The organism is Nocardiopsis sp. NPDC055879, from assembly GCF_053615935.1.
In genome coordinates, this window is the sequence record NZ_JBSHCT010000008.1 from 229,241 (window position 1) to 281,802 (window position 52,562).

At 70.1% G+C, this 52,562-nt stretch carries 38 protein-coding genes and 1 tRNA gene (1 of these 39 cut by a window edge); 14 read left to right on the forward strand and 25 right to left on the reverse strand.

Translation table 11 applies throughout. The features are described from left to right. The 6 genes from ACWGKS_RS11915 to ACWGKS_RS11940 all read right to left on the reverse strand — a co-directional run. On the reverse strand, positions 1-748 hold the 5' portion of the coding sequence (locus ACWGKS_RS11915) for a PP2C family protein-serine/threonine phosphatase (RefSeq protein WP_358509449.1). The gene continues 356 nt to the left of window position 1, outside the view; 748 of the gene's 1,104 nt are visible here — the first part of the coding sequence; its start codon is at positions 746-748; its stop codon lies off the left edge, out of view. 491 nt (positions 749-1,239) lie between these two features. Then, a complete protein-coding gene (locus ACWGKS_RS11920) occupies positions 1,240-1,707 on the reverse strand; it encodes a ribose-5-phosphate isomerase (RefSeq protein WP_358509446.1) in 468 nt (155 codons plus the stop codon). Between the two features lie 110 nt (positions 1,708-1,817). Beyond that, positions 1,818-1,964, reverse strand: coding sequence for a hypothetical protein (locus ACWGKS_RS11925; RefSeq protein ID WP_358509443.1), 147 nt, complete (start codon positions 1,962-1,964; stop codon positions 1,818-1,820). A gap of 150 nt (positions 1,965-2,114) precedes the next feature. Continuing rightward, positions 2,115-3,536 (reverse strand): aldehyde dehydrogenase family protein, encoded by a 1,422-nt coding sequence (locus tag ACWGKS_RS11930; RefSeq protein WP_358509440.1) that lies wholly within the window; start codon positions 3,534-3,536, stop codon positions 2,115-2,117. A 223-nt stretch (positions 3,537-3,759) separates the two neighbouring features. Next, a complete protein-coding gene (locus tag ACWGKS_RS11935) occupies positions 3,760-3,915 on the reverse strand; it encodes a hypothetical protein (RefSeq protein ID WP_200816045.1) in 156 nt (51 codons plus the stop codon). A gap of 18 nt (positions 3,916-3,933) precedes the next feature. Beyond that, on the reverse strand, positions 3,934-4,566 hold the full coding sequence (locus ACWGKS_RS11940; protein ID WP_358509437.1) for a DsbA family protein: 633 nt from the start codon (positions 4,564-4,566) through the stop codon (positions 3,934-3,936). A 224-nt stretch (positions 4,567-4,790) separates the two neighbouring features. Here ACWGKS_RS11940 and pepN point away from each other — a divergent pair, with 224 nt between their 5' ends. Continuing rightward, a complete protein-coding gene (pepN, locus tag ACWGKS_RS11945; RefSeq protein ID WP_452456562.1) occupies positions 4,791-7,331 on the forward strand; it encodes an aminopeptidase N in 2,541 nt (846 codons plus the stop codon). Positions 7,332-7,404: 73 nt separating this feature from the next. On the opposite strand, the gene malQ is transcribed toward pepN, so the two are convergent. Then, positions 7,405-9,438 carry a 4-alpha-glucanotransferase gene (gene malQ, locus ACWGKS_RS11950; RefSeq protein ID WP_358509432.1) on the reverse strand — a complete coding sequence of 678 codons (2,034 nt, stop codon included), beginning with the start codon at positions 9,436-9,438 and terminating at the stop codon, positions 7,405-7,407. Between the two features lie 199 nt (positions 9,439-9,637). On the opposite strand from malQ, the gene ACWGKS_RS11955 reads away from it, so the two are divergent. Further along, positions 9,638-11,017 carry an MFS transporter gene (locus ACWGKS_RS11955; RefSeq protein ID WP_452522574.1) on the forward strand — a complete coding sequence of 460 codons (1,380 nt, stop codon included), beginning with the start codon at positions 9,638-9,640 and terminating at the stop codon, positions 11,015-11,017. On the opposite strand, the gene ACWGKS_RS11960 is transcribed toward ACWGKS_RS11955, so the two are convergent. After that, positions 10,914-12,353 carry an amidase gene (locus tag ACWGKS_RS11960; protein ID WP_452522576.1) on the reverse strand — a complete coding sequence of 480 codons (1,440 nt, stop codon included), beginning with the start codon at positions 12,351-12,353 and terminating at the stop codon, positions 10,914-10,916. The two genes, ACWGKS_RS11955 and ACWGKS_RS11960, sit on opposite strands and share 104 nt — an antisense overlap. A 211-nt stretch (positions 12,354-12,564) precedes the next feature. Between ACWGKS_RS11960 and ACWGKS_RS11965 the strand changes: the two genes are divergently transcribed. Both ACWGKS_RS11965 and ilvD read left to right on the forward strand, forming a co-directional pair. Then, positions 12,565-13,347, forward strand: a complete 783-nt coding sequence (locus ACWGKS_RS11965) for a nuclease-related domain-containing protein (protein ID WP_358509423.1) — start codon at positions 12,565-12,567, stop codon at positions 13,345-13,347. Between the two features lie 277 nt (positions 13,348-13,624). Then, complete coding sequence (ilvD, locus tag ACWGKS_RS11970; protein WP_452522579.1) at positions 13,625-15,487, forward strand: dihydroxy-acid dehydratase; 1,863 nt, start codon at positions 13,625-13,627, stop codon at positions 15,485-15,487. A gap of 138 nt (positions 15,488-15,625) precedes the next feature. Here the strand turns inward: ilvD and ACWGKS_RS11975 are convergent, their stop codons facing one another. Together ACWGKS_RS11975 and ACWGKS_RS11980 are read right to left on the reverse strand one after the other, a co-directional pair. Continuing rightward, positions 15,626-15,832 carry an FmdB family zinc ribbon protein gene (locus ACWGKS_RS11975; RefSeq protein ID WP_452456559.1) on the reverse strand — a complete coding sequence of 69 codons (207 nt, stop codon included), beginning with the start codon at positions 15,830-15,832 and terminating at the stop codon, positions 15,626-15,628. Positions 15,833-15,990: 158 nt separating this feature from the next. Then, on the reverse strand, positions 15,991-16,491 hold the full coding sequence (locus tag ACWGKS_RS11980) for an HNH endonuclease (RefSeq protein ID WP_304069805.1): 501 nt from the start codon (positions 16,489-16,491) through the stop codon (positions 15,991-15,993). 378 nt (positions 16,492-16,869) lie between these two features. Here ACWGKS_RS11980 and ACWGKS_RS11985 point away from each other — a divergent pair, with 378 nt between their 5' ends. Both ACWGKS_RS11985 and ACWGKS_RS11990 read left to right on the forward strand, forming a co-directional pair. Continuing rightward, the gene (locus tag ACWGKS_RS11985; RefSeq protein WP_452456558.1) at positions 16,870-18,966 is read left to right on the forward strand and encodes a prolyl oligopeptidase family serine peptidase; all 2,097 of its coding nucleotides are present in this window, start codon (positions 16,870-16,872) and stop codon (positions 18,964-18,966) included. A gap of 175 nt (positions 18,967-19,141) precedes the next feature. Beyond that, positions 19,142-19,573, forward strand: a complete 432-nt coding sequence (locus ACWGKS_RS11990) for an acyl-CoA thioesterase (protein WP_358509413.1) — start codon at positions 19,142-19,144, stop codon at positions 19,571-19,573. A 9-nt stretch (positions 19,574-19,582) separates the two neighbouring features. Here ACWGKS_RS11990 and ACWGKS_RS11995 read toward each other — a convergent pair whose 3' ends face one another. From ACWGKS_RS11995 to cobC, 9 genes are all read right to left on the reverse strand, one after another. Then, positions 19,583-20,131 carry a globin gene (locus ACWGKS_RS11995; protein WP_358509410.1) on the reverse strand — a complete coding sequence of 183 codons (549 nt, stop codon included), beginning with the start codon at positions 20,129-20,131 and terminating at the stop codon, positions 19,583-19,585. A gap of 169 nt (positions 20,132-20,300) precedes the next feature. Beyond that, the gene (ettA, locus tag ACWGKS_RS12000) at positions 20,301-21,965 is read right to left on the reverse strand and encodes an energy-dependent translational throttle protein EttA (RefSeq protein ID WP_358509407.1); all 1,665 of its coding nucleotides are present in this window, start codon (positions 21,963-21,965) and stop codon (positions 20,301-20,303) included. Positions 21,966-22,066: 101 nt separating this feature from the next. Further along, the gene (locus tag ACWGKS_RS12005) at positions 22,067-23,266 is read right to left on the reverse strand and encodes a DUF4192 domain-containing protein (RefSeq protein ID WP_358509404.1); all 1,200 of its coding nucleotides are present in this window, start codon (positions 23,264-23,266) and stop codon (positions 22,067-22,069) included. 89 nt (positions 23,267-23,355) lie between these two features. Beyond that, positions 23,356-24,705 carry a sensor domain-containing diguanylate cyclase gene (locus tag ACWGKS_RS12010; protein WP_358509401.1) on the reverse strand — a complete coding sequence of 450 codons (1,350 nt, stop codon included), beginning with the start codon at positions 24,703-24,705 and terminating at the stop codon, positions 23,356-23,358. A gap of 399 nt (positions 24,706-25,104) precedes the next feature. Beyond that, complete coding sequence (locus tag ACWGKS_RS12015) at positions 25,105-27,756, reverse strand: GTPase (RefSeq protein ID WP_358509398.1); 2,652 nt, start codon at positions 27,754-27,756, stop codon at positions 25,105-25,107. Further along, positions 27,753-29,645: a dynamin family protein gene (locus ACWGKS_RS12020; RefSeq protein WP_358509395.1), complete on the reverse strand. Its 1,893-nt coding sequence runs from the start codon at positions 29,643-29,645 to the stop codon at positions 27,753-27,755. Before ACWGKS_RS12020 ends, ACWGKS_RS12015 begins: the two co-directional genes overlap by 4 nt. 72 nt (positions 29,646-29,717) lie before the next feature. Further along, positions 29,718-30,998: a uroporphyrinogen-III C-methyltransferase gene (gene cobA / locus ACWGKS_RS12025; protein WP_358509392.1), complete on the reverse strand. Its 1,281-nt coding sequence runs from the start codon at positions 30,996-30,998 to the stop codon at positions 29,718-29,720. Positions 30,999-31,256: 258 nt separating this feature from the next. Next, entirely contained in the window at positions 31,257-33,725 is a 2,469-nt protein-coding gene (cobT, locus tag ACWGKS_RS12030) for a nicotinate-nucleotide--dimethylbenzimidazole phosphoribosyltransferase (protein ID WP_358509389.1), read from the reverse strand. 148 nt (positions 33,726-33,873) lie between these two features. Beyond that, complete coding sequence (gene cobC, locus ACWGKS_RS12035; protein ID WP_358509528.1) at positions 33,874-34,905, reverse strand: Rv2231c family pyridoxal phosphate-dependent protein CobC; 1,032 nt, start codon at positions 34,903-34,905, stop codon at positions 33,874-33,876. A gap of 221 nt (positions 34,906-35,126) precedes the next feature. Here cobC and ACWGKS_RS12040 point away from each other — a divergent pair, with 221 nt between their 5' ends. Beyond that, positions 35,127-36,242, forward strand: coding sequence for a peptidoglycan recognition protein family protein (locus tag ACWGKS_RS12040; RefSeq protein ID WP_358509386.1), 1,116 nt, complete (start codon positions 35,127-35,129; stop codon positions 36,240-36,242). A gap of 152 nt (positions 36,243-36,394) precedes the next feature. Next, positions 36,395-36,979 carry a GNAT family N-acetyltransferase gene (locus ACWGKS_RS12045; RefSeq protein ID WP_358509383.1) on the forward strand — a complete coding sequence of 195 codons (585 nt, stop codon included), beginning with the start codon at positions 36,395-36,397 and terminating at the stop codon, positions 36,977-36,979. A gap of 58 nt (positions 36,980-37,037) precedes the next feature. Here the strand turns inward: ACWGKS_RS12045 and ACWGKS_RS12050 are convergent, their stop codons facing one another. Next, a complete protein-coding gene (locus ACWGKS_RS12050; RefSeq protein WP_358509381.1) occupies positions 37,038-37,325 on the reverse strand; it encodes a DUF6504 family protein in 288 nt (95 codons plus the stop codon). Between the two features lie 250 nt (positions 37,326-37,575). On the opposite strand from ACWGKS_RS12050, the gene ACWGKS_RS12055 reads away from it, so the two are divergent. The 3 genes from ACWGKS_RS12055 to ACWGKS_RS12065 all read left to right on the forward strand — a co-directional run bounded on the left by ACWGKS_RS12055 (position 37,576) and on the right by ACWGKS_RS12065 (position 42,871). After that, positions 37,576-39,420 carry a serine/threonine-protein kinase gene (locus tag ACWGKS_RS12055; protein WP_358509378.1) on the forward strand — a complete coding sequence of 615 codons (1,845 nt, stop codon included), beginning with the start codon at positions 37,576-37,578 and terminating at the stop codon, positions 39,418-39,420. Positions 39,421-39,564: 144 nt separating this feature from the next. Beyond that, positions 39,565-41,769 (forward strand): serine/threonine-protein kinase, encoded by a 2,205-nt coding sequence (locus ACWGKS_RS12060; protein WP_358509375.1) that lies wholly within the window; start codon positions 39,565-39,567, stop codon positions 41,767-41,769. Between the two features lie 136 nt (positions 41,770-41,905). Then, the gene (locus tag ACWGKS_RS12065) at positions 41,906-42,871 is read left to right on the forward strand and encodes a quinone oxidoreductase family protein (protein WP_358509372.1); all 966 of its coding nucleotides are present in this window, start codon (positions 41,906-41,908) and stop codon (positions 42,869-42,871) included. A gap of 76 nt (positions 42,872-42,947) precedes the next feature. Here the strand turns inward: ACWGKS_RS12065 and ACWGKS_RS12070 are convergent, their stop codons facing one another. The 3 genes from ACWGKS_RS12070 to ACWGKS_RS12080 all read right to left on the reverse strand — a co-directional run bounded on the left by ACWGKS_RS12070 (position 42,948) and on the right by ACWGKS_RS12080 (position 47,652). After that, on the reverse strand, positions 42,948-44,030 hold the full coding sequence (locus ACWGKS_RS12070) for an SPFH domain-containing protein (RefSeq protein ID WP_358509369.1): 1,083 nt from the start codon (positions 44,028-44,030) through the stop codon (positions 42,948-42,950). A gap of 79 nt (positions 44,031-44,109) precedes the next feature. Continuing rightward, positions 44,110-44,613 carry an NfeD family protein gene (locus ACWGKS_RS12075; protein WP_358509366.1) on the reverse strand — a complete coding sequence of 168 codons (504 nt, stop codon included), beginning with the start codon at positions 44,611-44,613 and terminating at the stop codon, positions 44,110-44,112. A gap of 153 nt (positions 44,614-44,766) precedes the next feature. Then, positions 44,767-47,652 carry a penicillin acylase family protein gene (locus ACWGKS_RS12080; protein WP_358509525.1) on the reverse strand — a complete coding sequence of 962 codons (2,886 nt, stop codon included), beginning with the start codon at positions 47,650-47,652 and terminating at the stop codon, positions 44,767-44,769. A 340-nt stretch (positions 47,653-47,992) separates the two neighbouring features. Between ACWGKS_RS12080 and ACWGKS_RS12085 the strand changes: the two genes are divergently transcribed. Continuing rightward, on the forward strand, positions 47,993-48,502 hold the full coding sequence (locus ACWGKS_RS12085; protein WP_358509363.1) for a hypothetical protein: 510 nt from the start codon (positions 47,993-47,995) through the stop codon (positions 48,500-48,502). A 57-nt stretch (positions 48,503-48,559) separates the two neighbouring features. Here ACWGKS_RS12085 and ACWGKS_RS12090 read toward each other — a convergent pair whose 3' ends face one another. Further along, positions 48,560-50,035 carry a cobyric acid synthase gene (locus ACWGKS_RS12090; RefSeq protein ID WP_358509361.1) on the reverse strand — a complete coding sequence of 492 codons (1,476 nt, stop codon included), beginning with the start codon at positions 50,033-50,035 and terminating at the stop codon, positions 48,560-48,562. After that, a complete protein-coding gene (locus ACWGKS_RS12095) occupies positions 50,032-50,895 on the reverse strand; it encodes a cobalamin biosynthesis protein (protein WP_358509522.1) in 864 nt (287 codons plus the stop codon). The genes ACWGKS_RS12090 and ACWGKS_RS12095 overlap by 4 nt, the downstream gene beginning before the upstream one ends. Positions 50,896-51,404: 509 nt before the next feature. Here ACWGKS_RS12095 and ACWGKS_RS12100 point away from each other — a divergent pair. Both ACWGKS_RS12100 and ACWGKS_RS12105 read left to right on the forward strand, forming a co-directional pair. Continuing rightward, positions 51,405-51,480, forward strand: a tRNA-Arg gene (locus ACWGKS_RS12100). 700 nt (positions 51,481-52,180) lie between these two features. Beyond that, on the forward strand, positions 52,181-52,562 hold a 382-nt coding region (locus ACWGKS_RS12105), incomplete at its 3' end, for an SMODS domain-containing nucleotidyltransferase (protein ID WP_452522588.1).

The window sequence follows — 52,562 nt, forward strand, 5'->3', positions numbered from 1 at the left end:
TGTCCACGCTCAGGTGGACGGCCGTGACGAAGCCCTCACCGCCGCTGTTGCGCATGAGGTAGTCGTTGCAGTGGGCGAGGAAGTCGCGGGCGGGCACCGCGCCGATGAGTCCGCTGAAGGCACCGGAAAGCAGCAGGGCCCGGGTCCCGGCGTCCACCCCCTTGCCGGACACGTCCACGAGAGCGACGTCGAGCCGGTTCTCCCGAAGGATCGAGACCACGAAGTCGCCACCGAAGGAGGAACCGCCGGCCTGACGCAGCACGGCGGTGCGCCCCCATCCCTTGGGGAGCTTGGGCAGCCGACCCTGGTGGCGTAGTCGGTCGCGCAGGTCCAGCAGCATCATCTCGCCGCTGAGCCCCTGCACTCCGAGGCGTTCGCGCAGCCCGGACAGCAGGTACGAGAGCACGGCGGTGACCCCGATGGTGACCAGCAGCCCCGGCCCCACCTGACCGAAGTCGAGCATGTAGGCCACGAACACCAGGACCGCGGCGACCACGGCCAGCAGGAACGCCAGGCTCTTGCGTTTGAGGAGCAGGCCACCGGCGAGAACGGTGAGGATGGTGGAGCTGGGTGGGAACCAACCGGTGGGACCCCACACGGCCCCCACCCCGATGCCCACGGCCAGGGTCACCAGGGTGATGAGGACGAGCCGGTAGCGGAACAACACCTTGCGCCGGAGCACCGCGACGAGCCGCTGCGCGGTCGAGCGCAACAGCCGGGTGGTCTTGGCGGTCGGTGTGGAGTTCATGGGTCCTCGCGATCGGCGCGCCCGCTTCGCTCGCGGGGGTTACTCCTGGTCGTCGTACGGCGCACCGCCGCGGCCGGGGTCGCGTCGGGGCGGATCTCGCGTCGGCGGGCCGGGGGCTCGTGGGGGATCACCCGAAAGGAGTGGCGGTCGCCCGGAGGGTGACACCATCGCACCGCGGATGGCTCTGACCCGCCGCTGTGCACGAACTGTAGCGCTTGGGGCCTCGAAGTGGCACGTGCATCCGGGCCGGATCCGCCCCACTATCCCGGGTTTGGGGTCCGCCTAAACCCGTGGGGACGCGCCCTCGGCGGGCCGCGCCGTACCTGGTCACGCACCAGGATCCCCTGGCCGCCGCCGGCGTCGGTGGCGACCCCCGGGAGCGTTCGCCCCGATCCCCGACGACACGGCGTGTCCCGCCCCGGAAACACGAAGGGCCCCCACGGTGGGCGGGGACCCGGTCCGGCCGCTCGTGGCGGGCCATCGACGAGACGTTACGGAAGCGGGGGCAGTTCGCCGGTCCGCTCGTAGTCACCGAGCATCGCGATGCGGCGGGTGTGCCGCTCCTCGTCGCTGTAGGGGGTGGTCAGGAAGAGTTCCACGAACCGGGTGGACTCCTCCAGGGAGTGCATCCGCCCACCGATGCCGAGCACGTTCGCGTCGTTGTGCTCGCGCGCCAGTTTGGCGGTGTCCTCGCTCCAGGCCAGGGCCGCACGAACGCCCTCGACCTTGTTGGCGGCGATCTGCTCGCCGTTGCCGGAGCCACCGATGACGATTCCCAGGGAACCCGGGTCCTTCGCCACGCCCTCGGCGGCGCGCAGGACGAACGGCGGGTAGTCGTCCACCGCGTCGTAGACGGCCGGCCCGGCGTCCACGACCTCGTGGCCCCGCTCCTTCAGCCAGGAGACGAGGTGTTCTTTGAGCTCGAAGCCCGCATGATCTGATCCAAGGTAAACACGCACGTCACCAGTGTGACAGCTTCCACGCACGAAAAACGCCGCGCCCCACCCGTGAACGTTCGGGTGGGGCGCGGCGGAGCGTGTGGGAGGCGTACGCCTCGTCCGTGGGCCGCTCAGACTCCGGCCGCGGCGGCGGCGACGCTCAGCCCGAGAGCGGCGAAGCCCGCCATCGACAAGATGGCGATCACGTTGCTGATAAGGATCGACTTGAGGTCCTTACTCAGAGGACCTGCCTTGGAGACCGCAGGCTTGTTGCTCAACTCACACCTCGTTTGGTTTCGACCGGGGATGCCCGATCGGGATCTTCCCACACCGCACAACACACGCTTCACCGGGGGTGATTCCCCGCGAACGCGGTCCCGCGAAGTGACACCTCCCACAGGCGCCCCCGGCCACAACGACCCCGGATGCTACATCTGTACGGCCTTGACCTCGCAGAACTCCACCAGACCGGGCAGACCCCACTCCCGACCGTTGCCCGAGCGCTTGTATCCGCCGAAGGGCGCGAGCGGGTTGAGGGCGCCGCCGTTGAGCTCCACCTGACCGGCGCGCAGCCTACGGGCCACCTCCAGCCCCTGCTCGGAGTCGCCCGACCACACGGCCGCGCTGAGCCCGTAGACGGTGTCGTTGGCGATGCCGACCGCCTCCTCCACCGTGTCGTAGGGGATGAGCGCCAGGACCGGGCCGAAGATCTCCTCCTGGGCGATGCGCATGTCGTTGCGCACGTCCGCGAAGACCGTCGCCCGCACGAAGTAGCCCTTCTCGTGGCCCTCCACCGGCTCGGAGCCGCCGGTGACCAGGCGAGCCCCCTCCTTCACACCGAGGTCGATGTAGGAACGGACCTTCTCCAACTGGGTGGCGGAGACCAACGGGCCCAGGCGGGTGCCCTCGTCGGTCGGGTCGCCCGGGACGTACTTGGCGACGGACGCGGCGGCCAGTTCCACGGCCTCCTCGTAGGAGTCGCGGTGCACCAACATGCGGGTGAGCGCGTTGCAGCTCTGCCCGGTGTTGCGCATGACGTCGGCGACACCGCGCTTGACCGCCTGCGTCAGGTCGGCGTCGGGCAGGATCACGTTGGGCGACTTACCGCCCAGTTCCAGGGCGACCCGCTTGACCGTCTCGGCCGCCACCTGGGACACCCTGGTCCCGGCGCGGGTGGAGCCGGTGAAGGAGACCATGTCGACCTTCGGGTGCGCGGCGATGGCCTCGCCCACCACCGGGCCCGTGCCGCTGACCAGGTTGAACACACCGGCCGGGAGCCCGCTCTCCTCGAACACCTCGGTCAGGGCGTAGGCGCCCAGCGGGGCGACCTCACTGGGCTTGAGCACCACGGTGTTTCCCGCCAACAGGGCGGGGACCACCTTGAGCACGATCTGGTGCAGCGGGTAGTTCCACGGGGTGATGGCGCCGACCACGCCGATCGGTTCGTGCACCACCAGGGAGTTGCCGACCTTCTCACCGGTGAAGTAGCGCTCCCCGTGCTGCTCCACCAGGTCGATGTAGGTGCTGAACATCAGGGAGGGGAGGCCGACCTGCACCTTGGTGGCGAAGCCGGTGGGCGCGCCCATGTCCTCGGTCATGATCGCGGCGATGTCCTTCTGCCGCGCGGCGAACAGCTTCAGGGCCTTGGTCAGGTGGGTGACGCGCTGCCCCGGAGTGAGCGCGGACCACCCCTCGAACGCGGTGGCCGCGGCCTCGACCGCGGCGTCGACATCAGCGGTGGATCCGGCCGGAACCGTGTCGATGACCTGCTCGGTCGCAGGGTTGATCACGTCCAGGGCCTCGTCGGAGGTGGAATCGCGCCAGGCGCCATCGATGTAGAGGGATCGCATGACACCACCTTCGCAGAACGGGATTCGGGTTGGCCATACCCCCCGACGGCGAACGACCCGGTATCCGTGGTTTCACGGATACCGGGTCGTGTTCTCTGCGTCTTCGCCGGCGCTTCGGCGCGTGTTCGGGGCCTTCGCAGACGGTTCCTCATCGTCGTCTACGCCCACCACCCTCAACGGGCATCCCCTGTGACCCCCGTGGTGGTGTCCGGGTGGGCCGGGCTCAGCCCCAGTGCGGGGGGCGGTCGGCGATCAGTCGCGCCGTGGAGTCCTCCTCGGTGTCGCCCCACCCCTCGGCGCGCTCGTCGCCGGTGATGTCGGGCAGGATCTCCAGGTCATCGAAGAAGTCGACGCGACGGTCGTCATCCGGCCCGGGCATGGGTTCCTCCAGGGTGGGTCAGTCGAAGATGGGGTCACGGGTGCGGGTGCGCTTGAGCTCGAAGAAGCCGTCGATCCCGGCGACCAGACGCACGCCGTCCCACAGCTTCCCGGCCTCCTCGCCGCGCGGCGTCGGGGAGACGACGGGGCCGAAGAACGAGACACCCTCGACCTGGACGACGGGGGTACCGACGTCCTCGCCGACCAGCTTCATCGCCTCGGCGTGCGAGGCCCGCAGGGCCTCATCGTATTCGGTGGAGTCCGCGGCCTCGGCCAGGTCCGCCGGCAGGTCGGCGTCGGCCAGCGCGGCGCGGATCGTCTCGATGGCCTGGGGCTCGCCCTGGTTGTGGAAACGGGTGCCCAGCGCCGTGTAGAGGCGGTCCAGGACCTCGGGTCCGAAGCGCTGTTCGGCGGCGACGCACACACGCACCGCCTTCCAGGAGCGTTCGATCCCCTTCTTGTACTCCTCGGGCAGGTCCCGACCCTCGTTGAGGACGCCCAGGCTCATCACGTGCCAACGCACCCTCACCTGGCGTACCTTCTCCACCTCCAACAGCCAGCGAGAGGTCATCCAGGCCCACGGGCACGCGGGGTCGAACCACATGTCGGCCCAGACGACCTGATCGCCCTGCTGTTCGGGGGTCTGCGTCATTTTCCGGTACTCCTCGTCGAGTGGGTCGCGAACTTTCGTCGCGTAGATCCACAACCCCACGCATCGGTTGCGCATTCCGCACCCGCGCGTGGCAGGATCGAAGCCGATGGACGACCTCCGGCCCGACGAGGCCCGCCCCCGGCTGATCCGCTGGTCGGTGGGCTCGCCGTGACCGGCAATGAGACTCCGGCCGGCGAAGACGGCGGCCGCGAAGGGAGCTTTGCGTGGCAGGGAACCTCACAAGGGACGAGGCCCGGGAGCGGGCGCGCATCCTCGGCGTCGACTCCTACGACGTGGAGCTGGACCTGACGACCGGGGGCGAGACCTTCCGGTCCACCACCACGGTGCGTTTCTCCTCCTCCGAACCGGGTGCCCGTACCTTCATCGACCTGGTCGCGCCCACGGTGCGGGAGGCCACCCTCAACGGCGTGGAGCTCGACGTGGCCGCGCTGTTCGACGGTGAGCGGTTGGCCCTGCCCGACGTCGCGGCCGACAACGAGCTGACCGTGGTCGCCGACGCCGCCTACATGCGCACCGGTGAGGGCCTGCACCGCTTCGTCGACCCGGTCGACGAGGCCGTGTACCTGTACTCGCAGTTCGAGACCGCCGACGCGCAGCGTATGTTCACGTGCTTCGACCAGCCCGACCTGAAGGGCACGTTCGAGCTGACCGTGTACGCGCCGCCGTCCTGGGAGGTCGTGTCCAACAGCGCTCCCGACGTCGAGCGTGAGGCGGCCGGGGACGAGCGCGTGCGCTGGCACTTCCCCGCCACCCCGGTGATGTCCACCTACATCACGGCGCTCATCGCCGGTCCCTACCACGTGGTCCGCGACGAGCACGACGGCATCCCGCTGGGCCTGTACTGCCGCGCGTCCCTGGCCGAGCACCTGGACTCCGACGCCCTGTTCGAGGTCACCAAGCAGGGCTTCGACTTCTTCCACGGCCTGTTCGACGTGCGCTACGCCTTCGGCAAGTACGACCAGCTGTTCGTGCCGGAGTTCAACGCCGGGGCGATGGAGAACGCCGGCGCCGTCACCTTCCTGGAGGACTACGTCTTCCGGTCCCGGGTCACCGACGCCCGCTATGAGCGTCGCGCCGAGACCATCCTGCACGAGATGGCGCACATGTGGTTCGGTGACCTGGTCACCATGCGCTGGTGGGACGATCTGTGGCTGAACGAGTCCTTCGCAACCTACGCCAGCGTCTACTGCCAGGCCAACGCCACCAAGTGGACCGACGCGTGGACCACCTTCGCCAACGTCGAGAAGGCGTGGGCGCTGCGCCAGGACCAGCTGCCCTCCACCCACCCGATCGCCGCCGACATGGTCGACATCCAGGCGGTCGAGGTCAACTTCGACGGCATCACCTACGCCAAGGGCGCCTCGGTGCTCAAGCAGCTCGCGGCGTACGTGGGCGTGGACGACTTCTTCGCGGGCGTTCGCGCCTACTTCAAGGAGAACGCGTTCGGCAACACCGAGCTGAAGGACCTCTTCAAGCACTTGGAGGCCGCTTCGGGTCGGGACCTGTCCGGCTGGTCGCGCGAGTGGCTGGAGACCACGGGCGTCAACACCATGCGCCCGGAGTTCGAGGTGGACGCCGACGGGAACTTCACGTCCTTCGCGATCCTGCAGGAGGCCCCCACCGAGCACCCGACCCTGCGCTCGCACCGTCTGGCCGTCGGCCTGTACGACCGCACCGAGAACGGCATCGTGCGTCGTGAGCGCGTGGAGCTGGACGTGAGCGGCGAGCGTACCGAGGTGCCCGAGCTGGTCGGTCAGTCCCGCCCCGACCTGGTACTGATCAACGACGACGACCTCACCTTCACCAAGATCCGGTTGGACGAGCGTTCCCTGCGCACCGTGATCGAGGGCGTCGGTGAGATCCGCGAGTCACTGCCCCGGGCCCTGGCCTTCGGCGCCGCCTGGGACATGACCCGCGACGGTGAGATGGCCGCCCGCGACTACGTCGAGCTGGTCATCTCCGGGATCAGCGGCGTGAGCGACGTCATGGTCGCCCAGACCCTGCTGCGGCAGGCCGCGGGCGCCATCGTCAACTACGCCGACCCGGCCTGGCGTCCCGTCGGCTTCGAGAAGCTGGGGACCCGTCTGCGCGAGCTGCTGTCCTCCGCCGAGCCCGGTGGCGACCTGCAGCTGGCCTACGTCAACGCGCTCGCGTCGGTGGCGGTCACCGAGGCCGACCTGTCACTGCTGCGTGGGCTGCTGGACGGCGCGCTCACCGTGGACGGGCTGACCGTCGACACCGACCTGCGTTGGACCCTGCTGCACCGTCTGGTCGCCGCCGGTGAGGCGGGCGAGACCGAGATCGCCGCCGAGTCGAAGGCCGACCCCACCGCCGCGGGTCAGCGCAACGCCGCCGGAGCCCGGGCCGCCGTGCCCACCTCGGAGGCCAAGGAGGCCGCCTGGGAGCGGATCGTCGGTGGCGACCTGGCCAACGCCGAGTTCCGCTCGGTGCTGCTGGGCTTCACCGAGCCGCTGCAGTCGGACCTGTACCGCCCCTTCCTGGACCGGTACTTCACGCAGTTGGCCCCGGCCTGGGACAAGTGGACCGGTGAGTTCGCCCAGACCTTCGCCGAGGTCGCCTACCCGAGCCACCTGGTCGAGGAGGGGACGCTGGAGCGCACGGACGCCTACATCGCCGAACACTCCCCCGCCCCGGCGCTGCGCCGGCTGCTGATCGAGGGCAAGGCCGGGGTGGAGCGCGCCCTGCGCGCCCGCGCCACGGACATCGCCGCCGGCCAGGCCTGACGCCGGGTTGAACACACGACGGCCCCGGAAGGGATCTTCCTCCTTCCGGGGCCGGAGTTTTCCTCGGGACCGGCTACCGGATACGCCCGGGGCCGCCCAGCGGGCCCAGGGTGCGCCGGATCCGGCCCACCGTTCGCGGGTCGGCGAGCAGCTCGTCCACCAGCACCGGTTCGCCCTCGCCACTGGTCAGTGGAATCCGCCAGTTGGGGTACTCGGTGCTGGTGCCCGGCTGGTTCTGCATGCGTCGCTCCCCCACCACGTCGGTGAGCGCCACCCCGAGCATCCGGGCCGGGGTGGCCTCCAGGTAGGCGTGCATGGCGGCGACGACCGCCGCCGGGTCGGCCAGCGGGTCGACGTCGGCGTCCAGCAACCCCAGTTCCACGAGCGTCTCGCGCCACCGGCCCACGCGTTCCTCGGAGTCCGCCCGCTCCTCGGCCACGGGCCGGTCGAGCAGTCCCAGGCGGTCGCGCAACTCCACGTGTTCGGCCGACAGGAACGACGCCACCGGCGGCAGGTCGTGGGTGTCGACGGTGGCCAGGCAGTCGGTACGCCAACGGTCGGGCGTGCGCGGCCGTCCCCGTTCGTCGTTCTCGAACCACAGCACCGAGGTTCCGAAGATCCCCCGGTCCGACAGGTGTTCGCGCACCCACGGCTCCACGGTGCCCAGGTCCTCGCCGATGATGACCGCGTCCGCCTCGCGCGCGGCCAGGGCCAGGACTCCCACCATGCCCTCGTGGTCGTACTCGAGATAGGTGCCCTGGTCGGCGGAGGCTCCCTCAGGTACGCACCAGAGCCGGAACAGCCCCATCACGTGGTCCATCCGCAGGCCGCCCGCGTGCCGCAGGTTGTGGGCGAGGATCTGGTGCAGCGGGCCGTACCCCTGCCGGGCCAGGTCCGTGGGGTGCCAGGGCGGCTGTCCCCAGTCCTGCCCGAGGCGGTTGAACTCGTCCGGGGGCGCGCCCACGTGCAGCCCCCGCACCAGCGTGTCCTGGAACATCCAGGCGTCGGCGCCGCCGGCCTGCACCCCGATGGCCAGGTCGTGCACGATGCCCAGACTCATCCCGGCGTTGAGGGCGCCGTTCTGGGCGAGGGCGAGTTGCTCGTCGAGGATCCACTGCAACCACCGGTGGAACTCCACCCGCGGCCAGCGTCGGAGCGCCTCCTTGCCGACGGCGAGGGCACCGACGTCGCGTAGGTGCGCGGGCCAGGTCCGGTGGTCGGAACCGTACTCCTCGGCCAACGCGGACCAGGTGGCGAACTCGACCAGCGCCTGTCCCTCACCGTCCAGGTAGCGGCGTAGTACCTCCTCGCGGCCGGGCGCGCGCGGCACTTGGAAGAGGACCTCAAGGGCGGCCTTCTTGGCCTCCCAGACGGCGTCGCGGTCGAGGAGGTCGGCGGTCCGTCCGCGTTCGCGCAGTGGCCGGGCCAGGCGTTGGACACCTTCGCGTTGGGCCGGGTCGAGCCGCGCGTACTCGGGCACGTCCTCGATCCTGATGTAGAGCGGGCTCCCGTAGCGACGGCTCACCGGCAGGTACGGCGAGGGTTCGATGGGGGCCGTCGGCTCGGTAGCGTGCAGGGGGTTGATCAGGGTGAAGTCGGCGCCCAGGTCTCGGGCGCTCCAGTCGGCGAGTTCGGTGAGGTCGCGTAGGTCGCCGGTGCCCCAAGAAGCGCGCGAACGCACGCTGTAGACCTGGGCCATCAGGCCCCACAGTCGCGGGTTCCGGCTCAGCGCGGTGGGTTCGATCCGGTCGGGGACCACCAGCAGCGGAGCGGCGTGGTCGGTGCCGTTGTCGGTGACCCGCAGGGTGTGCACGCCCAGTGGCAGTCCCGGATCGAAGGGCAGCAGCGCCCCGTCCGCGGTCTCCACGACGGCGCGCGCACCGTCGGGCAGCACCAGGTCGGGTGCCTTTCCCTCGCGGAGCACGACCGCCGGTGGCAACGGCCCTCTCTCCGGGCGCGGCTCGGGGTCGGCCGGATCCACCCCCATCGCCGCCAGGACATGACGGATCGTGTCGAGGCCGACGGGCACCCGTCGTCCCCGCCAGTCCTCGTACGTGGTCGCGATCCCGTACTGCTCGGCCACCCGGGCAAGCTGAACGTCCCTCACAGAAACCGATCATGCCCCACCAGGGCGTGTGTACACCGGAGGGCGCCCCGGCGTGGGGGCGAAAGGTGGTCGCCGGTTCCGTACCCGGACCGAACATGAGCCGAGCTCTTCGGCGACTTTCCGGTACGAACGGTGACCTCTGTCGCACGGTCCGTTCGTTCCGTCGCGGCTCCGCCCGGTCAAGCGCATAATCGGGAGCGTGCTCGCCAACTACCGACGGCTCTTCGCCGTGCCCCACGTCATGTCCCTGCTCCTGTGGTCCCTCATCGCGCGGTTCTACACCCCGGGACTGATGATCGCGGTCACCTTCCTGGTGCAGGGATGGACCGGTTCCTACACCTTGGCGGGTCTGGTCGCGGGGGCGTTCACCCTGGGCATGGCGTTGGTGGGGCCACTACGAGGGCGTATGGCGGACCGCGGCGGCGGTGACCGCCTGGTCCTGGTGTGCGGCGTGGTGTTCACCGTGGGATTGACGACCATGGCGCTGCTGCCCGCGTCGCTGTGGTGGCTGTCGATGCCGTTGGCGCTGGGGACCGGCCTGTTCGGCACCCCGGCCAACCAGATCGTGCGGGCGCTGTGGCCGCGGTTGACCCATGGGCCCGAGCGTCAGGCCATCTACGCGGCCGAGGCCACCACCCAGGAGTTGTTGTTCGTCTTCTCACCGATCCTCACCGCCGCCGTGGTGGCGATGGCCGGCCCCCGATACGCCCTGTTGATGTTGGGCCTGCTGGGGCTGGCGGGTTCGGTGGGGTTCGCGTGGGCGTTGCGGCGCGCCGGGGTCACCGGTCCGGCGTCGGTCGGGCACGGGACGTCCGCCGAGGCCGGAACCGACGAGGCCGCCGCTCCGCGAGAGGTACGGCGGCGGAGTCTGCTGGTGTCCCCCGCGCTGTGCCTGATCTTCGTGACGTGCCTGCTCATCGTCTCCGGTGTGGTGGGCATGGACCTGGTGATCGTGGCGTGGGCCAACGAGTTGAACGCGCCCCGGTACGTGATGGTGCTGGCTTCCGTGTGGGCGCTGGGATCGTTGGTGGGCGGTGCCGTCGCCGGCGGTCTGAAGGGCGTGCCGCGCCTGCCGCTGCGGGCGTTCGGCGCCGCGGCCGGTATCGCGATCCTGGTTCCGTTCGTGCCGCCCATCACGCACCTGCCCACGCCCCTGCTCATCACCCCGCTGCTGTTCGTGTCCGGGCTCGCCCTGGCTCCGACGCTGGCCGCGGTGATGGGACGGCTGGGCGACACCGCGCCCTCCCACCGGCGGGCGGAGGCGTTCGGGTGGATGGCCACGGCCATGAGCACGGGCGGCGCCGTGGCCGGTCCGCTGACCGGCGCGCTGGTGGACTCCAAAGGCATCGCCGGCGGGGTGTTGGGCGCGGTCGGCCTGGTGACGCTGGCCGCGGTGCTCACCCTGTTCCTGCGTCACCCGTCGACTCGCGAGGAAGCCCCTCCCCGGGAGGAGGCCCCGGTCGACCGTTCGGAGGTCACTCCTCCCAGCCCGGCGGGAAACGGTGCGCCCATGGACGCGCCCTCTCCAGTTGGGCCGACAGGGACAGCAGGGTCCCCTCTCCGCCCATGCGACCCGTGAGCATCACACCGATCGGCAGACCACGCTCGGACCAGTGCAGCGGCACGTTCACCGACGGCTGTCCGCTCACGTTGTAGACCGAGGTGAACGGCGTGAACTCCGTCATCCGTCGGAACTCGGTCTCGGGTCCGTCGCCGGTGAAGTGGCCGATGGGGACCGGTGGCGCGGCCAGGGTGGGGCTCAGGACCGCGTCGTAGGGCTCGGTGGCGGCCAGCAGTGAACGCACGCCGCATTGGAGCCGGGCCCAGGCCGCGACGAGGTCGGGCGCGGGGGTGGACCCGGCGCGTTCGCGCAGCCAACGGTTGATGGGGGTGAGTTCGCTCTCGCGGGCGGGGTCCACCGGGGTGGCCGCGCTCATCGCCTCCCACAGGTACTGGAAGTCGTCGGCGTAGGTGCCGGCGAAGTGGGCGTCGACGGGAGCCTCGATCGGCGTCACCTCGTGTCCCAGTTCCACGAGCAGCCTGGTCGTCTCCTCGTAGGCGGCCAGCACGTCGGGGTGGACGGGGATTCCGGCGGATCCGGTGTCGGTGTAGCGGCCGATCCGCAGCCGCCCCGGTTCGCGTCGGGCGTGGCCGGCGAAGGTCTCGCCGGGTGCCAGGGGCGGGGCCGCGTAGACGTCGCCGGGGTGATCGGCCGCCATGACGTCCAAGAGCAGGGCCGCGTCCAGGACGGTGCGGGTGATCGGCCCGGAGGTGGACAGACCGAACAAATCCACCCGGTCGGGGCCGATGGAGATCCGCCCCCGGGTGGGCTTGAGTCCGAACAGGCCGCAGACCGAGGCGGGGATGCGGATCGAACCGCCGCCGTCACTGCCCTGCGCCGCCGGCGCGAGTCCGGCGGCCACCGCGGCCGCGGCGCCCCCGCTGGAGCCGCCCGGCGACAGCCGGGTGTCCCAGGGGTTACGGGTGGACGGGGCGATGTCGTTCTCGGTGTAGCAGGTCGACCCGAATTCGGGGGTGTTGGTCTTGCCGAGGAACACCGCGCCGGCCTCGCGCAGTCGCGCGACCACCGCAGAGTCGGTGGGGGCGGTGAGGCCCGTGTACAGGCGGGAGCCGAAAGTGACGGGTGCGCCGGCCAGGGGGTCCAGGTCCTTGACGGGCAGGGGGATCCCCAGCAGGGCCGGAAGAGTGGCCGGCGTGTCGGAGACGACCCGCTTCTCCGCATTTCGGGCCTGCTCCAGGGCGCTTTCTTCGAGGACCGAAACATAGGCGCCGGAACGTTCGTCGAACCTGCGAATCCGCGTCAGATAGTGCTCAGTGATCTCAACAGGCGACAGCTCACGACTGCGGACCAGTGCCACGAGCCGATGAAGGGGAAGTTCGTGCATCCGGGTCATACCGCCAGAGATTAACGGGGTAAGGCAACGGGCACCACGCGAATGAGGTCGATCTTCTCTAGAGAGACGACAAAAAAGTAACCCTTCCCCATTCTCGGCATCCGAACACGTACGGATGCAAGGGCGCAAGGTAAGAAAAGTGTGAGAAGTAATGCACTAGGACTCGGATATGGATGGAACTAACCTGTCCGTCGTGGAATCGGCAACCAGAGTGAACAGTCGCAACTCATCTTCCGGAGGGTCCGAACCCGAAGGAAACAACGCCCTCTTCTTCCCCAACCAACGCAGGACCGACGGGATCGGCGGCAAGGCCCTGTACGGGGCCCTCAAGTCCAACGACGCCCTCCGCCGGTGGATCATCCGGAGCACGATCGCCGCGATCGTCGCCGGTGGCATCGGCATGCTCACCGGGGAGTGGCGGGTCGGCGTCACTTTCGGACTGGTCGCCCTGGTCTCCGTCATGGTCTGGAGCTCGCGCCGGGAGTCCGAAATCCCACGCTGGCGCAAACCCTCGGCGGCACAGCGTCGCACCGAGGCCCAGCTCAAGGTCATGAAGCAGCTCGGCTACCGCGTCCTGCACGCGCGCGCCGTGCCCGGCGGCAACGGGCAGATCGACCACTTCATCGTCGGTCGCCGCGGCGCCTTCGCCATCGACTCCGAGTCCTGGGACAAGCGCCTCCCGCTGCGCAACAAGCTGGAGAAGCTGTACCACGGTCGGTTCAGCAAGAACGAACGGATCGACGAGGCCCTGGAAGAGGCCGAACGCGCGGCGGAGCTCGTCGGCAAGGAGCTCGGCCGCGAGATCAAGGTCCGCGCCTCACTGGCCATCTACGGTCCCGGCATGCCCTGGGACAGCCACCGCCTGCGCGGAGTGGACATCATCACCGGCACCAAGGTCCGCAAGTGGCTGCGCACCGGCCGCGACCGGCTCAGCGAATCCGAGATCGAGGAGATCTACCAGGCCGCGAGGAAGGCCCTGCCACCCCGATATTGACTTCGGTCCCCCGCCGCCGCTCGGCCCGGAAAAGCGCCACGACGCCGTGGTTCCGGGCCTTACGTATGCCCGAGACCGAAGCGACTCGGGCCGGCAGGAAGGAGCCGTCCGGCGCGCGAACGAGACCGCCGCCGGACGGAAGGCCAGGGACCTGACCGGGGAGAATCCACCCCGATGTCTCATTATCCGGAACGCCCGTCTTCCCGGGCGAGACCGAAGCGGCCCCGGAAGGGGACTACCATCGCAGGGAAACACCCGTAACGATGGGAGTCCACCCATGCCGCCCCTACGTTCACGTACGGTCACCCACGGCAGAAACATGGCCGGCGCACGCGCTCTCATGCGCGCGACCGGTGTGGAGCGCGAGGACTTCGGCAAGCCCATCGTGGCCGTGGCCAACAGTTTCACCGAGTTCGTGCCCGGTCACGTGCATCTGCGCGAGGTCGCCGAGGTCGTCGCCAACGCCATCCGCGAGGCCGGTGGCGTGCCGCGCGAGTTCAACTCCATCGCCGTCGACGACGGCATCGCCATGGGGCACGGCGGGATGCTGTACTCGCTGCCCAGTCGCGAACTCATCGCGGACTCGCTCGAATACATGGTCAACGCGCACTGCGCCGACGCCCTGGTCTGCGTGTCCAACTGCGACAAGATCACCCCCGGCATGCTGCTCGCGGCGATGCGCCTGAACATCCCCACCGTGTTCGTCTCCGGTGGTCCCATGGAGGCCGGCAAGGTCACGGTGGTCGAGGGCACCGCCGTCACCGTCAAGAAGCTCGACCTGATCAACCCGATGATCGCCGCCGCGGACGAGAGCGTCTCCCAGGAAGAACTGGACGAGATGGAGGAGAACGCCTGCCCGACCTGCGGTTCCTGTTCGGGCATGTTCACCGCCAACTCCATGAACTGCCTCACCGAGGTGATGGGCCTGGCCCTGCCCGGCAACGGCACCGTCCTGGCCACTCACACCGCCCGCCGCGCCCTGTACGAGGACGCCGGACGCCTGGTCGTCGAGGCCGCCAAGCGCTACTACGAGGACGACGACGGCTCGGTGCTGCCGCTGTCCATCGCCACACCGGCCGCCTTCGGCAACGCCATGGCACTGGACGTGGCCATGGGCGGCTCCACCAACACGATCCTGCACCTGTTGGCCACCGCCACCGAAGCGGGCGTGGACTTCGGGCTGCCCGAGATCGACGAGGTCTCCCGACGCGTCCCGTGCCTGTGCAAGGTCGCGCCCAACACCGAGAAGTACCACATCGAGGACGTGCACCGGGCGGGAGGCATCCCCGCCATCATGGGCTCGCTGGCCCGCGGTGGGCTGCTGGACACCTCCCTGCCGACCGTGCACGGCAAGACCATCGGTGAGTTCATCGCCGAGTGGGACATCACCACCGACACCGCGAGCGACGTGGCCGTGGAGCTCTTCCACGCCGCGCCCGGTGGCCGCCGCACCACCAAGGCCTACTCGCAGAGCACCCGCTGGGAGACCCTGGACACCGACCGGGAGAAGGGCTGCATCCGCTCGGTGGAGCACGCCTACACCAAGGACGGTGGCCTGGCCGTGCTGTTCGGCAACCTCTCCCCCGACGGCGCGATCGTCAAGACCGCCGGCGTGGAGGAGGAACTGTGGACCTTCTCCGGACCCGCCAAGGTGTTCGAGTCCCAGGAGGACGCCGTCGACGGCATCCTCAACAAGCGGATCGAGCCCGGTGACGTGGTCGTCATCCGCTACGAGGGCCCCAGGGGCGGCCCCGGCATGCAGGAAATGCTGTACCCGACGAGCTTCCTCAAGGGGCGCGGCCTGGGCAAGGCGTGCGCGCTCATCACCGACGGGCGCTTCTCCGGCGGAACCTCGGGGTTGTCCATCGGCCACGCCTCCCCCGAGGCGGCGGCCGGCGGCGACATCGCCCTGGTCGAGGACGGCGACACCATCAGCATCGACATCCCCAATCGGGGTCTGGTGCTGGAGGTCCCCGAGGACGAGCTGAACACCCGGCGTGAGCGGCTGCTCAAGGAGCTGGGCCGGTTCCAGCCGCGCGATCGGCGGCGTCCGGTGACGGCGGCGCTGCGCGCCTACGCCGCGATGGCAACGTCCGCTTCCACCGGGGCCGCTCGCGACGTCACCCAGATCGAGAGGTAGGGGACGAGTCGAACATGGAAAGGGGCGGCCCCACCAGGGCCGCCCCTTTCGGCTGTGGACAACGGGTGGCCACGGACGACGCGCCGCCGTGGGCAACGCGTGGTCGTAGGCGACCCGCGTTCGGGAACGGCGTAGGGCTCAGCCGCAGCAACCGCCCCCGCAGCAGCCGCCTCCCCCGGAGGGAGCCGGGGCCGTGGCACGACCGCCCACGGCGACGGTGGACAGGAGACGCACGGTGTCGTCGTGCCCCTGCGGGCAGGCGGCCGGACTGTCGGACTCGGCCATTGGACGGGACAGTTCGAAGGTGTCGCCGCACTCGCGACAGCGGAAGTCGTATCTGGGCATGTCCCCAGAATAGGACGCCGCCCACCGCGTGTGGGGGGACCAGGGACCCGAACCTCCGGGCAAGGGGACGCCCCCGGGGTCGAAGGGGATTCGACTCCCGGGGGCGTCTGAGGGGCCGGGTGTTGGGACGCCCGGTACTCCGACCCTCACAGGCCTCGTCAGGCGGCCAAGTGCGCCATGTACGGCTCCCACTGTGGGTCACCGTGCAGGTCGCCGTTGATCAACCGCCAGTGGGGACCCTTGGGCACCTTGGGGGTGATGTGCAGTTCCCAGCCGATCTCGTCGAGGAACTTGTCCGCCTTGCGGTGGTTGCACGGCTTGCAGGCCGCCACGACGTTCTCCCATACGTGCGCGCCACCGCGGCTGCGCGGGATGACGTGGTCGATCGTCTCGGCCTTCTTTCCGCAGTACCCGCACGTGTGCCGGTCCCGCCGCATCAGTGCGACACGGGTGAGCGGCACCCTGCGGCTGTACGGAACACTGATGTAACGCCGCAGTCTGATCACCGACGGCACGTCGTAGGCCCTCGTCGCCGAATGCAGCACCGCTCCGGTGCCGTCCTCGTGCACGACATCCGCCTTCTCTCGGAGCACGAGCAGAATCGCCCTGCGCAGTGGAAGTGTCGTCAGTGGTTCAAAACTGGCGTTGAGCAGCAGCACGTGGCGTCGGGCGGTGCCTGGACCGCCCTCCTTGCTGCGCCGGCCGCTCATCGCGTCACCTCGGCCGTCGCGAACGACCGCCGTGTCTCTTCCCCGGCCAGCCGATCGGCCAGCCAGGAGACCTCCCTGTGCACCGATCCCAGGATCGGTGTCTTCTTACGCCTTGCCACACGGACCTCCCGGTGGTTCCCGCCGAGTTGCGTCCCGCATTCAGTCTGCTTGGTGGAAGCACTCCAGCGCCACCCCAATTTACGCTGGGCTGCCCAGAAAACGTCTGTTGTCGATTTCTCGAACCCATTGTGCGGCCCGCACGGTGAGTTCCATGGTGACGCCGCGCCGAACACGCAGGGTGAGATATGGGTGGATAGGGTGCAAAGCATGCGCGAACTCCGCTATCCCCCGGCCGAACGGCTGGACATCGAAGAGAACCTGCACGGCCACACGGTCCACGACCCCTACCGGTGGTTGGAGGACGCCGACGCCGCTTCCACCAAGGAGTGGGCCTCGGCGCAGGACACCCTGTACCAACGGATCGGCGTCGACCAAGACGCCCGTGAGGTGTTCGCGGAACGGCTGCGTTCCCTCATGGGAGCCGGCGGCGTCGGTGTACCGCTGTGGCGGGGCGACCGCCGTTTCGGCGTACGCCGCGACCCCGGCCAGGAACACGCGGTGCTGTACGTACGCGATGGCGAGGGTCCCGAACGTACGCTCATCGACCCCGGGGCCATGGATCCCTCCGGGCTGACCACCCTGGACTCCTGGCGGCCCTCTCCCGATGGCCGACTGCTCTCCTACCAGCTCTCCGAGGGCGGTGACGAGGAGTCGCTGCTGCGGATCATGGACGTGGAGACCGGCGAACCCGTCGACGTCCCCATCCCCCGCACCCGGTACAGCCCGGTGGCGTGGCTACCCGACGGCTCGGCGTTCTACTACGTGCGTCGCCTGCCCGAGGAACGGGTCCCCGACGGTGAGGAGGCCTACCACCGTCGCGTCTACCTGCACCGCCTGGGCACTCCGGTGGAGGAGGACCCCATCGTCTTCGGCGAGGGCCGGGACAAGACCGACTACTTCGGTGTCTCCCTCAGCCGGGACGGTCGCTGGCTGACCCTGACCTCGGTGCGGGGCACCTCGTCCGCCACCGAGGCCTGGGTCGCCGACCTGAGCACGAGCCCGCTGGAGAGCCCCCGCCTGCTCACCGTCCAGGAGGGTGTGGACGCCGACCTGAGCCCCCATGTGGGTCGGGACGGACGCCTGTACCTGCTCACCGACCGTGACGCCTCGCGTGGGCGCCTGTGCGTCGTCGATCCCGCCGATCCGTCCTACGAGAACTGGACCACGCTGGTCGCCGAGGACCCCGAGGCCGTCCTGGACGGTTTCGCCCTCCTGGACGGGGACGGGCTCGACTCGCCCGAGCTCCTCGTCACCTGGAGTCGGCACGCGATCAGCGAGATCACCCGGCACGACCCGGCCGACGGCGCCCCCCTGGGTTCGGTGCCCATGCCGGGCCTGGGCAGCCTCGCCGGCCTCACCTCCCGCCCCGAGGGCGGCCACGAGGCGTGGTTCGGCTACACCGACAACACCCACCCTTCGTCGGTGTACCACTACGACGCCCGCACCGGCGCGGTGGAACTGTGGGAGCGCGCACCCGGCGACATCGACGTGCCGCAGGTGCGCACCGAACAGGTCGCGTTCACGTCCAAGGACGGCACCACGGTGCGAATGTTGGTGGTGTCCCCGCCCGAGGCGGCGGACGGGCCTCGGCCGACCATCCTGTACGGCTACGGCGGCTTCCAGATCTCGCTGACCCCCGCCTACTCCGCGGCGATCCTGTCGTGGGTGCGGGCCGGCGGCGTCTACGCGGTCGCCAACCTGCGCGGTGGGCTGGAGGAGGGCGAGGCCTGGCACCGCGGTGGCATGCTCGCCGCCAAGCAGAACGTGTTCGACGACTGCGCCGCGGCCGCCGAACACCTCATCGACACCGGAGTGACCACCCGCGACCGGCTCGCCGTCATGGGTGGCAGCAACGGCGGGCTGCTGGTGGGTTCGATGGTGACCCAGCGGCCGGACCTGTTCCGCGCGGCCGTGTGTTCGGCGCCCCTGCTGGACATGGTGCGCTACGAGCGCTTCGGCCTGGGACAGCTGTGGAACGTCGAGTACGGCACCGCCGACGACGCCGAACAGCTGGGTTGGTTGTTGGGCTACTCGCCGTACCACAACGTGCGCGAGGGCACCCGATACCCGGCGATCCTGTTCACGGTGTTCGACAACGACACCCGGGTGGACCCACTGCACGCCCGCAAGCTGTGCGCCGCCCTTCAGCACGCCACGTCGGCTCCGATCGGGGAACGCCCGGTGTTGCTTCGCGCCGAGGCTCAGGTCGGGCACAGCTCCCGCTCGGTGAGCCGGAGCGTGGCGCTCAGCGCCGACCAGCTGGCCTTCCTCGCCCACCACCTGGGACTGGAAGTGGGCCGGTAGGTCCGGTCACCGCACGCTTCGGGGCCCGGGGAGAGCAAGGACACAAGTTCACCCGGGCCCCGTGGCCTCCCCCTTTGCGAGAATGGGCGGATGGCTGTCCCCGTGCGCGCCGCGCCGGGCAACGCCCGCGCACGGCCCCCGTCCTCGGGGGCTCCCCAGGGAGAGGACCCCAGAAGTGACCCAGACCCAGGACGAGGTCGCCACCATCGCACCCAAGCGGCACGTGCACCATCAGCAGGTGCGCTACGCCGACCTGGACCCGCAGCAGCACGTCAACAACGTGCGGATGCTGACCTACCTGGAGGACGCCCGGGTCTCGTTCCTCAACTACGGAGGGGTGGCCGGCGGCGAGGGGTTCGGCGCCATGGTGGTGGCACGGCAGGAGGCCGACTACGTCGCCCCGCTGCTGCCCCGTAGCGAGCCGGTGCGCGTGGAACTGTGGGTCACCGAGGTGCGCAACGCCAGCTGCACCCTGGCCTACGAGATCCTGGACGACGAGAAGGTCTACCTGCGCGCCAAGACCGTCCTGGTCGGTTTCGACGTACCGACGCAGAGCGCTCGGCGTCTGAACGACACCGAGCGCGCCCTGCTCGCCGAATACTCCTGAACCGATCGGTCACCGCTTCAAGGAGATGGTGATGGCCTCACCGTCGTCGCCGTCGTCGCGGCGGCTCTCCTTGCGGGCCTGACCGTCGCTACCGATGGTCATCGAGGTGGGTTCGGCCACCGCCGGCGGCGTGGCCTCCTCCGCGACGTTGACCATGCTGTGCGCGGCCATGACCATGTACTCCCACATCTGGCGGTCCAGAGCCTCGGGCAGCTCCAGGGAGTCCATGGCCACACGCATGTGCTTGAGCCAGATGTCCCGCTCGGCGGCGCCGATGCGGAACGGAACGTGGCGCATGCGCAGGCGGGGGTGCCCACGCCTCTCGTTGTAGGTACGGGGTCCGCCCCAGTACTGGATCAAGAACAGCCGGAGGCGCTCCTCGGCGGGGCCGAGGTCCTCCTCCGGGTACATGGGTCGAAGTTCGGGGTCCTCGGCCACTTCCTCGTAGAAACGACGGACCAGACGGACGAAGGTGTCCTCGCCGCCAACGGCCTCGTAGAACGTCATCTGCGCGGGCTCTTCGCCGGCGCCCTGGTGGTCATCACGCGCGGAACTCATCGTCACCAGGGTATGCGACGTTCGCCGACGCCCTCCGGGACCCAAGGACCGGGGGACAACGACACAGGTCACCTCCACACCAGGGCCGAGGTTCCCCGCCCTAGGACGACGAAGGCCCCGCCGACCGGACGGTTCCGGATGGCGAGGCCCTCGTCGTCGACCACCGCGATCAGTCGCGGGTGAGCTTGCGGTGGGTGACCGCGTGCGGGCGCGCGGCCTCCGGACCCAGGCGCTCGATCTTGTTCTTCTCGTAGGACTCGAAGTTGCCCTCGAACCAGAACCAGTTGGCGCCACCCTCCCAGGCGAGGATGTGGGTGGCGACGCGGTCCAGGAACCAGCGGTCGTGGGAGGTGATCACCGCGCAGCCCGGGAAGTCCAGGATGGCGTTCTCCAGCGACCCGAGGGTCTCCACGTCCAGGTCGTTGGTGGGCTCGTCCAGGAGCAGCAGGTTGCCGCCCTGCTTGAGGGTGAGCGCCAGGTTGACCCGGTTGCGCTCACCGCCCGAAAGCACACCGGAGGCCTTCTGCTGGTCGGAGCCCTTGAAACCGAAGGCGGCCACGTAGGCGCGGCTGGGGATCTCGACCTTGCCGACCTGGATGAAGCTCTCCCCGTCGGAGATGCTCTCCCAGACGTTCTTGCTGTCGTCGATCCGACCCCGGTACTGGTCGACGTAGGAGATCTCGACGGTGTCACCGACGGTGATCTTGCCCTCGTCGGGGGTCTCCTCCCCCACGATCATCTTGAACAGGGTGGTCTTACCGACACCGTTGGGGCCGATGATGCCGACGATGCCGTTGGGCGGCAGCGAGAAGCTGAGGTCCTCGATGAGGACACGGTCGTCGAAGCCCTTGGTGAGGTTCTTGACCTCGACCACGGTGTTGCCCAGACGCGGACCCGGAGGGATCTGGATCTCCTCGAAGTCCAGCTTGCGGGTCTTGTCGGCCTCGGCGGCCATCTCCTCGTAGCGGGCCAGACGGGACTTGCTCTTGGTCTGGCGGGCCTTGGCGTTGGAGCGGACCCACTCCAGCTCCTCCTTGAGGCGCCGGGACTTCTTGGCGTCCTTTTGCCCCTCGACCTTCAGGCGGGCCTGCTTGGTCTCCAGGTAGGTGCTGTAGTTGCCCTCGTAGGGGTAGAACTGGCCGCGGTCCAGCTCCAGGATCCAGGTGGCGACGTGGTCCAGGAAGTACCTGTCGTGAGTGATCGCGATGATGGTGCCGGCGTAGTTGGCCAGGTGCTGCTCCAGCCAGTTCACGCTCTCGGCGTCCAGGTGGTTGGTGGGCTCGTCGAGAAGCAGCAGGTCGGGGGCTTCCAGCAGGATCTTGCACAGGGCGACCCTGCGCTTCTCACCACCGGAGAGCTGGGTGACGTCGGCGTCCCCGGGCGGGCAGCGCAGCGCGTCCATCGCCTGTTCGAGCTGGCTGTCCAGGTCCCAGGCGTTGCGGTGGTCGAGCTGCTCCTGGAGCTTGCCCATCTCCTCCAGCAGGGCGTCGGAGTAGTCCGTCGCCATCTGCTCGGCGATCTCGTTGAAGCGGTTCAACATCGCCTTGGTCTCGGCGACGCCGTCCTCGACGTTCTCCAGGACGGTCTTGGTCTCGTCCAGGTGCGGTTCCTGGGCGAGCAGGCCCACGGTGAAGCCGGGCATGAGTCGCGCCTCGCCGTTGGACGGCTGCTCGATGCCGGCCATGATCTTCAGCAGCGTCGACTTACCCGAGCCGTTGGGGCCCACGACGCCGATCTTGGCTCCGGGCAGGAACGAACCCGAAACGTTGTCCAGGACGACCTTGTCGCCGTGCGCCTTGCGCACGTTTTGCATGGTGTAGATGTACTCCGGCATGCCTCCCAGCCTAGGCCGTCGGAGACCGTGCCCCCGCCACTTCCGTCTCTGAGTGCGGAACCCGTGCCCACACCCGACCGGCGCCGGATGTGGGCACGGGGTCAACGTGGTGGTGGGACACGACCCGGACCGGGTTCCGTCCCGTCCCCGGGCCCTGCGTCGAACTCGAACCGGTCCGCGTGCTCGGCCATGTGCCGGGCCCAACGTTGGGCCGACAACCCCCAGCCCAGCGCCCGTTCCATCAACACCGCCATCGCGTATCCGGGCCGCGCCGCCAGGGCGCTCTGGATCGCGGCCCGGGCCAGGGCCATGTCGCCGGCCTGCCAGGCGGCCACGGCCAGCAGGGAGGCCGGGCCGGCCCGGTGCCGGTGTGGGACGTGCCGGGTCACCCGGGACCACAGCCGCCGGTGCAGCGGGGCCTCCTCCGGGGTGATGCGGGCCCACACGGCGTCGCGTACCCGCAGGTCGAGGATGGCCACGCCGAGCATCGCCAAGGTGTCGGGGTCGCGGACCCGCTCGCTCACCTCCCGGCGCACCACCGACCGCACCCGCCGGATCCGACTCCGTGAGGCCTCGCGGCCGCGTTCCGCGCGGAACCGTTCCTCCAGGAGCGCCGCGGACTCGGCGACGGCCGCTCGTTGCTCGCCCGCCACGGGTTCCAGCAGCGCCCGGACCCGGGCCGGGTCCGTCTCCTCCGACCCCGCGTCCTCGGGCTCCACGGCCTCGCGCTCGACCGGTCGCGATGACCCGTCGTGTCGTTCGGCGACCAGGTCCGGAGGTTTCCACAGGGTGGCGCGGGCGCGCGGGTCGAAGGGCGTCCCCTCCGCGGGGCAACAACCCTCGTCCTCGCACAGGTAGGACCAGAACCGGTCCCCCGTCGCCCGGTAGGCGGCCGGGACGGGCAGACCCGCCGCGGCCGCCTCGGTCAGGAACGACCTGACGTGCGGGTCCACGCGTTCGGGCGGGCCGAACCCGGCCAACAGGGCCGCGCCGCCGGACAGTTCCAGCGCCGCCCGGACGGCCACCGCACCGCTGCGCGCGGCGGTCAGGACGTGGTCCAACCGGTCGAGGGTGCCGTGCAGCAACCCGCGTGGGTCACCCCGGTCGACGACCAGGACCAGCACGGAGTCGCGCACCGAACGCCGCGCCATGGTGGGCAGGGCGGCCAGGAAGGCCCGTGGGTCGGCCAGGTGGGCGGGCGGAATCGCGGAGCGGGGTGGGGGCAGGGCCCGCGCACCGGGGCGGGCATGATCGTGTCGGGAGGATGCGCCGTCGTCGTGTCCATGCTGATCACAGGGCATGTACTCACGTTCGGTCACCGAGGCCCACACGGCAAGCGACGCCCTCCGAGCCTGTGGAAAACTCACACCGGCCCGGAGGTATCAGCAGGTCAGGGGCGGTTCTCGGTACTTCCGCCATCGTAGACGCCGCCCTCGCGCGGCCCGGGTATCCGGTTACTCACCTCGGGCCGCCCGGCGGGCAGGCACACACGGTCGCGGCCGGTCTCCTTGGCCCGGTACAGCGCCAAATCGGCGGCGGTCAGCAATTCCACGAGGTCGTCTCCGTGGTCGCCGACCACCGCCACACCGATCGAGATGGTGATCGAGACGGGAACCTCGTCCACCGCGATCTCCATCCGGCCGACCTGGGAACGTAGTCGCTCCGCCGCCTGCCAGGCCTCGGTGACGTCGGAGCCCGGGAGCAGGACGACGAACTCCTCGCCACCGAACCTGCCCAGCAGGTCCGACTCCCGCAACTGTTGGGAGATCGTGGTGGCCACACCCAACAGGACCTGGTCACCGAACAGGTGTCCGTAGGTGTCGTTGACCCGTTTGAAGTGGTCGATGTCGACGATCAGCACCGCGGCCCGGCCTCGGGACTCCCGCGCGCGGGCGATCTGACTCGCCGCCTCCCGCTCCCAGGTGGGCGCGTTGAGCAGCCCGGTCTTGGGGTCGGTCCGCGCCGCGGTCTGCAACTGCTGGTAGACGAGGCTCCGCTGCAGCAACAGGACCGGCGGGACGGCGATGACCAGGAGGAACAGGGAGAGCTGGGCCAGGATGGCCACGGTGACGCCGACACATAATTCGACGCAGTCCACCAGGAACGCCTCGCGGTCCCACATGCTCGGCGTCCCACCGTCGGGGCTGAGCCGGGCCGCCAGGAACACCAGCGCCGTGTTGAAGAGGGTGAAGACGACGCAGCACAACAGGGCGAGGAAGACTCCGTTGACACTGGCGAGGGTGGCGTGCGCGGTGGTGGATCCCCCGAGCCCCTCGACCGGTCCGCTCTGCGCACCGTGCCAGAGCAGCGAGGCCACGAACCCGGAGACGCCCACCGCGGCCGTGTTGAACATCTGGCGGTGCAACATCGCGCGCCGCTTGCGGCGTTGGAGCAGGAAGACCGGGATGGGGATGAGCAGGGAGTACAGGGGTGGCAGCAGGAGCATGGCGGGGAGCCACCACGCGCCCAGCAGATCGCGGCTCAGTCCCTCGGGCACACCGATCCGACGTATCGCCTCCAGACACACCAGTGCGCACAGGACGAGGGCGACGAAGAGCACGAGGTCGAAGCTCGTGATGGACGTCTGGGCGACGGTCACGCCGATCAGGAACAGTGCGGAGGTCACCAGCAGGACGAGGTACACGACCAGCCCACGGGGCTGTTGGAAGACCGGCCAGGACCGTCGTCGCTGCCCGGGCGGATTCTCCTCGGGGGCCATCGGCTTCTCCGAGATGCTCACCGCTCCGTCCTCCCTTCCCGCCACGCCCTCTGTCGTCCGTACGCGACTACCGACTCTGATGTGCCCACCGCCTCTCACGGTTCTCACTACGACGAACCGGAATCGCCTCCCGTTCCCCCGCGGTGCCGCTCGGTCACCGGGTCCGACGGAGAACCCCCGATTCGAAGACCGGCAAGCACACCCCCTCACTTTACATTACTTTGGGTAATAACTTAATCGCCGATTGTATGTAGCCCGCAGGTTGAGCCTACGGTAGCCGTCACCCTGTGTCTCTGGGGCATTTACAAGCGTCACGATTTGTCCTCTACTGGCCGTGAACCTCCCCCGGACACGCGAACGGGGACGGTGCCCATCGGCATCCGCCCCCGCCCCTACGGCGATTCCTCGAAATCGCCCAGGTCAACCCCTGGGTCGAGCCACCTCGTAGGCGGCACGGAAAGCGCGGTGGCGCGCCAACTCGTCCTCCATCGGGGTCACCACACGCATCCCCGCGATCTCGCGGACCCGTTCCCGGGCGTCACGCTCCACGTCCTCACGGCGCTGGACCGCGGCGACCTCCACGAGGTTGCCGCATCCCACCCCCGTCAGCCAGCCCACCAGCAGGCTCGCCACGGCCACCGCGCCCGCGTAGGCCATCGCGGCCGGATCGTCGAACAACACCAGACCGGTGATGCCACCGCCCGACCAACTGACCAAGGAGGCCAACGTCCACAGCAGACCGACACCGGCCACGGTCAACAGCGCGTACTGCACCGTGCGCGCGGCCTTCCACCAGGAAGGGCTGCGGTCCGGGTCGCCGACCGCGGCGGTCACCGCCTCACCCAGCTCGGCCGGCAGCTCCGAGACCCCGCTCCGGGCGGCGCCGCGCATCCGCCGACGCCACACCGCGGGCATACCCTCCGACACCTCGTCGGCGGACTCGCCCAGGACCGTCTCCAGTTCGGCCTCGTGCGCGTCGACCGGGCCACCCACACCGGGGGTGTCCCGGCGCAGGAACTCCAACCGCACCGCGGCGAGCGGGTCCTTGCGTAGCTTCATCGCGCGGCGGGCCACGGGCCAACCGACCCGGCGTCGCCCGCGACGCACGTCGTTGGTCTCCACCACGTCCGCCACGGCGGACACACCGGCGGCGTCGGCCAGCCCCTGCTGGATCCGTGACCGCACCCGGGCGGACACGGTCCCGTCGGGCTCGGTCCCGCCGTGGAACTCCTCGAACGGTTCGATGACCTGGTCCAGGTCGGCGACCAGGCGATCCACCAGGGCGTGCTTCTCGGTCACCGACTCACTGAGGAACTCACGCAGCTCGTCGATGCCGTGATCGGTGATGGTGGAGGTGGTGATCACCCGCGGGTGCACCCCGGACTCGGTCTCCAGCAGGCGACGCAGGTCGGTGAGGAGCTCCTCCAGCTCCTCCGGCTCGACCTTGTCGACCTGGTTGAGCACCGCGACGGTGACGGCCCCGTGCCCGGCCATGTTGGCCAGGTAACGGTGGTGCACGGCCGCGTCGGCGTACTTCTGCGGGTCCAGCACCCACACCAGCAGGTCCACCGAGCCGATGAGCCGGTCCGCCTCGGCGGTGTGCATGCTGCGCACCGAGTCGTGGTCGGGCAGGTCCAGCAGGACCAGGCCGGTCAGTCCGGATTCACCGCTGTCCAGGACGCTGGTGCGGGAATGACGGTAGCGGGTGGGCACGCCCAGCCAGCTCAGCAGGGCGTCGGCGCCCTCGTGCCCCCACACACAGGCGTGCGCGTTGGAGGTGGTGGGGCGGGTGACGCCGGTCTGCGACAGTTCCAGCCCGCACAAGGCGTTGAACAGGGAGGACTTACCGCTTCCGGTTCCCCCGGCCAGGGCCACGACCGTGTGGTCGCCGGACAGGCGCAGCCTCGCCCCGGCGTGGTCGAGCAACTGTCCGGCCCGGCCCAGCACCTCCTCGGGCAGGTCGTCCTTGCCGATCTCGACCAGGGTGCTCAACGCGTCCAGGCGTTCGATGAGTTCGGCGCGGCTGGTGGTGCTGGTGGGCTGCCACCGGTCGTGGTTGGTGGGTCGGTACTCCTCGTCGTCGGTGGAGGGGTCCTCATCGGCCGCGGAATCCGCCTCCGCCGAAGTGGCGGTGTCGTTCCCGATGGCCCGGAAGGCCCCGGAGACCGCCGAGGGTCCGGGGACCCTGCGTGGCAGCGGAGGGGGAGCGTCGTCCGTGGCGTCCGCGGCGGCCTCGCCGGTCTCGTCGGCCGGTTCGGCGACCTCGACCCGTTCCGGGTGGGAGGCGCTCGTGTCCTCGGAGGGCGCCAGGACGTCACCGCCGCCGGTGTAGGCGGCGCTCGTCCCCTCGTCGACGTCGCCGGGTCCCACCCGAGTGGCGGCGGGGGGCTCGGGCTCGGCGCGCCAGACCCTGGAGCCCACCGTGCGACCCTGCTCGGCGCGGGAAACGTCGCGCTCGGGACCCTCGTCCGAGGCCTCCTCGGTGTCGGAACCGCCCGGGGCGTCCTCGTCGGGGCGCACGACCGGGAAGGACCCGGTGTGACGACCGGCGATGCGGGTGTCGTCGGCGGCCTTGCTGAGGCTGCCGACCCAACCCGCGAGGTTGTCCGGATCGTCCTCGCGCGTCTCCTCGCCCGAGGCACGGCGCCCGGCACCGGGCTGCCCCGCGGCGAGACGGGTGTGCCGGCCGCGCCGCTGCGCTCCCCGGTCCCGCTCCTCGGGCCCTTCCCCGGGCTCGTCCCGGCGCTCGTTCTCGGAGGGGTTCCGTGGCACGCCCGGGTTCTGCAGTCCACCGAGGGCGGCACCCGCTCCGGACGGATCCGGGTAGCCGGTGATGCCGTCGTAGGCGGCGGGTTCCTCCGTGCCGCGGATCCGTTCCCGAGCGTGCTCGGGATGTTCGGGCACCGGCATGGTGTAACCACGCCACGGGCCGCTCTGGTAGGGCTCCGGCGCCTGCTCGTCCGCCCAAGGTTCGGGGGTCGACGAGCTCTCGCGCTCGGTGTCCTCACCTGGGGTGTTCGACTCCCCGGGGCCGCTGTCCCCCGCCTGCGCGGGGTTCCACTGAGTCGTCATCTGGCAATCTCGAGGTTGTACGTGGCCTGATAGAGCTGGACGGCGCTGTCATCGGACGGAATTCCGGCGGAGGACAGGGCGGTGTCGAAGGGGACCCGTTCCCGGGCCAGCAGGCCCAGCACGCGCCGGCGCAGGTTCTCCCGCGCCGACCGGCCGATGCCGCGCAGCGACTGCGCGGCGAAAAGCCCCTTCAACAGACGTTGCGGGGACGTACCCGAGGTGTCGGCGGCGTGGGCCCCGCCCCCGGAGTGTGAACGTTCGTAGCCCAGCAGGTCGATGATCATGACCAGGGCGACGACGTCGTGGTCGAAGGTGACGAAACGGGCGACCGAACGCTTGGTGGCGCCGTCGGCCGTGGTCATCTCCGCGATCTCGCCCCGCCACTCGTCGATCTCCTGGCGGATCTCCTGGGCCAACATCCCGCTTCCGGGCATCTCCAGCGCCTTGGCGGCCAGGTCGCCGCCGCCGGCCACCTGACGCCAGCGCTGTTCGACCTGTTCGGCGGCGCGCTCACTGCTGGAGACGATCAGGGCCTCCAACGAGTCGCGCACCGCGCGTTCCAGGGCCTGGATCCGCTCGCCGCGCTCCACCTGGACCTCGCGGGCCTTGCGGGAGCGCTTCTTCTTGCGTGGACGCATGCTCTTGGCGAGTTCTCCGCCCGCGGCGAGCTCCTGCCAACGGGCCGAGAGCGAACCGCGCAGCAGCGAACCGTCGGCCAGGGAGGTCTCGATGTGCTTCTCGGCCGCCGCGTAGGCGTCGTCGACGGCGGATCCCAGAGTGCGGCCGGTCTCGATCTGCGCCTCGACCTGACGGGCCAGTTCCGGCACCCGGGTACGGAAGCTGTCGATGACACCGATGAAGGTGCGCCGGGAGACCCGGTCACGCTGTTCGGCCTCTCCTGCCACGTTCGCGAGGAAGTCACGGATGTGGTCGGCGACGTTGGAGGTGAAGCGTTCGCCCTCGATCTGGTCGGTCTCGGGGATCGCGAACCGGGAGGCGTTGCTCAGACCGTTGGCCTCCAGCATGGCGCCGAAGTGGTCGAGCAACTGGCGACGGCCCTTGCGCGGCACCCGGGAGAGCACCACGGCCAGGGAGGTGTCCCGGTCCCTGGCGACCTGGAGGAACTCCCAGACCCGCGCGTCGGCGTAGCGTCCGCTGGTGGTGACGAACACCCACAGGTCGGCGGCGTCCAGGAACTTGGCGGCGAACTCGTGGTGGGCCGACACCGCGGAGTCGACGTCGGGAGTGTCCAGCAGCGCCACCCCCGCGGGCATGGCCTCGGTGGCGGCCAGCACCAGCATGCCGTCCTTGCCGGGCATGGCCAGACCCTGCTGACGTACTCGCGGCAGGGTGGGGATGAAGGAGGCCTCGCTGAACCAGTCCACGTCGGCCGGGTTGCAGGCCAGGACGGGGCTGTTGGTGGTGGGGCGACGCACGCCCGTGGTGGTCACCTGCTCGCCGACCAGACTGTTGACCAGCGTGGACTTACCGGCACCGGTGGAACCGGCCACGGCGATGAGCAGGGGGATGTCGGGGCGGCGCACCCGCGGCAGGACGTAGTCGGACAGCTGGGCGAGCACGTCCACCTGAAGGGCCTTGCCATCGTCGGCGCCGGCCAGCCCCTCGGCGAAGCGCAGATCGCGGATCTGCTTGCGCAGCGACTCCAGGACCTGTTCGAAACGGTCGTCCTCGTTGCCGGGCGCCCGATGTTTGGCCGGCCCGGAGGGCACGGGAACGGTGGGACCCCGGCGGCCGTTGTCGGGGGTCTCGTCCCCGTGCACGGCTGAGGGGTCCGCGGTGGGTCGCGCGGAGGTGGCGTCCGGTCCGGTGGTGAACCGGTCCGGGGCATCGGAACCGGAGGTGTCCGGTGCGGCCGACGGCCGGGTCATGATCGGTATGCCCTCCTCATCACTGCTGATGGTCCCCGTCGACGGGCCTGGCGTGTGCCGCCGTCGGAGGTCTCACTCCAGATCGCGCCCGGTCGCCAGACGATCCAGGTCGCTCTGGGTTCCCGTGTGCAGTATGTCAAGTTCCCGCGCTGTTCGGACCACTTCTCCGATGATCACCACCGCGGGGGGCCGCATTCCGGCCGATCGAACCGTGGCTGCGATGTTCGCCAGCGTACCGGTCACGGTTCGCTGCGATGGCAGGGTCGCTTCCTGGACCACGGCGACGGGGGTGTCCCCGGAGCGACCGTTCGAAGTCAGCGCCTCGACGATCGCCTCGATCCGTTCCAGACCCATGAGAGCGACGATCGTACCGTTGGAACGGGCCAGGCCCGCCCAATCGACGGTCGAGCGCGCGTCGCCCGGGGCCACGTGCGCGGAGACGATGTGCACGTCCTGCGTCACTCCGCGGTGGGTGGTGGGGATGCCCGCTCCGGCCGGGGCGGCCAGCGCGCTGGTGACCCCGGGGACCGCGATGACCGGGACGCCTGCGGCGACGCACGCGGCCACCTCCTCCCCACCTCGACCGAACAGGAAGGAGTCCCCGCCCTTGAGCCGGACGACGAACTTCCCCTCCTTGGCCCGTTCGACGAGGACGGAGTTGATCTCGTCCTGGGTCATGGAGCGGCCGTAGGGGATCTTCGCGGCGTCCACGATCTCCACGTCCGAGGGCAGCGCGTCCAACAGGGAGGTGGGGGCGAGCCGATCGACCACCACCACGTCCGCCTGGGACAGGAGCCGGCGGCCGCGGACGGTGATCAGGCCCGGGTCGCCCGGGCCGCCGCCGACGAGGGCGACGCCGCTGAGGCGTTCGCGTCCGCGTCGGGCGTCCAGGGCGCCCTCGGCCAGACCCTCGATGATGGCGTCGCGTACCCCGGCCGAACGTTTGGGATCGCCGGAGGCCACCACGCCCACGGTGATTCCACCGGAGTCACCGCTGGCCGGGGTCCAGGCGGAGGAGGCGTGCCGGTCGTCGGCGCGCACGCACCAGATCCGGGAGTCCTCGGCCTCGGCGGCCACGGCGGCGTTGACCTCGGCGGAGTCGGTGGCCGCGTGCACCAGCCAGTAGGCGGGGGAATCGGGACCGACCACGTCACCGGGTTCGAAGGGGCGGCGCACCCAGGTGAGACGTCCCGCGTCGGCGAGGTCCTCCAGCGCGGCGGACACCTCCGGAGAGACGAGGGTGACCCGGGCGCCGGCCCCGAGGAGGACGGGCACCCGACGTTGGGCGACCCTTCCGCCGCCCACGACCAGCACGTCACGGTCCCGCATGCGCAGGCCAAGGAGATAGGTCACGGATCGTACCCCTCATGGTCGTCCGTACCGGCCCCCGACATCGGCGGCGGGGTGCGCGCGGGACCGATGCCCCGGCACGCCGCCGGAGAATTTCGGCGATTGCTCCAAAATACCTTGTCAAAGCGGTATTACAGCCGTGTAAAGGGGTGAGCACGGAGCGGGGTGACTCCCGCCGCATCGACGCGAGGGGACCCCACCACCTCCTCTGGTGGCGGGGTCCCCTCGTCCCAGGACACGTACCATCACGGCCCGACCGGATCACCGGTCCGTGGAGACCCCCGCGGAATCGAAGGTGGCGACGGTGCGCAGCGCCCGCGCCGAGCCCTGCAGCAGAGGCAGCGCCAGCAGCGCGCCGGACCCCTCGCCCAGTCGCATCTCCAGGTCCACCAGCGGGGTCAGTCCCAGGTGGCGCAGGACCACACCGTGACCGGGCTCGGTGGAACGGTGCCCGGCGAAGCAGGCGCTCAACGACTCCGGGGAGATCGCGGCGGCGGCCAGCGCGGCCGAGCCGGCGATGACCCCGTCCAACAACACCGGGATCCGCAGCGCCGAGGCGCCCAGGATGAATCCGGCCAGCGCGGCGTGCTCCAGGCCGCCCAAGGCCGCCAGGGTTCCGATCGGGTCCTCGGGGTCCACCGGGTTGGCGGCCAGGGCCTTGCGAACGACCTCGACCTTGTGTTCGTAGGTGGCGTCGTCCACACCGGTGCCCCGACCGGTGGCCTCGGCCGGGTCGGTTCCGGTGAAGGCGCACACCAGCGCCGCGGCGGGGGTCGTGTTGCCGATCCCCATGTCCCCGGTGATCAGGCAGCGGTTGCCCGCCGAAACCAGGTCGCGGGCCACCTCGATCCCGCCTTCCAGGGCCTGTAGCGCCTGCTCGCGGCTCATCGCCGGCCCCTGGGTGAAGTCGGCGGTCCCCCGCGCGACCTTGCGGGGCAGCAGACCGGCGGCCGAGGGCAGGTCGCCGACCACGCCCACGTCCACTACGGTCACCTCGGCGCCCACCTGCTCGGCGAAGGCGTTGACCACGGCACCGCCGTCGATGAAGTTCTGCACCATCTGCGCGGTGACCTCCTGCGGCCAGGCGGTCACCCCCTGGGCGTACACACCATGGTCACCGGCGAACACCGCGACGGCGGCCGGTTCGGGGATGGGCGGAGGGCACTCCCCCGCCAACCCGGCGAGCTGCACCGAAACGTCCTCCAGCACGCCGAGGGACCCCAGCGGCTTGGTCATCCTGGCCTGGCGGTCTCTGGCCTCCTCCACGGCGCGGGCGTTCAGCGCTCCGATGGCGGTGATGGTCTCCTCCAGGAGGGTGGTGGGCTCCTGGCCGGGCAGACCGCGGCGACCGTAGCGGTCACGGTGCACCGCCCAAGACAGGGGCCGTCCCTTCACCCAGCCGCTGAGGCCGAGCTCGGGTTCGGTGGGGAACTCGTCGACGTAGCCGACGCACAGGTAGGCGACGACCTCCAGATGGGAGGGCAGGGCGAGCACGTCGGCGACACCGCGCTCGTCGGTGATCCCGACCCAACCTACGCCCAGTCCCTCGGCGCGGGCGGCCAGCCACAGGTTCTCGACGGCGAGCGCGGCCGCGTAGGAGGCGGGCTTGGCGTGGCGTCCGGGCGCCTGCGCGCCCCGGGTCGGGTCGACCGTCACCGCGATGTTGAGCGGGCTGTCCAGGATCGCCTCGACCTTGAGACCGGAGAAGGCGTGGGCGCGAGCGCCGGGACGGTCCCCGGAGTGGGAGTCCCGTTCCTGCTCGGCGAGGTCGCGGACCCGTGCGCGCAGTTCCGTGTCGTCGATGACCAGGAAGTCCCAGGGCTGGGTGTGCCCGATGCTGGGCGCCTGGTGGGCGGCCTCCAGGACGCGGGTGAGCACGTCGGCGGGGATCGGGTCGGGCCGGAAACCCGCTCGGACGTCGCGACGTTCGCGGATGGCACGGTAGACGGCGGCGCGTTCGGCGTCGTCGAAGTCGTGGCCGGTGTGCCGCCAGGCGTCGTCGGCGGGCGTTTCGGGGGCCGGAACGGGCCGGCCGCGGACGTCGCCGGCCGGCTCTCCCACCCGGGGTGGCCCGGTGTGCTGCGGCTCCGGGAAGGAGGCCGCTGCTTCGTGTGCGTGCACGGTGTCGCTCTGCTCCGCTGGTTCGGCGGCCGCGGGGACCTGGTCCACGTGGCCGGGGTTCGTGGCTGTGTCGGGTTCGGTGGAACCCTGCGCGGGGGGTGGTTCCTGTGCGATTCCTTCTCGCGGGGAGTCGGACCCGGGTGCGGGGGGCTCCTGTGGCCGTGCCGCCGGGTGGGGGCCGCCGCGGAAGGGGATGACGTTCGGTCGAGGATCGCGGGCGGTGCCCGGCGCCCGTGTGGACACGGGTTCGGCCTCGGGTTCCGGCGCGGCCTCGGGTTCCGGTTCCGGAGCGGGCTCGGGTTCCGGTGTCACGTTCCTGGGAGGTGCGGGTGGAGCGGCCGGTGCGGGCGGGGTCGCCGGGCGCACCTGCCGACTGGGCGCCGCGGGTTCCCGCAGGGGTCTGCGGAAGGGGTTGCCCGGCACGGACCGCGGCTCCTCCCCTTGCGGGGCCGGTGCGCCGGGGGCGCCCTGGGCGCCCTTGCCGCTCTCCGGCAGCCCGTCGAGCAGACCTCCCAGGCGCGGGCCGAGGCCCGGCGAGGGCTTGCCGCGCCGTGGTTCGGAGGGATCGCCCTCCGTGTGACGGGCTTCCTCGCGGTCATCGTTGGTCATGGTCGCTCCCCGAAGGCAGAGGTCCGTGGGCTGCCCGTTCGGGCCCGGTCCGAGATGGATCCGAACCAGCGTAGTCCGCGGCGTTCGCGCCGCTCAGTGGGGGTCCCTCCGACCCCGGGCAACCCGTTCCCGGCACACCGCCGGGCCCTCAAGTCACCATCAACTGTGCCAGAGTCCGCGTCAGCGCGTGCCGTGTACCGGAGTCCCGCACCGCCACACGGAACCACTCCGGCCCCAGTCCAGGGAAGGTGTCGCCGCGTCGGACCGCGATGCCCTCCGCACGCAAACGAAGCCGCAACGATTCCCCGTCCACCGCCTTGACCAGCAGAAAAGATGCTCTCGCGCGAGGGACGACGGTGAGTCCGTGGTTCGTCAGGTCTTCGGTGAGCGCGCGACGTTCCTCGGCCAGGCCCCGAGCCCAGTGCTCCGTCTCGGCGAGGGCCTGGGGCGTGACGCACTCCTCCATGGCGGCCAGGGCCGGGGTGGAGACCGACCATAAGGGTTGTGCCTCGGCCAGTCGGGCGACCAGGTCCGGTGCGGCGAGCAGGTAGCCGGCCCGCAACCCGGCCAGGGACCAGGTCTTGGTGAGGCTGCGGACCACCACGAGGCCGGGCAGGTCCGTGCGGTGGGCCAGGGACTCCGGTTCGCCCGGGACGCAGTCCGCGAAGGCCTCGTCCACCACCAGGATCCGCCCCGGTCGGGCGAGTGCCGCGATCGACGCGGCGGGGTGCAGGACCGAGGTCGGGTTGGTGGGGTTGCCGACCACGACGAGGTCGGCGTCCTCGGGGACCGACCCGGGGTCCAGGAGGAAGTCGGGTGCCGGCAGCAGGACCCGGTCCACCCCGTGGCCGGCGGCGCGCAGGGCGGCCTCGGGTTCGGTGAACTGGGGGTGGATCACGACGGCCCTTCGGGGGTTCAGCGCCCGGGCGACGAGCACGAACGCCTCCGCCGCGCCGGCCGTCGGCAGGACCTGACGGGGGTCGCGTCGATGCCGCCGGGCCACGGCCACGCGGGCCCGTTCGGGGTCGGGGTAGGAGCCGAGGTCGGTGAGCGAGTCGGTGATCCGACGGAGCACCCGGTCCGGCGGGGTGCGCCCGCGGACGTTGACGGCCAGGTCGAGTAGTCCCGGTCCCACCTCCGCGTCGCCGTGGTGGCGCAGGTCGTGGTGATCGTCGTCCATGTGCTCGCCGTCTCGGTCCTCTCCGGTCCGTTCCAACACCCCACCCATCCTTGTTTCCGATGTGACCAGTGGTTCCAGTGTGGTCCCCGCGTCCGAGCGCTTCGGACTTCGAGGACGCGCCCACGTGCCGTATGTCACAGGCATGTGGCAGGCTGTTGCGGTCCCCGTCCCCTGACGCCCTGCCCCGCGATGAACACAGTCGGCGAACAGAACGGACACACATGCGACGGCGTACCTTCCTGACCACCGCCACGGCGGCGGGCCTCGGCTCCTTGGCCCCCGTGCTGCTCACGCCCACGGCCGCTTCGGCGCAGGGCTCCGACACCCGGGCCGTCCCCCGGGTACTCACCGAGACCACCACCTCCACCGGCTCCCCTGTACGCCCCGACCGCCGGTTCGACCTGGTCTCCGTCTCCAGGTCGCCCGATCGGGCCTCCGGCGCCTCGGTGCGCTTCGAGCTCCCCGACGGGTGGGGCTCCTGGCGGGAGCTGCACTTCCACACCGAAGGACCGGACCACCTCGACCCGGCCTCCACCGCGATGGTGCGCGCCCCGGAAGGCGCGATCGGCTACCAGGTACGCGGCGCCGACGGTTCCGACCTGACCGCGGTGAACGTCCGCGACGGCGAACCGCTCACCTTCGGTGGACCGGAGCGGACCACGCTCTCCGCCGAGGGCGGTGAGTACCGATCGTTGTCGGGCACCTCCCTGTTGCCGGTGCGCACGCGGGCGGGCTGGGGCGCGGACGAGTCCCTGCGCTTCGACGAGGACGGCGACGACCTCTGGCCGGCCGAGTTCCATCGGGTCCAGGCGCTGACCGTGCACCACACGGCCATGGCGACCACCGACGACCACGCCGCCGACGTGCGCGCGGTGTATCGACTCCACGCGGCCGAGCAGGCTTGGGGCGACATCGGCTACCACCTGCTCATCGACCCCGACGGCGTGGTCTACGAGGGTCGGCACTCGGGCGAGGACCGGATCCCGGTCTTCTCCGGGGTGCCGCTGCCCGGCCGCGCCCGTTCGGTGACGGCCGGCCACGCGGCGGGCTTCAACCACGCCAACATCGGGGTGTGCCTGCTCGGCGACTTCACCCACGAGGTGCCCACCCGCGCCGCCCAGGACTCACTGGTGACGGTGCTGCGGGTGCTGTGCGCGCTGACCGGCGTGGACCCGGCTCGGGAGATCGAGTACGTGAACCCGGACACCGGCGCGGTCACCCCGCAGGAGGCGGTGGCCCGGCACCGGGACTGGCTGGACACCGAGTGCCCCGGCAACGCCTTCGCCGACGTGTTCGACTCCGCCATCCGAGAGCGGGTGGCCCGTGGCCTGCTCTAGCACCCCTGTGGCGAAGGCCTCTTTTTGCAGGTCACGACGGTGACCACCTCGATATCCGGTTGCGGCGACCCTGGCCGGCGCGGCTATCGTGAGCGCTGCCGCCACGCCGTGGGTGCGCGGCGCGATTCGAGGAAAGAGGGTCCGACTCCACCATGACCACCGTTCAGAGCACGCCGATCATGCCCGCGGTCATCCTGGAGACCGAGCGGCTCCGACTGCGATCGGTACTCGAACGCGACATCGACGACGTGTACGCCTCGTGCGTGGACCCCGACCTCCAGCGGTGGGTTCCGCTACCGTCCCCGGGCGAGCCCTACACCCGGGAGAACGCGGAGGACTTCTGTCTGCGTCTGGCGCCGGGCATTCGTACGTCCGGCGACGGCCAGCACTGGGCCCTGTTGGAGCGCGAGGGCGGCCGGTTCGTCGGTTCGGCGGCCCTGCTGCGCACCGAGTGGCCCGCGAAGGTCACCGAGGTCGGCTACTGGATCTCGCCTTGGGGGCGGGGCCATGGCTACGCCGCCGAGGCGGTCGTGGCGGTGTCCCGCTGGGCGATCGAACAGGGCTTCCAACGGATCGAGATCAAGGCAGCGGTGGGCAACACCGCATCTCGCCGGGTGGCCGAGTCCACCGGATTCGTCCACGAGGGCGTGGAGCGCAACGCGATGCCGTTGAACGAGGGCCGCACCGACCTGGCCGTCTACAGTCTCCTGCCGACGGACCTGGAGACGACCCCGTAGACGAGGACGGCCGGGTCGGTGGTAGCACCGACCCGGCCGTCCCCTGTTCTCCCCCGGATCATCCCCACACCCGGGAGAGCAGCCACTCACCGGTGGTGGTGTCGTGCCGGAGTTCGTACACCCCCTGGGAGTAGGACGATCCGGCCTCGACCCTCCAGTGCCGACATTCGGGTACCTGGGAGCTCTCACCCGGTGTCCAGTCACGGCGCAGGGTCACCCACTGGTCGATGATCCTGCGCACCCCGTAGACCCGCCCGTCCCACACGAAGCGGGTGGGCCTGCCGTCCTCCTCCACGACCGTGACGTCCGCTCCGTAGTACCGCCCCACAACCGTTCCCCCAAGCATCGACCGACTCCTCGTTTGGCGTCCGGCGGTGCCAGGGCGCACCGCCGGGGTGCCCGCACGCGGGGAAGTACGAGCAGGCATTCGAACGTGTGATCGAATACTAGCGAAGGGAAGGCCGCCGTGGAACTGTTTCCGCCTCGACGACATCACCACCTGTGAAACCATCCGTGGGACCGAGAAGCCCCCGAGCCACGGACCCGCGAGCACCGTGGCACTCGGCGCCCCCCACGACCCCCACGAGGCATCCCACATGTTCAACGGGCACGACGGCCCCGCCACCCCCCATTCCGGAGACCCCACGGAGATCGACGGATACCGCCTGTCGCGCCGGCTGGGACGCGGCGGCATGGGCACCGTGTACCTGGCCGAGGACCACTCCCGGCGACAGGTCGCGCTCAAGGTCGTCCACCCCGACCTGGCCGAGAACCCCTCGTTCCGGCGACGCTTCGCCCGCGAGGTCGAGACCGCACGCCGTGTGGCCCGCTTCTCCACCGCCGGGGTCATCGACGCCCGCCTGGAGGGCGACCCCCTGTTCGTCGTCTCCGAGTTCGTCCCGGGCCCGGACCTGTCCCGGGCCGTGCGCGAACGCGGTCCCCTCCGCGGCGGTGACCTCGAAGGACTGGCCATGGGCGTGGCGGCGGCGCTCACCGCCATTCACCGCTCGGGTGTGGTCCACCGCGACCTCAAACCCGCGAACGTGCTGCTCTCCCCCGTCGGACCGAAGGTGATCGACTTCGGCATCGCCCGCGCCCTGGACGACGACGGCGGCGGCATCACCCGTTCCAGCCGGCTCATGGGCACGCCCTCCTACATCGCGCCCGAACTCCTGCACGGTCACCCGGCCACCCCCGCCGCGGACGTGTTCGCCTGGGGATGCCTGGTGGCGTTCGCCGGCACCGGCAGGACGCCCTTCCACGCGGCGACGGTCCCGGCGGTCCTGCACAACGTCACCACGGCCGCGCCCCGGCTCGACGGGCTGGACCCCGCCCTGACGGTCCTGGTGCGCCAAGCCCTCGACAAGAACCCCGCGAATCGGCCCACCGCCCAGGCGATCCTGGATCGGCTCGTGGGACGGCCCGGCGTCTCGGAGGAGGAGGCCGGTCGCACCATCAGCGCCACGTGGACGCCGCCCCCGGTCACGGCCACACCCCCGACCCAGACCGCACAGGGCGCCGGCGGACCCCCCACACGCCGACGCGGGCTCCTCCTCGGAGCCGGGGCCGGGACGGGCGCCGTGGTCCTGATCGCCGGTCTCTCCTTCGCCTTGGCGGCGGGGAACGACGCGCCCCCGGAGGACCTCACCACCCTGTACGGCTCCGACTTCGCCACCGACCCCGGGTGGGGCGACTCCATCTACGACGAGGACGACGGCCCTTACGACAGCGGCTACGCGCCGGGCGAGGGGATCGTGATGGCGATGGACCCCAACGCGGAGATGGATCCGAGCGTCGGACGCAACTGGATGGCCCCCTCCGCCCAGGGCGTGAACACCACCGAACGACTCCTGGTCACCAGCGACGTCCAGGTGCTGGAGGGCTACGACTACCTCACCGTCGGACTCCGGTGCATCCGCGACCTGCACCCGACCGACGCCGAACTGGACGAGGACGACACCGACGGTTACCCCGACCACCCGGACCAGGACTACACGGCGACCTATCGTGCCTGGTTGCGGGCGGACGGCGCGGAGGCCGTGATCGACAAGATCTCGGGCACCCTGGCCGACGACTCCTGGGATCCCGAGGAACTGGCCAAGGGCGAGGTCTCGGAGTTCCGCCCCTATCCCGCGGTCCCCACCGACGGAGCGGATCAGGCCACGTCCCGTGGGGAGGAACCGGAGCCGGTGAGCAACAACATCAAGCTCGCCTGTGAGTTCACCCCGGGCGACGAGGGTGAGGTTCCGACCGCCGAGATCCGAATGTGGGTCAACGACGGACTCGCGGTGAGCGCGGTGGACGAGGAGCCCTACCCGGACGACTACGCCGACCACCAATACGTCCAGCGCCAGGCCGTGCAGTACCACCGCGGTCAGAGCACGTCCCCGTTCCGGGTGCTGTACGAGAACTTCCGGGTGGAGCGGATCCTCGACGAGTGACCGTGGCGGTTCCCGCGCTTTGACGACCACCACCGACAGAACCGTTTCGTCTCCAGTGGGATCACACCCCTCCGAAACGCGCTCCGGTACCGGCGTCGGTACGCTGATAGGCGCTTATCACACGATTTGTGAGGACCCTCGACTGTGACGTCCAACGGCCACTCAAGCGGCAAACCCCTGCGCGCGGGCGACCCGCGCGAACTCGACGGTTACCGCATCGTCAGTCGGCTCGGACGCGGCGGCATGGGCACCGTCTACCTCGCCGAGGATCCCGGCGGCCGCTCCGTCGCCGTCAAGCTCATCCACCCGGACCTGGCCGACGACGAGTCCTTCCGGAAACGGTTCGCCCGAGAGGTGGACGCCGCCAGGCGGGTGGCCCGTTTCTCCACGGCCGGGGTCATCGACGCCCGGTTGGAGAGCGAGCCGCTGTTCATCGTTTCGGAGTACGTGGCCGGCCCGAACCTGGACGAGGCTGTGCGCGCGCAGGGGCCGATGCACGGCGGCACCCTTGAGGGTCTGGCGATGGGCGTGGCCGCGGCGTTGACCGCCATCCATGGCTCCGGGGTGATCCACCGCGACCTCAAACCCGCCAACGTTCTGCTGTCCACTGTGGGGCCGAAGGTGATCGACTTCGGCATCGCCCGCGCCATGGACGACGCCGGCGGCGGCATCACCCGTTCCAGTCAGCTCATGGGCACCCCTTCCTACATGGCGCCGGAGCTGATCCTGGGAGAGCAGGCCACACCGGCCGCGGACATCTTCGCCTGGGGTTGCCTGGTGGCGTTCGCCGGCATCGGGGACGCGCCCTTCGACGCGGCGACGGTGCCCGCGGTGCTGCACAACATCTCCTCGGCCGAACCCAAGCTGGACGGGTTGGATCCGAGCCTGCTGGACCTGGTCGGGGGCGCGCTGGACAAGAACCCCGCCAACCGTCCCTCCTCCCAGCAACTGCTGGCCAAGCTGACCGGTCAGGAGGACCCGGAGGAGTCGGAGGTACGACGGACCATCAGTACCTCCTGGGCACCACCGAGTAGCGCTCCGGTGGCGGGCACGCCACCGCCGGAGGAATCCGGTCCGCGGCGGACGGGTGCCGCTCCCACGGACCAGGTGCCGACCGAACACCTTCAGGGCCCCGGCCAAGGGCAGACGCCCAATGGGGGCGTCGCCCCGCCCATCGGCGGTCCGGTCCCGCCGCACACCCGACAGGCGCACCAGGGCGGGCCGGGCGCCCCGGGGCAGCCCGGGTTCCAGGGCCCCTCCGGTCCCCAAGGGCAGCCGGGCGTCCCCGGTGCGCCCGGAACCCAGGCCTTCCACCCGCAAGGGCACCGGCAAGGCCCCATGGGAGGTCACGGTGCCCACCCGCAGTCCGGCCCCCAGCACGGCCAGGGACAGGTCGGGTGGCACGGGCAAGCGCCCCCGTACGGTCAAGCCGCGTACGGGATGCACAGCGGCCCGAACGGCCCCGGTGGTCCCGGCGTCCCGAACGGCCCCGGACAGCCGGTGAACGGCGCCTCCGGTGGCGGCCGGCGCAAGCTCATGCTCATCGGCGGTGGTGCGGTCGCGCTGGTGTTGGTCGCCACCATCGGCGGCTTCGCGCTGTTCTCCGGATCGGACGCCCCTCCGGAGAACGTCACGAGCATCTACACCACCGACTTCGCCACGGACCCCGACTGGCCGAGTTCCACCCATTTCGACCAGCAATACCCCGACCTGAACAGCATCGGGTACTGGGACCAACAGAACGCCATGGTGGTCTCGATCGACTCGTCGTTCAAGGAGGGCCAAGGCGCGCGCGTCCCCTCCGTCGGGGAGACGCCCCCGCAGGTCCTCATCAGCACCACCATGGCGCCCCTCTCCGGTCCGGGCGAGGCGACCACGGGCGCCTACTGCTGGGGACAGGAGGATGAGGAGGGCACCATGTACGAGGCACAGGTCCGCCTGGACGGCGGCGAGGCGCAGATCCGTCGGGTGACCGAGGAGAGCGGCAGCACCGCGCTCGCCTCCACCACCGAGATCGAGGGGTTCTCCACCTACGACCTGTTCGACGAGGAGAGCGAGGTCGACGGTCTTCCCTACGACACGAACCTGGGTGACCTGGTCACCAACAACCTCAAGTTCTCCTGCGAGTACGTGACCGAGGAGGGCGAGGACCCGTACATGGACCTGAGCATGTGGATCAACGACGAACTCGCGCTGAGCACCGTGGACGAACAACCGCTGCCGGACAGCTCCGACCTCGACGACGACGAGCGACGCCAGGTCGGTCTGATCCAACGGGCCGCCTCCGGCAACGAACAGATCGCCGTGGCGTACACGGACTTCGCGCTACACCGCGTCGACACCGAGTAGGGAATCCATCCTCGGTCCCACCCGGCTCCGAAGCGGGCGTTCCCTCCCGAGGGCGGGCGCGTTAGCGTCGAGGCCACGACGACCAGGGTGATCCGGTGGCCCTCGGAGGTCATCGCGACAGGGAGGACGAGACGACATGCGCGCCATCGTGATGGAGGAGTTCGGCGGACCCGAGGTCCTACGCACACAGGAGATCGACGACCCGACCCCCGGCCCGGGCCAGGTGCTCCTGGACGTGGCCGCCCGGGGCGTCAACTTCATCGACGTCTACCAGCGCGGCGGCGTCTACAAGGTGGACCTGCCGTTCGTTCCGGGCATGGAGGCCTCGGGCACGATCACGGCGGTCGGTGAGGACGTCACCGACCTGAAGGTGGGACAACGCGTGGGCTGGGCGATGTCGCCCGGCGGGTACGCCGACCGCGCCACCGTCGACGCCCGCCTGGCGGTCCCCGTCCCCGACGGGGTCACCGACGAACAGGCCGCCGCGCTGCTGCTCCAGGGCATGACCGCCCACTACCTCACCTACTCGGTACACCCGGTGGCCGAGGGCGAGACCATCCTGGTGCACGCCGCCGCGGGCGGCACCGGGCTGCTCATCACCCAGCTGGCCAAGGCCCGGGGCGCCCGGGTGATCGGCACCGTCTCCACGGAGGCGAAGGAGGCCGTCGCCCGCGCGGCCGGCGCCGACGAGATCGTCCGCTACACCGAGGTCCCGGTGGCCGAAGCCGTCCGTGACCTCACCGACGGCGAAGGCGTCGCGGCGGTCTACGACGGCGTCGGCAAGGACACCTTCGACGCGAGCCTGGCCTCGCTGCGCCCGCGCGGGGTTCTGGCCCTGTTCGGGCAGTCCAGCGGCCTGGTGGAACCGGTGGACCCGCAGCGGCTCAACAGCGCCGGTTCGGTCTACCTCACCCGCCCCTCCCTCGCCCACTTCGTCACCGACCGCGAGGAGCTGCTGGGTCGGGCCCGCGACCTGTTCGAACTGGTCGAGCGGGGGCGTCTGGACGTTCGGGTCGGCGGCCGCTACCCGTTGGAGGAGGCGGCCCGGGCGCACGAGGACCTCACCTCGCGTGCCACCACCGGCAAACTGCTGCTGGTCTGAGGGTCCACGCGACGTGCGGTGGCCGCCCGTTGTCGGGGCGACCACCGCCATCGTCGTCGATTCCGTCCGGTCGGCCTCACTCGCCCTTGCGCTGGGACGGGGTCGAACCCATGTTGGCCCCGGCCCGGCGAACGTCGTCCCGGGCGTCGGCGACCGCCTTCTCGGCGGCCTCCGCGGCCTGCGCCGCCGCCTGAGATGAGGTGGACCTCGCCGGGTCCGGGCCGGTGATCTGCGCGGGGCCCGAGTCCCCCGCCTCCCGCTGCCCCTTCTCCGTGGACGGAGCCGTCTTGGCGGCGTCGCCGGCGAAGGCGTGCGAGACGTTCTTGACCGCCTCGGTGAACTCGCCGGGGATCACCCAGAACGTGTTGCCCTCGCCCTCGGCGAGGCTCGGCAGGGTCTCCAGGTACTTGTAGGCGAGCAGCTTGGCGTCGGCGTCGTTGGCGTGCACCGCCTGGAAGACCTGCTCGATCGCCTTGGCCTCACCGTCTGCGCGCAGGATCGCCGCCTGCTGGTCACCCTGGGCCTCAAGGATGGCCTGCTGGCGGGCGCCCTCCGCCTTGAGGATGCGGGACTGGCGTTCACCCTCGGCGTGCAGGATGGCCGCGCGCTTGTCGCGGTCGGCCCGCATCTGCTTCTCCATCGCCTCCTTGATGGTGGGCGGCGGGTCGATCGCCTTGATCTCGACCCGGTTGATGCGGATGCCCCACTTTCCGGTGGTCTCGTCGAGGACCCCGCGCAGCCGGGTGTTGATCTCCTCGCGGGAGGTCAACGTGCGTTCCAGGTCCATGGAACCGATGACGTTGCGCAGCGTGGTGACGGTGAGTTGGTCTATTGCCTGGATGTAGTTGGCGACCTCGTAGGCGGCGGCCTTGGGCTGGGTCACCTGGTAGTAGAGGACGGTGTCTATGTTGACCACCAGGTTGTCCTCGGTGATCACGGGTTGGGGACGCGAGCTGAAGACCTGTTCGCGCAGGTCGAACTTGGAGTTGACCCGGTCCACCCCCGGAATGATGAAGTTCAGTCCGGGGTCGAGGGTGCGGATGTAACGGCCGAAGCGCTCGATGTTGTAGGCGCGGGCCTGGGGAACGATTCGGATCGCCGACAAAGCGATGGCGACCAGGAGAACGGCGATGATGATGAGCGGTATCGCAGGGTCCATCTTCTGTACCTGTGCCTAGGTCGATTGGTGGCTTGTGCGGCTCGGTTTCGGATGACCGTGGTGACCGTGGTGGCCGTGATCAGTCCGCTTCGGGACGGTCCTGTCCCGGTCGGGTCTGGTCGGGACCGTTCGGCTCGATGGGTTCGGGCAACGCCTCGCGCGGATAGACCACGGCGGTGGCCCCGTCGATCTCCACGACGTCGACGTGCGCGCCCACCGGGATGACGAGGTCCTCGTCGATGGACCGCGCCGACCATTCCTCCCCGCTGAGCTTGACGAGTCCGTGGTCGGCGTCGACCGGCTCCAGGACCAAGGCGGATCGCCCCACCAGGGCGGCCGTGCCGGAACGAACGTCCGGTCCGCGGGCGATCTGCCGGTCCATGATCGGTTTGACCAGCCAGACCCCGGCGGCGGAGGCGGCGGCGAACCCGATGATCTGCACGACCACCGGTAGTCCCAGGGCCCCCAGGAGGCCGGCGACCAGTGCGGCGGTGGCCAGCAACCCCAGGACGAAGGTCAGGGTGAAGAACTCGGCGGCCCCGAGGGCGGCCGCGAGGATGATCCAGATCAGCCAAGCAGGCATGTTCCTGTCGGCCCTCCCGCTGTGGTTTCGGGTAGTCCTTAAGCTACCCACACAACCCTGGCCAACCACAAGAATCCGGTAATGGATACAGGATCGCGGCCCGTGGCGGGATGCCACGGGCCGCTCTCGTCCCCTATGCGCGGGTGGTGGGCGTCACCGGCCGCCGGAGAACTCGTAGACCAACTGGTAGGTGGGCCGGTTCTGCCAGGCGATCGGCCACATGTCGATTCCGCCCACCGACTGGTGGATCACGGTGTCGGCGCACAGCTGGTCACCGGCCGAGCAGTGCTCGTCCCCGGGGTAGACCTCCTCGGCCGGGGTGGCCGCGGCCGAGGCGAGGCTGTCCAGCAGCACCGTCCGGCAGTCGCCGAGGTCGCCCTCGCCGCAGTAGACCCGGTCGCCGAGCGCGCCGTCGACCTCCTGGTCCAAGGCCGTTCGCAGGTCCTTGTCCACGTACGACCACCAGCCGTACTGGAACGCCGAACCACGGTGCGGCTGCCCCTGGTTGACACTGCCCGGTTCGCCGCCGCCGATGGAGCCGGAGGGCGACTCGTCGGTCTGGACGGCGCGGGTCAGCTCCTCGTACAGACCCTCGCCCAGACCGGGTTCGAACTGGGCTCGCACCAGGATCGGCCACCAGGCGTCCAGCACCCGGATGGCGTCGGCGTGCTCGTAGTGACCGGCGTCGCGTTGGGGTTCGCGGCGCAGGGCCCCCGAGTCCGCCCAGGTGCGCAGGGACTCGACCGTCTCGGCGAGTTCGGGGTCGTCCACCTCCGCGGTGTCGATGACCTCCAACAGCAGTGGAAGGACCTGTTCGGCGCGCAGGTCGGCGACCCCGGCCTCCATCATCGTGCCGGTGAGGGAGGCCGTGGTGAAGCGGTGGCCGTCCTCGATGAGGCCGGAGACGCGACCGTCCAGCAGGTCGTTCCGGTGCACCGAACCGGTCGACCAGCCCGACGTGTAGCCCTGGGCCGGCTTGTTGTTCCAGTTGACGATGTAGTCCGGGTTGATCTGCTGCGGGTGGTCGGACGGCGGGTGGTAGTCGGCCCCGTTGGTGGCCGGGTCCCAACCGGACCAGCCGGCGTCGGAATAGGCGTCGATGGGCATGTTGGGGTCGGTGCCCTCGGTCCGGACGGGGTTGTCGCCGGAGTTGATGAACGCGATGTCCTGGTCGTCGACGTAGTGCCAGTTGAACGCGTAGGCGATGTCGTGGGCGGCCTCGGTGAAGGTCTCCGCCGAGTTGATCAGGTCGGGGTCGTTGAACTTCTGGAACCCGATGATGGAGTCGACCTCGCGCATGTAGGTGGACCGCAGCTCGGTGAAGGCCACCGGTGCCCCGTCGACGGTGGCGAAGGAACTCACCAGGCCGTGTTCGGAACGCAGCGAGGTGAGCGTGTAGCCGCCCTCCTCGGTACCGTCGGCGATGGTGGGCGTCCAGTCGTTGCTGACGCTCAGGGCCTCGAAGTCCACGCAGTCGCCGGAGGAGTTCACGTAGGAACGCGAGGCGGTGGTGGGCTCGGAGCCGTCGGTCTCGCACAGGTCCACGGCGAAGGTGTCGGTGATGTCCTGGCCCGCCGAGGTGGCGCTCCAGGCGTAGTCGACCCCGCGCCCCATCTGGACGTAGAAGCTCACACCCGCGAAGGAGGCGCCGCGCGCGCTGATGCCCGGCCCCTGGAGTTCCTGGAGCATGAGCAGCTGCGGGGAGAAGTATCCGGTCTGCGGTCCCATCACCGCGACGGGGTTGCCGCTCTCGGTGTGCTCGCCGGACACCAGCAGGGCGTTGGACATGCCGCGCGGGTCCATGAAGCCCTCGGGCAGCACTCCGTCGTCGAAGATGCCCTCGGCGGCGGACAGATCGCCCTCCTCGACCATCTCCTCCAGCTCGGCCCGCTGGTCCTCGTCGAGTTCCGCCACGGTGGGCGCGTCGGCTTCGGGGACGTCCGGGGCCTCGGTGGTGGAGGCCTGGGACGCGGCGTCCGGGGCCGCCGAACCGTACTCGTCGTGGACGATGTCGTAGGGCTCGACCGAGCCGGGATCGGGGACGACCTGACCGATCGGATCGTCGGGGGTCTGGGAGTAGGGGAACTCGCCGTCGACGGTCACGGAGGCCTCGGGATCGTTCTCCATGCGCCAGGCCCGCCAGAGCTCCAGGCCCTCCTCGGCTCCGTAGCGGTCCTGGAAGTTGGCCAGGACGATCGCGGACTGGACCTCACCGCCGCCACCGCCGCCGAAGATGCCGCCGACCATGGCGGCGATGCCCACGACGTCCGTGGTGGTGAAGGGCTCGATCTCACCGGAGTTGGTGATGGCGTCCTTGTGCCCGGTCAGCACGTACTCGCCGGGGAAGTAGCGCCCGCCGTCGGCCTCTTCGATGTAGGCGTTGACGCCCTCCAGGTAGGAGTCGACGTCGGCGAGTGCCTGCTCGCCACGTTCGCCGCCCTCGCTCGCGATCCGGTCGATCTGGAGCTGTTTGTCCTCCTCGGTGTAGGGGGCGGTGGCCCACAGGTCCTGTTCGAGGCCCCGGTTGCCCTCCGCTCCGCCGGCGAAGGAGGTGAGCTCACCGCGACCGACCCGGCGCAGGATGTCCATGAGGAAGAGGCGGTCCTCACCGGCCGCGTACCCGGCACCGAACATGGTGCCCTCTCGCGTGGTGCCGGTGATGTGTGGAATGCCGTGCGCCGCGTCGCGGACGATGGTGACGTCCTCGCGCGGCCGGTACTCGCGGTCGACCTCGTCCTCGTCGACGCCGTAGGAGGCGTCCTGGAAGAAGTCGTCGAGGCCTTCCTCGGTGAGTCCGTCGTAGTGGTGCACGAGGTCGTCGTACATGTCGAGTTGGCTGGAGGAGTGCTCCGGGCGTGTGCCGAAGACCTGGTGGCCGAGGATCTCGACCAGCGTGGCGTTGCCGTTCTGGCCCGGGGGAAGGATGTCGTGGCACCCGGAGGGCGCGCAGTAGTCCTCGTAGGCGACCGGCTCGGCCATGACCGGGGGGGCCGGCAGGGCGGCTGCGAGGGAGGCCGTGACGGCCAGGGCCGCGCCCATGGCGCCGGCGCGGAACGGGATCCTGCGCGAGGAGGGTCGAAGGGGCGGGGGTGCGGGAGACATATACGTCACCACCTGGGGGTGCGGGCGATGGATCAGCGAAAGGTTACGCACGAGTAAGGAAATCGCGAAAGACTTTCATGTTTTTCGGGAGGGTCCACCGCACACCGGTTCGGAGCGCCACGTTTACGGTGAGCCAGGCCACACCAGCCGAAACGGCTGCGTACAACCCGTATCCACCACGCCACCGAACGTCGAAGGGTGGCCACAACCGGCCACGATCCACACTCGACCGTCCGCAGGGCATCGGCCGGGACAGGGGCTTTGACACAATTCCCACATGAACGAGTACCCCGAGCAAGGCCGCCCCTGGCAGCAGCCGGACGGCCAGACCCCCGGCTGGGGCCTTCCCCCACAACAGCACTCCGGAGGGCAACTGGAGCCCTACGGAAACCCCACCGGTGGTTACCTGCCGGCCGACCCGGGAGGCCACCCCGCCCCCGAACCCACCCTGCTCACCATCGGGGACATCGCCGTCACCCAGACCAGCGTCATCACCCCCGCCGGCCGCTTCCCCATCAAGGGCAGCGTGTGGACCCTGTCGGACATGAGCCGCACCGAACAGTCCACCCCCACCTGGGCGATCATCGTCGCCATCCTCATCTTCTGGTGGACCTGCCTGCTGGGCCTGTTGATCCTCCTGGTGAAGGAGACCAAGACCACCGGGCACGTGCAGGTCACGGTGCAGGCCGACGGCAGGTACCACGCCACACAGCTCCCGGTGAGCAGCCCGGCGCTCGTGCGTCAGATCAACCAGCAGGTCAACTACGCCCGATCCCTGGCGGCCTGACCCCTCGCGTGTCCCGGGACGCCCTCGGTCGGGCGTTCCCGGTGACCGCGCGCCGGGTCACGACACGCCCGGCGCCCCCGGCGGGATGAACGGCGCCCCCTTCGGGACACCCTCCCCGAGCAGTCGCCACACCGCGTCGGTGTCCACATGCTCCGCCACCAGGTCACCCAACGCGTCCAGTCGTTCCGCGCGGGCGGCAGCGAAGTCCGTGTCCGGAGCCACCACGAAGTCACGACCCGCCACGTGCGCCACCTCGGTCAGGAAGGCCCGGCGGAATCCGTCGTTCTCCAAGGCTCCGTGCCAGGTGGTCCCCCACACACGACCGTGCCGGCAGCCGTCCAGGAACGGTTCGCCCCCGCGCACGGACACCCTGCCGTGATGGATCTCGTAGGCCTCCACCCGCTGCCCATAGGCCCATCCCACCGGACGTCCCAACGTCTTGTCCGCCGCGAACTCCACCGTCGTGGGCAGCAGACCCAACCCCGGCACCGAACCCGCGTGCGACTCCACCTCGTCGCGGATGGACTCGGCCAGCATCTGGTAACCGCCGCAGATCCCCAACACGGGCCGGTCCGCCAGCACCCGGTCGATACCGCGCTCGCGCACCCACGCCAGATCGCGCACGGTCGCCCGGCTGCCCGGCAGCACCACCAGGTCGGCGTCGGCGGCCTCCGTCGCGGAGGTCACGAACCGCACGTCGACCCCCGGCTCCACGGCCAGGGCGTCGATGTCGGTGAAGTTGCTGATCCGCGGCAGTCGCACCACCGCGACCCGCAGCGTGCGGGCGAGCGGCGGAGCCATGGGCCCCCGATCCACACCGAGCGCCAGGGAGTCCTCCACGTCCAACCACAATCCGTCCAGCCACGGCAGGACCCCCAACACCGGGCGCCCGGTCAGGTTCCGCAACATCTCCAGGCCGGGTTCCAACAACGACCGGTCGCCCCGGAACTTGTTCACGACGAAGCCCGCGACCAGCGCCTGGTCTTCCTCGGCCAAGAGCGCCAGTGTCCCGAACATCGACGCGAACACCCCGCCGCGGTCGATGTCGCCGACCACCACCACCGGTAGATCGGCGGCGCGCGCCAGCCCCATGTTCGCGATGTCCCCGGCCCGCAGGTTGATCTCGGCCGGGCTGCCCGCCCCCTCGCACACCACCACGTCGTAGTCCTCACGCAACCGGGCCAGGCCCGCCAAGGAGGCGGCGCGCATGCGTTCGCGCATGACTCCATGGCCCAGGGCGTCCACCTCGCCGACCGCCCGTCCGTCGATCACCACCTGGCTGCCGCCCGCCCCCGGCTTGAGCAGCACCGGGTTCATGTCGGCGGTGGGTTCGATCCCACAGGCGGCGGCCTGCATCGCCTGGGCGCGGCCGATCTCCGCCCCACTCGGCGTCACCGTGGAGTTCAACGACATGTTCTGCGCCTTGAACGGGGCCACCCGCACCCCCTGCCGGGCCAGCCACCGGCACAACCCCGCCGTGACCACGCTCTTGCCGGCGTCCGAGGTGGTACCGGCGACCAGGATCGCGTTCACCGGGCCACCGCCACCAACAACGCGCCCAGGTTCACCACGCGTGCCAGACGCACGGCCCGACGAATGTCCGCCACTCCCACCTCGGGCCCCTCCCCCATCACCGGTCGATGCTCCACCCGGTCCCCGTAGACGTTCGTGCCACCCAACCCGCGATCCAGCGCCCCGGCGAACGCGGCCTCGCACTGCCCGGCGTTCGGACTCGGATGCGCACCACCGTCCCTTCGCCACACCCGCCACGCCCGTTCGGGGCTTCCACCCACCACCGGCGCCGCCGCGATCGCGAGCAACGCGGTCAGCCTCGACGGTGCCCAACCGGCCACGTCGTCCGAGCGCGCGGCGGCCTTGCCGAACCGTTCGTAGCGCTCACTTCGGTGTCCGACCATGGCGTCCAGTGTGTTGACCGCCCGGAACCCCACCAGCCCGGCGGGGCCGCACAACGCTCCCCACAGCAGCGGCCCGACCACTGCGTCGGAGGTGTTCTCCGCGACCGACTCGACCACGGCCCGCGCCATCCCGTCCGCGTCCAGGTGCTCGACCTCGCGCCCGCACAACCCACCGACCAACGTGCGCGCCCCGTCCAGATCCCCACGCTCCAGTGCGTCGGCCACCCGTTCGGCCTCTCGCCCCAACATGCTGCCGCCCAGGACCGCCCAGGTCGCGACGGCCGTGACCGCCGATCCCCGCAGCCGTGACCCCGCCGCCACCACCGGAAGCACCGTCGCCCCGACGAACAGAACGCCCGCGGCCACGGAATCCCGGTAAAGTCGACGTTCACACCATCCCGCGGCCGCCCCGAAGAGCGCCACGGGGTGTCCCCTCCGGGGGTCCGGCACCAACCTGTCCAGCACGAATCCCGCGATCAGTCCCCGTCTCACCCTCTCAGTCAACAGCACCTACGAGGGTGCCCAAACCACGGCAAACCCGGGTTTGCCACGCAATGCAACGGCCCATACACCTAGAGGCTCTAGAGTCGAGGGAAAGGGGGAGCGCATGCTGTTCGCGGTGGCGTCACTGATGGTCCTGGCAGGTCAATGGTGGGTCTTCTGACCCTCTCGGCCGCCCCCGCGCCGGGGCGGCCAGTTCACGAAACACCGGCCGCGCAGCGGCGCACCCGGGGTTAATCACGGGTAACGTGGGGCTCGAAGCCCATAGCGACCGATTTGGTGGAGCGCGCGTGGTAATGAGACGCAACTGCGAATCACCGTAGTTGGTGAGTCTTTGCCCTCCCGTGGGCGACATCTGACGAATACCCTAGAATGTCTGCCCGGGACACCACTGCCCAGACCAGCCGCCCACTGGACCACCACCCCACCCCACAAAACGTCACGCCCTGATCACCCGCAGCAATGTCAGGTCACAACCCAATCGAGCACCCGTAGCTCAGTGGATAGAGCACCGGACTTCTAATCCGACGGTCGCAGGTTCGAATCCTGCCGGGTGCGCCACAAAACCCCAGGTCAGACGGGGTACACGAGGACCTCAGGCGAGGTCCTCGTCGTGTTTCTGGGCGATGTGTGCTCCTCGTGTGCTCCCCAGTACAAGGTGGGTGCAGGTGGGGGTCGACCTCCCGAAGCACTTTGCCATTCCGTGACCCTAGCGGCCCCGCCCCGGGATACCCCCATGGCCACCCACCAGCGCCCCACAGCCGCCCCGACGGTCACATGGAGCACGCTTTGGGCCCGGGCCACGTCCTGTCACCCCACCGGCCGTATACGGCCGATTCCACCGAAGCCCCGGCCGCCCTGGCGGTCAGATCCGATACACGGTCGAACAGAATGTCGTCATGCCTTGAGAGCCTTAACTCATGAGCTATGACCTAACCGTCTGGGAGGGGCGATACCCCTCCACTCACGCGCGGGCCAGCCGTCGTACCACGGCAGTTTCGTCGGGGGACCGCCCCTGTGGCCAGAAGACCGACCTTGCTCCGTATGTGACGGCTCGCACCACGACCGCGATGCCAGCACCCCATGGAGGGGAAGTCCGCCTCATCGTGCTCCTCCAGCTCTATCGAACGAACGTTACTGACGTCTTCTCCCGAGGCGCGACCTTCTGCAAGCGCTGTGGTGCCCCTACGACGGCTGAAGACATCGGACTCAATCATCTAGGGCAGGAGCCCTGCGCACAAACCCCAATCGGAGGCACATCATGAGGCACGTCGACTACTTCAAGAACTTTCTCGACAACACCGTCAACCTCTCCAAGTTCAAGCTGGAGACCCTCAGCGGACGGGTCGATGCCATCTACGACCTTCTGAAGGCCGACGAGGAACTGGGGCCACTCCTCAAGAAGAAGATTCCTCAAGGCTCATGGCCGCAGAGGACCATCATCAACCCGCAGAACGGCAAGGCCTTCGATGGCGACTTCATGGTCCAGATGGTCAAGAATCCCGAGTGGAACGACGACCTGAAGAAGTATGGAGACGCCATCTACAATGAGGTGATCTCAGCGAGTTTGCTTCTCGATATTGGTCAGCGCCAACGCGGCTTGCACGATCATCCCGATCTTGGACGGGCTCATCGTGGTGTGA

Bases quoted from the DNA above. Each gene is read 5' to 3' on its own strand.
- ACWGKS_RS11930 (WP_358509440.1), bottom strand. From the start codon at position 3,536: ATGCGATCCCTCTACATCGATGGCGCCTGGCGCGATTCCACCTCCGAC.
- ACWGKS_RS11935 (WP_200816045.1), bottom strand. From the start codon at position 3,915: ATGCCCGGGCCGGATGACGACCGTCGCGTCGACTTCTTCGATGACCTG.
- ACWGKS_RS11940 (WP_358509437.1), bottom strand. From the start codon at position 4,566: ATGACGCAGACCCCCGAACAGCAGGGCGATCAGGTCGTCTGGGCCGAC.
- ACWGKS_RS11960 (WP_452522576.1), bottom strand. From the start codon at position 12,353: ATGACCCGGATGCACGAACTTCCCCTTCATCGGCTCGTGGCACTGGTC.
- ilvD (WP_452522579.1), top strand. From the start codon at position 13,625: ATGCCGCCCCTACGTTCACGTACGGTCACCCACGGCAGAAACATGGCC.
- ACWGKS_RS11975 (WP_452456559.1), bottom strand. From the start codon at position 15,832: ATGCCCAGATACGACTTCCGCTGTCGCGAGTGCGGCGACACCTTCGAA.
- ACWGKS_RS11985 (WP_452456558.1), top strand. From the start codon at position 16,870: ATGCGCGAACTCCGCTATCCCCCGGCCGAACGGCTGGACATCGAAGAG.
- ACWGKS_RS11995 (WP_358509410.1), bottom strand. From the start codon at position 20,131: ATGAGTTCCGCGCGTGATGACCACCAGGGCGCCGGCGAAGAGCCCGCG.
- ettA (WP_358509407.1), bottom strand. From the start codon at position 21,965: ATGCCGGAGTACATCTACACCATGCAAAACGTGCGCAAGGCGCACGGC.
- ACWGKS_RS12005 (WP_358509404.1), bottom strand. From the start codon at position 23,266: ATGCCCTGTGATCAGCATGGACACGACGACGGCGCATCCTCCCGACAC.
- ACWGKS_RS12015 (WP_358509398.1), bottom strand. From the start codon at position 27,756: ATGACGACTCAGTGGAACCCCGCGCAGGCGGGGGACAGCGGCCCCGGG.
- ACWGKS_RS12020 (WP_358509395.1), bottom strand. From the start codon at position 29,645: ATGACCCGGCCGTCGGCCGCACCGGACACCTCCGGTTCCGATGCCCCG.
- cobT (WP_358509389.1), bottom strand. From the start codon at position 33,725: ATGACCAACGATGACCGCGAGGAAGCCCGTCACACGGAGGGCGATCCC.
- cobC (WP_358509528.1), bottom strand. From the start codon at position 34,905: ATGGACGACGATCACCACGACCTGCGCCACCACGGCGACGCGGAGGTG.
- ACWGKS_RS12040 (WP_358509386.1), top strand. From the start codon at position 35,127: ATGCGACGGCGTACCTTCCTGACCACCGCCACGGCGGCGGGCCTCGGC.
- ACWGKS_RS12045 (WP_358509383.1), top strand. From the start codon at position 36,395: ATGACCACCGTTCAGAGCACGCCGATCATGCCCGCGGTCATCCTGGAG.
- ACWGKS_RS12050 (WP_358509381.1), bottom strand. From the start codon at position 37,325: ATGCTTGGGGGAACGGTTGTGGGGCGGTACTACGGAGCGGACGTCACG.
- ACWGKS_RS12055 (WP_358509378.1), top strand. From the start codon at position 37,576: ATGTTCAACGGGCACGACGGCCCCGCCACCCCCCATTCCGGAGACCCC.
- ACWGKS_RS12065 (WP_358509372.1), top strand. From the start codon at position 41,906: ATGCGCGCCATCGTGATGGAGGAGTTCGGCGGACCCGAGGTCCTACGC.
- ACWGKS_RS12070 (WP_358509369.1), bottom strand. From the start codon at position 44,030: ATGGACCCTGCGATACCGCTCATCATCATCGCCGTTCTCCTGGTCGCC.
- ACWGKS_RS12075 (WP_358509366.1), bottom strand. From the start codon at position 44,613: ATGCCTGCTTGGCTGATCTGGATCATCCTCGCGGCCGCCCTCGGGGCC.
- ACWGKS_RS12080 (WP_358509525.1), bottom strand. From the start codon at position 47,652: ATGGGCGCGGCCCTGGCCGTCACGGCCTCCCTCGCAGCCGCCCTGCCG.
- ACWGKS_RS12085 (WP_358509363.1), top strand. From the start codon at position 47,993: ATGAACGAGTACCCCGAGCAAGGCCGCCCCTGGCAGCAGCCGGACGGC.